This window comes from Klebsiella sp. KPN54798 (assembly GCF_021184225.1).
Taxonomy (GTDB): domain Bacteria; phylum Pseudomonadota; class Gammaproteobacteria; order Enterobacterales; family Enterobacteriaceae; genus Klebsiella; species Klebsiella pneumoniae.
In genome coordinates this window covers 3,419,633-3,476,919 of sequence record NZ_CP089234.1, presented here as the reverse complement: position 1 = coordinate 3,476,919, position 57,287 = coordinate 3,419,633, and the positions used below count along the sequence as shown (strand labels likewise).

Here is a 57,287-nt window from a genome sequence, read left to right as displayed (position 1 = left end):
CCTTTATCCGCAATATGGCGACGCGCATTGTCGACCTCGATCGTGGCAAGCTGGTGACCTATCCGGGAAATTACGATCAGTATCTCCTCGATAAAGAAGAAGCCCTGCGGGTCGAAGAACTGCAGAATGCAGAATTTGACCGCAAGCTGGCCCAGGAAGAGGTGTGGATCCGTCAGGGTATCAAAGCGCGCCGGACCCGTAACGAAGGCCGAGTCCGCGCGCTGAAGGCGATGCGCCGCGAGCGCGGTGAGCGTCGGGAAGTGATGGGCAGCGCGAAGATGCAGGTTGAGGAGGCTTCCCGTTCCGGCAAAATCGTCTTTGAGATGGAAAACGTCAACTATCAGGTTGACGGCAAAGTGCTGGTGAAGGATTTCTCCGCACAGATCCAGCGCGGCGACAAGATCGCCCTGATCGGCCCCAACGGCTGCGGGAAAACCACGTTGCTGAAGCTGATGCTCGGCCAGCTGCAGGCCGACAGCGGGCGGATCCATGTTGGCACCAAGCTGGAAGTCGCCTACTTCGACCAGCACCGCGCGGAGTTGGATCCGGATAAAACGGTGATGGACAACCTGGCGGAAGGCAAACAGGAGGTAATGGTTAACGGTAAGCCACGTCATGTGCTGGGTTATCTACAGGACTTCCTGTTCCATCCGAAACGAGCGATGACCCCGGTACGTGCGCTTTCCGGAGGGGAACGTAACCGCCTGCTGCTGGCCCGGCTGTTCCTGAAACCCAGCAATCTGCTGATCCTTGATGAACCGACTAACGACCTCGATGTTGAAACGCTGGAGCTGCTGGAAGAGCTGATCGATGGCTATCAGGGGACCGTGATGCTGGTGAGCCACGATCGTCAGTTTGTCGACAATACCGTGACCGAGTGCTGGATCTTCGAAGGCGGCGGTCGTATTGGCCAGTACGTCGGCGGCTATCACGACGCCCGCGGTCAGCAGGCCCAGTCTTTGGCGCAAAAGCAGACGGTCGTTAAAAAAACGACGGAAGTCGCTCAGCCAAAAGCAGAAACTGTCAAACGCGGCGGGAACAAACTAAGCTATAACCTGCAGCGCGAGCTGGAACAACTGCCGCAGAAGCTGGAGGCTCTCGAGGCCGAACTGCAGACGCTGCAGGATCAGGTTGCCGATCCCGATTTCTTCGGGCAACCGCACGATCGCACGCAGCAGGTGCTGGCGCAGCTGGCCGAAGCGGAGCAGGCGCTGGAAGCGGCCTTTGAACGCTGGGAATATCTCGAAGGATTAAAGAACGGCGCCTGAGCCGAGGAGTTGTCATGTGCGATCATCATCATGCTGCGCGACATATTCTATGTCCCCAATGTGATTTGCTGGTGGCTTTGCCGCAGCTTGAGCATCGCCAGAAAGCCGCCTGCCCGCGCTGCGGTACAACGTTAACCACCACGTGGGACGCGCCTCGCCAGCGTCCCACGGCGTATGCGCTGGTCGCGCTGTTTATGCTGCTGCTGGCCAACCTGTTCCCTTTTATCTATATGAAAGTGGGCGGCATCAGTAGCGAAATAGAGCTGCTGGAAATTCCCAACGTACTGTTTACCGAGGATTACGCCAGTCTCGGGACTTTCTTTTTACTCTTTGTTCAATTAGTGCCGGCGTTTTGCCTGGTCACCATTTTGCTGCTGGTTAATCGGGTCAGAATGCCTGCCGGCCTGAAGACGTTCCTTGCGCGAATTCTCTTTCAACTGAAAACCTGGGGCATGGCGGAGATCTTTCTTGCCGGCGTACTGGTGAGCTTCGTCAAGCTGATGGCCTACGGTGATATCGGCATCGGTCTGAGCTTTGTTCCCTGGTGTATGTTTTGCCTGCTGCAGTTACGTACTTTTCAGTGCGTCGACCGCCGCTGGCTATGGGATGATATTGCCCCCATGCCGGCCATTACCCAGCCGCTGAAGGTCGGGGTGACCGGTATCCGTCAGGGGCTGCGCTCCTGTGCCTGCTGTACGGCGGTGTTGCCGGTCGATCAGACCGTCTGCCCGCGTTGTAACAGTAAAGGAACGGCGCGGCGCAAAAATAGCCTGCAGTGGACGCTGGCGCTGCTGGTGACGTCATTTATCCTTTATCTCCCTGCCAACATTATGCCGATCATGATCACCGATCTGCTGGGCGATAAAATGCCATCGACCATTATGGCCGGGGTGATTTTACTGTGGAGCGAAGGTTCTTATCCGGTGGCGCTGGTGATCTTTATCGCCAGTATTATGGTGCCGACGCTGAAGATGATCGCTATCGCCTGGTTGTGCTGGAACGCCAACGGCAACGGCGCGCGAGATTCGGAGCGCATGCATCTGATCTATGAGGTGGTGGAATTTGTTGGCCGCTGGTCAATGATTGACGTTTTTGTCATCGCCGTGCTCTCTGCGCTGGTCCGCATGGGAGGGTTAATGAATATCTATCCAGCCATCGGCGCGGTCATGTTTGCGCTGGTGGTGGTGATGACCATGTTTTCAGCCATGACGTTTGATCCCCGTTTACTGTGGGATCGTGAGCCAGATTCAAGCCATGAGGAAATACAACAACATGGAAAATAAGAGCGGAGAAGCGAAAGTGCAGAAGGTGAAGAACTGGTCACCGGTGTGGATCTTCCCTATCGTCACTGCGCTGATCGGGGCATGGATCCTGTTTTATCATTACAGCCATCAGGGGCCTGAGGTCACGCTGATCACCACCAATGCGGAAGGGATTGAAGGGGGAAAAACCCGGATCAAGAGCCGCAGCGTAGACGTTGGGGTGGTGGAGAGCGCGACGCTGACCGACGATCTCACCCACGTGGAAATCAAAGCCCGCCTCAATTCCGGGATGCAGAAGCTGCTGCACAACGATTCCGTCTTCTGGGTGGTAAAACCGCAGGTTGGGCGCGAGGGGATCAGCGGTCTTGGGACATTGTTGTCCGGGGCCTATATTGAACTGCAGCCGGGAACGAAAGGTTCGGTGCCAGCGCAGTATCCGCTACTGGATTCTCCGCCGCTGGCCTCGCCGGATGCCAAGGGGATCCGTATTCTGCTGGAAAGCAGCAAGGCGGGCCAGCTGTCGCCGGGCGATCCGGTGTTGTTCCGCGGCTATCGCGTGGGGTCAGTGGAAACCAGCACCTTCGACACGCAGAAACGTCGTATAACTTACCAGCTGTTCATCAATGCGCCGAACGATCGCCTGGTGACCACCAACGTTCGTTTCTGGAAAGACAGCGGGATCGCTGTAGATTTGACCTCGGCGGGGATGCGCGTCGAGATGGGCTCGCTGTCGACGCTGTTTGGCGGCGGGGTGAGCTTCGATATTCCTGAAGGACTGGACCTCGGCGAGCCGGTGGCGAATAAAACGGAATACCATCTGTTTGACGATCAGAAGAGCATCCAGGATTCAGTCTTTACCGAGCATATCGATTACGTCATGTTCTTCAAAGACTCGGTTCGCGGCCTGCAGCCGGGCGCGCCGGTGGAGTTCCGCGGTATCCGTCTGGGCACCGTCGGCAAAGTGCCGTTCTTTATTCCGGGGCTGAAGCAGCGTTTGAACGATGACTATCGTATTCCAGTGGAAGTGCGGGTTGAACCGCAACGGCTGATTAATCAGCTTGGCGGCGATCCGAATATCCGCGCTCACATTGACGATCTGATCAACCGCGGACTGCGCGGCTCGCTGAAAACCGGTAACCTGGTGACCGGCGCGCTGTATATCGATCTCGACTTCTATCCGAAGGCGCCCCCGCGCGGGAAAATACAGGAGTTTAACGGCTATCCGATTATCCCGACCATCAGCGGTGGACTGGCACAGATCCAGCAGCGTCTGATGGATGCGCTGGATAAGATTAATAACCTGCCGATTAATCCGCTGCTGGAGCAGGCGACCAGTACCCTGGCGCAGAGCGAGAAGACGATGCAGCACGTGCAGACCACGCTGGATAATCTGAATAAGATCACCTCCAGCCAGTCAATGCAGCAGCTGCCCGCCGATATGCAGATGACGCTGCGTGAACTGAACCGTAGCATGCAGGGCTTCCAGCCGGGCTCTGCGGCCTACAATAAGATGGTGGCCGATATGCAGCGTCTGGATCAGGTGCTGCGTGAGCTGCAGCCGGTTCTGAAAACGCTAAATGATAAGAGCAATGCGCTGGTATTTGAGGCGAAGGATAAAAAAGATCCACAGCCGAAGGGAGCGAAATAATGAAAAAATGGTTACTGGCGGCAGCCGTATGCGTACTGACGGCGTGCAGTAGCGGCGGGGAAAGCAAGACATACTATCAGCTACCGGTTGTGCAGGGCGGCGCGCAGAGCGCCGCCAGTCAGGGGGCACGTCTGCTGTGGGTAGAGCAGGTCAGCATCCCGGATTATCTGGCGGGTAACGGGGTGGTCTATCAGACCACCGACGTGCAGTATGTGATCGCCAATAATAATCTGTGGGCCAGTCCGCTGGATCAGCAGCTGCGCACTACGCTGGTGGCAAATCTCAGCCAGCAGTTGCCCGGCTGGGTAGTGTCGTCCCAGCCGCTGGGGAGCGAGCAGGATACCCTCAACGTTGCGGTCAATGGCTTTCATGGTCGCTATGACGGGCGGGTTATCGTTAGCGGTGAGTGGCTGCTGAAGCATCAGGGACAGCTGATTAAGCGCCCGTTTAACATCGTCCTCAGGCAGGAACAGGATGGTTATGACGCGATGGTCAAGACCCTGGCGCAGGCGTGGAGCCAGGAGGCGGCTGCCATTGCCAGCGAGCTTAATCGTCTGCCATAAGTAAAATTCATCATAATGATCTGCCGCGCGGTTCACCTGGGCCGCGCGGCATTTTTTTTGCCAGGTCAGTTTGTTACCGGCGGCTGCGCCGAGCGAACAAAAAATGAACTCTTATATAGGTCACAAATATGACACTGGCGTGAATTTTGCGCATTGACGTTGCCTTCTTTTCGCGGTATTCGTAACCCGTGGCTGCACAATTTGCGACCACTGTTTTCTTTTCCACCAGATCAAAGAATGAGGGAAACGAGGCATGAAGAGACAAAAACGAGATCGCCTGGAACGGGCACACCAACGCGGATATCAGGCGGGTATCGCGGGAAGATCGAAAGAAATGTGTCCATACCAGAGCCTGAATCAACGCTCATGGTGGCTGGGAGGCTGGCGAGAAGCCATGGAGGACAGGGTACTAACGGCCTGACACTGTCTCTTTAAAAAAGAAGCCTCCGCATAGCGGGGGCTTCGCCTTTTAATCGCTACTGAATGTTATCAGAAAGCGGAAGTATCCTGGAACAGACCCACTTTCAGATCGTTCGCGGTGTAGATCAGACGATCGTCAACCAGCACTTCACCATCCGCAAGTCCCATAATCAGACGACGGTTAACAATGCGCTTGAAGTGGATGCGGTAGGTGACTTTTTTCGCGGTCGGCAGAACCTGACCGGTGAATTTCACTTCGCCAACGCCCAGCGCGCGGCCTTTGCCTTCGCCGCCCAGCCAGCCAAGATAGAACCCGACCAGCTGCCACATAGCATCCAGGCCCAGGCAGCCCGGCATCACCGGATCGCCGATAAAGTGGCAACCGAAGAACCACAGGTCAGGATTGATGTCGAGTTCTGCCTCAACATAACCTTTATCGTAGTTACCACCGGTTTCGGTCATTTTGATGACGCGGTCCATCATCAGCATGTTTGGTGCCGGTAACTGCGGGCCTTTCGCGCCGAACAGTTCACCACGACCAGAGGCAAGAAGATCTTCTTTTGTATAGGATTCGCGTTTATCTACCATGTTTTCAGTAAGCCTTATTTTAAGTTCGGGACGCAGGATAGCTAACACGTGTAAGCTGAACAAGTCCGATCAGTTAGAACTTGTCCCACCTAACCAGCGTAGCGGCCACGGAAAACGATGGCGAGTCTCTTGCTGGGTCGCCTGCGCTATCCGCTCCTGAATGGTTTGTCGCAGCGTCTGTCCTTCACCGTCCCACATCAGCTGGGTCAACATCGGCAGCGCTTCGGTAATATCGTCAATGGCCCAGATAGCAAACTGGTTGTCGGCAACGGCCTGACGTAGCTCGTGGCTCAGGCTGAGATGACGAACGTTGGCGGCAGGGATAATCACTCCCTGTTTGCCGGTTAAACCGCGCTGCTGACAGATAGTGAAGAAGCCTTCAATTTTCTCGTTCAGGCCGCCGACCGGCTGCACGCGACCAAACTGGTCGACGGAGCCGGTGATCGCGATGCTCTGATTTATCGGTACGTTGGCCAGGGCGCTGATTAAGGCGCAGAGTTCCGCCATGGAGGCGCTGTCGCCATCCACTTCACTGTAGGACTGCTCAAAGGTCAGCGAAGCACTGAAGGGAAGCTGCTGCTCCAGCTCCAGCTCGGACATCAGAAAAGCCTGCATGATCATCATGCCTTTCGCATGAATGTTACCGCCCAGCTCGGCTTTACGTTCGACGTCGATAAATTCGCCATCGCCAATGTGCACGACGCAGCTGATGCGTGAAGGTTCACCGAACGCGCGTGGATGACCGGGGAATTCGATCACCGACAGGGCGTTGATCTGCCCGACGCATTCGCCTTCGGTTTCAATCAGGATCTGTTCCTGCAGGATTTCATCCTGCATACGCTCCGCCAGGTAGCCTTCACGCCATACCCGGCGCGCCAGCATGGTCTGCATCGCTTCGCCGGTAATCTCCTCTCCTTCGCAGAAGGCGGCGGCCTCCCGCAGCTGGCGGGTTATCCATAGCGGACTGAGCGGCAGGGTCTCCTGATCGCCGGTATAGCGCGTTCCCTCATCGATCAGCAGAGGCCAGGCATCGGCTGCCGGGCCCGGCAGCGCCAGCTGCTGCGCATTCTGCCATACCCACTGGCACCAGGCCTTTAGCGTGTCGGCGTCAGCAAACTGCAGAGTGTCTTCATACTCGCTATAGATCGCCTGCGCAGCCAGCTCCGGCTCCATTTCCTGGAAATCGGCCAGCGATTCGCGTTCGCCCACCAGGATGATTTTCAGACTCAGCGGCATGGAGGGAATGCTGACCGGCAGCGGACGCGATTCATCCATAGAAAGCCAGTCAAAGCGCTGACGAGTCACCATATTTTTCAGACGCACCCACAGCAGCGGTTGCGCCAGCAGTGTACGTAGCGAAAGCACAAGCACGCCGCCGTTGGCCTGATGGACCAGCCCAGGCTGGAGGGTGATTGCACCGTTAAACTGGCGTACGCAGCCAAACAGCTGTTCCGCTTCTACCCAATCGGCCATCACGACCGGGGCAGTGCTGGCGAAATTATCCTCAGCGCCCTGCGCCGGTGCGAGCGTCACCTGAGCGTCGGTTACCTCATAGCGGACGCCGTAAAGCGGTGCGGCAGGCTCGTGCAGAGTCCGGGTTTCAGCCGCCAGCCATTGCAGATATTCCGGCTCTTCAGGGGCTTTCACCAGCATGAAGGAGGAGACTGCCGGCGTGTACAGCAGCTGCTCAAGCCCATAGAACAAACGCGGCTGCAGATCGCCCGAGAGGGAGGGGGCCGGATGGGAAAGTTCAGCTTGAGCAAACAGCGCCTGGTAAGCTTCCAGATCAGGCGCAAGGTCGGTTCGGGTCAGTTTCGTAATGGTCAAAGTCGCTGTTTTTTAGTTAGATGTAAAGCGCGCAATTATACCTGATGCCGCGACCGAGCACACGGAGGATTATGGTTACCCTGATGATTACCCGGTCGCAGACTTCACGAATAATGATTTATATTCAGCACATCAGAAAAAAACTGATATCCTGAAATGAGTTACACGGTCACATTGAGATCGCAATGAAATATCAACAACTGGAAAATCTTGAAAGCGGCTGGAAATGGAAATATCTGGTAAAGAAACACCGGGAAGGTGAGCTGATTACCCGCTACATTGAGGCCAGCGCTGCGCAAGCTGCGGTAGATGACTTGCTGACGCTCGAGAATGAACCTGTGCTGGTGCATGCCTGGATTGAGCAGCATATGAATCCGGCGCTGATGAACCGCATGAAGCAGACTATCCGAGCGCGACGGAAACGCCATTTTAACGCTGAGCATCAGCATACGCGTAAGAAGTCTATCGACCTTGAGTTTGTCGTTTGGCAGCGTCTTGCTGGCCTGGCGCAGCGGCGGGGCAAAACCTTGTCTGAAACCATCGTCCAGCTGATTGAAGATGCCGAGCACAAAGAGAAATATGCCAGCAAAATGTCGAGCCTGAAGCACGATCTGCAGGTACTGTTAGGGAAAGAATAGCCAGGTAAGAGCGTCGACCCGCCTGCCGGTGGTTGCCTTGGCCGGGGACTGCTTCACAGCTCTCAGCCGCTGAAGTGGGCGAGAGGGCATAAAAAAAACCCGCCGAAGCGGGTTTTTTTATCGGTTATAACTTAAGCCGCCGGCTGAGTTACAACTTCTTTGTAGCCTTTAACTTCGATCTCTACACGACGATCCGGAGCCAGGCAATCGATCAGGGCAGCGCGAGCTTTCACGTTGTCGCAGGTGTTGCCAGTAACCGGGTTGGATTCACCCATGCCGCGAGCGGAGATTTTGCCAGCCGGGATGCCTTTAGCAACCAGGTAGTCAACAACGGACTGAGCACGTTTCTCAGACAGCTGCTGGTTGTAAGCTTCGGAACCGATGCGGTCGGTGTAGCCCAGAACAACAGCGGAACCGTCTTTCGGATCCATGTTGCTCAGCTGAGTGTACAGCTGATCCAGAGCCTGCTGACCTTCCGGTTTCAGGGTAGCTTTGTTGAAGTTGAACAGAACGTCAGACTTCAGGGTGAAGTGCTTGGTAGCCACTTCCGGAGCCGGAGCCGGAGCCGGAGCAACAACCGGTGCAGCATCTTCCTGACCGAAGCGGTAGGAAACGCCCAGGCTCAGCATGCCGTTATCAGGACGGGTACCCACAGTGCCCGCGTCGCCGATGTTGTTAACCCACTGGTATTCCAGACGGGTAGCGATGTCACGAGTAACAGCCCACTCTACGCCGCCAGCAAATACTGGGGAAACGCCAGTGTCGTGTTCGCTACGGGAAACGCCGGTAGAAGCGTAGTTGCCTTTGGAGTCAGCGCGCCAAACCATGCCGCCCAGACGGGTGTAGATGTCCAGATCGTCAGTGATCGGGTAACCCAGTTTAGCGGTCAGCTGAACGCCCTGAGCTTTGAAAGCACCGTTGTCAACGCTGCCTTTATATGCCATACGGCCCAGCCAGTCATAACCCATTTCGAAACCGAGGTACGGGTTAACCTGGTAACCACCGAACGCACCAGCACCAAGCTGATCGTTACGGGTCGGACCGTTGTTGTTCTGGAAACCGTTACCGTAGAAACCGGTGTCGTGATACTGGGACCAACCCAGTTTACCACCTGCATACCAGGTGTTATCTTTCGGAGCGGCCTGCGCTACGGTAGCGAAGCCAGCCAGTGCCACTGCAATCGCGATAGCTGTCTTTTTCATTTTTTGCGCCTCATTATCATCCAAAATTCGCCATGAAGTTACAAAAGACCTCACGGTTAAATCCTTCACCGGGGGCGTGACTTGTTGTTAACTATGCTGATACATGCAGCGTAAGCCGATCACCCCTGGCGATGTAAAGTCTACAACTTAGTTCGAAACTTACAAGTGTGAACTCTGTCAGGCATATGAAAAAAAAGGGTTGTGTACACAATATTTAACAAATATGGTTGATTTTCGTACACGAAAAAAAGACAGAAATCCCCGTGTGGCAGGCATTCCGCGAAAAAGACCATAAAAAACGCTGTACCTTTCCCAGCGGTAAAAAAAATTCCAGGAATAATCCTAATTTCACTCAATGATACAAATTTGAGTGAATTTTTAGCCCGCTGAGTTGTCTGCCGAGCGTGCCCTGATTTCGCACCGGGCGCATGATGAATCCCATCGCGGACCCTACCTGGGCAGCGTTAACGAGACGTTCGTGTTCGTCAGCGGTTAACTCCTCCGCCAGCCAGCAGATAACCACACTATAATTACCCGTGCGCAGGGCACGGATCATTGAGTCTATGGTATGGCTGGGAGAGAGCTGGCTAATTTGCATGACCTTGGACAGCGGCAGACCGGCGGACTGAACCCATTCGCGGCTGAGCTTTTGTTGCGGCGTGAGCCACAGCTGCCAGCGCGACTGTTGACCCAGCTGCTGTAATAAAGGTAGCAGCAATAACTGCGTCATCATGGGTTGATCTTCACGATAGACAATTTCACTGATCAGCCCATTGGTGTTCTGTTCGCCAGAACGATGAGCGTAGTGGCCTGCCGGAGCAGAAGCCTGTGCTGAACGGTTTGCGTGAGCTGAAGTAAACATAGTCTATCCCGCCTTTAGTTACTGTATGCATATACAGTATCTTCACCAGGGGAAAAGATCAACCGCAATTTGCCATTTTGCTGCCGGGAATTTAATCGCTTCTCGTGGTTCCTTATCTGTCAAAAGAAGCCCCTGCATTATCCAATCCTTAACGCGCGCTAATGGTTTCATTTCTCCCTGTCGATTGCTGCAACGCTTGCGATTTTCTGAAAGCGTCTCGCAAAACCGCATTCTGGTGAAAAAGTCGGCGAAAATCATCTTGCTGCTGCCCGGGAAGTCCCTTATGTTTTCTCTTAGCGGATCCGTTAACAACTTAAGTTTAATTACATGATTAACAAAGGAATGATCATGAGAAAACTAGTTTGTCCGCGGCTCCCGCAATTTCAGGCCTGCGTCTCACCGCTGGGTCAACTGCATACTCGTCCGCTCTTTGGCGGCTACAGCCTGGCTATTGATGATACGGTATTTGCGATGGTGGCCGAGGGGAACATTTATCTGAAGGCCTGCGAGCAGAGCGCTGCTTATCGGGTGGAACATCGTAATCCTCTGTTAACGCTGCGCCGACACGGCCGCATAGTGCCGCTGAAGTATTATCAAATTGACGACACTTTATGGCGCGATGAGCAGCAGCTTTTTCGGCTATCGCTACTGTCGTGGCAGAGTGCGCAGCGCGAAAAGAACTGCCGACGGGCGTCGGGCCGCCTGAAGGATTTACCCAATATCAGCTTTCATATGGAATTGCAGCTGATTCACGCGGGCATACCGGACGTTAGGACGTTGCGGGAAGTTGGTGCGCAGGAGGCATGGCTGAGGCTACGCGTAAATAATGCTTCTTTATCGCTGAGCGTATTGCTGGCGCTGGAGGGGGCGATTGCCGGGGTACATGCCGCCGCGCTCCCGACGCCACGGCGTCAGGAGCTTCTCGAATGGGCGGCTACCCGGTAGCGGAAAAGCCTTGTTATTCGGTTTGGGCGTGGACCCGTTGCTGCAGGCGGCAGATTTCAGGCAGCAGCGCCAGCAGCAGGCCAATCTGCTGTAAGACCAAGGGTTCCTTACTGTCCGCGCGCGGTTCCAGATGATGGATCCGGCTTTGCAGGCTGTTCAAAGCCTGTTGCACCCGCTGTTCATCCGCGGGGGTATGGTGCAAGGCGTCATCCACATAACAGACTGCATCATCCAGCAGGGCGAGGATTTCCGGCGTGGACAGTTTTTCCCGATGCGCGCCAAGAGCGGAGATGTAGCTGGTGAACGTGTGGTTAAGGCATAGCAGACGAAAGGCGGTTTCTCGCTGGGTGGCATCCGCGCGTGGTTCAGTCGATAAGTTAGAGACGACGGAGGCCAGCTCAGCATCACGGTTGTAGGCGTCACGACGCGCGACACGGTAGGCCAGCCGGTTGTCGCGGCCCTGATGATACTGCTCCAGAATCGCGTCCAGATAGCGGCAGTTCGCGTTCATTGCCCGGTCCAGCACCCGCGGCAGGTTGCGGAATTTCCAGTCCGGCCAGATGAAGCTGACCGCTGCCCAGGCGATGGCGCAGCCGATCAGCGTATCAATGATACGCGGCAGCGCGACTTCAAAGCCCTCGCCAAGCAGGTTAAAGCACAGCAGCACCAGCAGCGTAATAAACATCGTGGCATGGGCGTACTGCACGTTACGGAAGGCAAAAAACAGCACGCCGGTCAGGACGATCAACAGCAGTTGCCCTTCAACAGAGGGAACCAGCAGCAGGACCGGCAGGCCGATCGCCACCCCAACCAGCGTGCCGATAATCCTTAGCGCCAGGCGATGGCGGGTGGCGTTATAGTTCGGCTGACAGACGAACAGGCTGGTTAGCAGGATCCAGTAGCCATGCTGGAGCCCGGTAAACTGAATAAAGGCATAGCCGGCGCAGAGCACCAACGACATACGTACTGCGTGGCGGAAAAGGGCCGACTCTGGCGACATATTGCGCTGCAGGCGCAGCCAGATATCGCTCAGACCGCCAAGTCTGTCGTCGGCCAGCAGCGTCTCGGTATTACTCCCGGCAGGCGCGGTGGTTTGCACCGATTCAATGGTGGCCAGCTGAGCATCGATAGCGCGCAGGTTATTCAGTAAATACCCGAGGGCGTTGAGCTGCTCGTCGGATGCGCCGCCGGCGCGCACGCGCTCAAGTGCCGCATCGAGATGCATGAACGCCCGTTCAAAATGGGCATCATGCTGATAGGGTTCGCGTAACAGAATCGCCCGCGACAGTTTCTGGCAGGCCTGCGCCTGCATCGAAAGCATTCGCTGGAAACGGAACATCACATCGCTATAGCGAAATTGATCGCGTAGGGTTTGATACTGAATATGCGATGAGCTGGCGCGTTCATGAATATCCTGGGCCACAAAGTAGTACTGCAGGGTGCGGCGGGTGCCGCGCTGGCCCCGATCGCCTCGCAGTCGGGTTAGCAGCGAGACCTTGGTTTGGTTAAGCGTAGCTACCAGCTGGCCATTAGCGAGCGCCAGATCGTACAGCGGCGCCTGGCTCTCATCCTCAAGGTCAGGATCAAACAGCCGGGATTTGAGCTCAAGATAGCGGGCCAGCTGCTCATAGCTACGCGCCAGGTTGTCCTGCAATGGACGAATCGGAAAGATCAGGTGCCCGGACAGCGTCAGCAGGTTGTACCACACTGCCCCCGCCAGCAGGAACAACGGCTGCAGATACCAATGATCGTACAGCGTGACGCCGAGCATGGTGTAGATGGCGATAAGCAGGGCGCCGAAGGCAATGGTCGCATAGCGCTGACCGAGGCCGCCAAGCAAAATAAAGCCGATGGTAGACACGGTTAAACCAAGGGCAAACAGCGGCGGCCACGGAAACAGCAGCTCCACGGAGGCGGAGGCGATAAAAAAGCAAACCAGAGTAATGGCAAGATTACGCAGACGGCCGGCCAGACGGTCGTCAAGGTCGGTCAGAGCCGCAGCCACGACGCCGAGGGTGAGGGGGATGGTCAGTTTGACTTCGCCGATCCACCAGGGAAACAGCGTTGTGCCGCAGAGCGCGATAAAAATTCGTACGTTATAAAGCCAGGCGCTGTTCCAGGTGTAGCGGCGTAGCAGGGGGCTAATCATGTCCGTGTTCCGTTCGGTTACTGAAAGCGACGACGCGCATTGGCTTCACGCGCAGCACGCGCGGTTTCCACAGAAACGACCCGGCGACCCACCGGCCAGAGGGCGATGACGGCGATTTTGAAATTCGCGATCCCCACCGGGATGCCTATGATAGTCAGGCACTGAGCTATACCGCTGAAAATGTGCATCAGGCAGAGCCACCAGCCGAAAAAAATGAACCACAGAATGTTCAGAACGGTACCGCCGGCGTTCAGTAGACCGTTTTTGCGCCCCGGCTCGAGCTCGTCAACATGAATCGCCTCGTTACCGTAGGGAAATAACGAAAGGCGAGTGATTTCCCAGCAGGAACGAGTCAGCGGCAGCGTGACGATCAGAATGATGCTGACCAGGGTGGCGAGTAGCCAGCCTAGAGTGGTGGCGAAACCGCCAAGGATAAAGTTCAAAATATTCAGAATGGTACGCATAAAGCCTCGGTTTTGCCCGGTGGATAATAAGACCTGATGATTGTAACGTTTTTTTGCGCTGGAGCACCTGGTCCGGGGCGGTTAAACTGAAAAACAATCCACCCTGATTGAAAATCGATATTATATGGAACTTAAAGCGACAACATTGGGCAAACGCATGGCTCAGCACCCTTATGATCGGGTGCAGCTACTGAACGCCGGGGTAAAAGTTTCCGGCGATCGTCATGAGTATCTTATACCTTTCAATCAGTTATTGTCAGTGCATTGTAAGCGCGGTCTGGTCTGGGGCGAACTGGAGTTTGTGCTACCGGACGGGAAAGTCGTGCGTTTGCACGGTACCGAGTGGAGCGAAACGCAGCGCTTTTATCATCATTTACATACGCTCTGGCAGCAGTGGAGCACGGAGATGAGCGATATCGCCGCCGGCGTGCTGAAGCAGCAGCTGGCGACGATCGAGCACACTCGCGCAGAAGGCAAGTGGCTAACCCGTCAGCAGGTGGCGGATGTTCAGGATAATATACGCCATGCGTTGACTGGTTTGCCGATGCCCACCAGTCGGCTTGATGCCTTTGATAACTGCCGGGAGCTGTGGCGGGAGTGTCAGCGCTGGTTAGGCGATATTGAAGCGACGCGTCTGGCCCATAACCAGGCCTTTACCGAGGCGATGCTGGAGCAATATCGCGAATTTTTTGATAGCGTTGAGTCGTCCCCGCTCAATGCGTCACAAGCGCGTGCGGTAGTGAACGGCGAGCGCTCCCTGCTGGTGCTGGCGGGAGCGGGCAGCGGTAAAACCTCGGTGCTGGTGGCGCGAGCGGGCTGGCTGCTGGCGCGGGGAGAAGCCGCGGCAGATCAAATTTTGCTGCTGGCATTCGGCCGCCAGGCGGCGCAGGAAATGGATGAGCGGATCCGCGAGCGTCTGGCATCAGATGATATTACCGCGCGTACTTTCCATTCGCTGGCGTTGCATATTATTCAGCAGGGCAGCAAAAAAGTGCCCACTATCAGTAAGCTGGAAAGCGATACTGCGGCCCGCCACGCATTGCTGCTGAAAAGCTGGCAAAAGCAGTGCCAGGAGAAAAAAGCGCAGGCGAAAGGTTGGCGCCTGTGGCTGGAAGAAGAGATGGGCTGGCAACTGCCGGAGGGGGACTTCTGGCAGGACAAAAAGGTGCAGCGGCGGATGGCCAGCCGGCTTGACCGCTGGGTGAGCCTGATGCGCATGCACGGCGGCTCCCAGGCGGAGATGATTGCCGGGGCGCCGGAAGCGGTACGCGACCTGTTCAGTAAACGGGTGAAGCTGATGTCGCCTCTGATGAAAGACTGGAAGGCGGCGCTCAAGGCCGAGAATGCGGTCGATTTTTCCGGCCTGATCCATCAGGCGGTCAATATTCTCGATAAAGGCCGCTTCGTCAGCCCTTGGAAACACATTCTGGTGGATGAATTTCAAGATATTTCGCCGCAGCGAGCCTCGCTGTTGGCCGCGTTACGCCGGCAGAATAGCCAAACCACGCTCTTTGCCGTCGGGGATGACTGGCAGGCGATCTATCGGTTCAGCGGGGCGCAGCTTTCTCTGACCACCGCATTCAACCACTACTTTGGCGAAGGGGATTGCTGTGCGCTGGATACCACCTATCGATTTAACGGGCGTATCGGCGAAATAGCCAATGGCTTTATCCAGCAAAATCCGCATCAGTTAAGCAAACCGCTGAACAGCCTTACGGCAGGTGATAAAAAGGCCGTCACGCTGTTAGCCGACGACAAGCTGGACGATCTTCTGGATAAGCTGAGCGGTTACGTTAAGCCCGAGCAGCGCATCCTGCTGCTTGCCCGTTATCACCATCTGAAGCCTGAGGCGCTCAACAAAGCGGCGACGCGCTGGCCGCACCTGCAGCTTGATTTTATGACGATTCATGCCAGCAAAGGTCAGCAGGCTGACTTTGTCATTGTGTTGGGACTACAGGATGGGGAGGATGCGTTTCCGGCCCCGGCGCGCGAGTCGATTATGGAGCAGGCGCTCCTGCCGCAGCCGGAAGATTTTCCGGATGCGGAGGAGCGTAGACTGTTGTACGTGGCGCTCACCCGCGCTCGTCACCGGGTATGGCTGTTATTTAACAAGGCGCAACCTTCGCCGTTTGTCGAGATCCTGCAGGCGCTGGATGTGCCCGTGGCCAGGAAGCCGTAATCGCGGCTCGATTATTTCAGGCGCTCGGCAAGATAGCGTGGATAATCCGGGATCAGAATATCGAGCGGTTGACCGAAGTGCGGCGACTGGATAATAAAGTCAGCGGTGGAGACGTTAGTGGCGACCGGAATATTCCAGACGGTGGCCAGGCGCAGCAACGCTTTGACATCCGGGTCGTGGGGAACGGCGTTCAGCGGATCCCAGAAGAAGATCAGCACGTCGATTTTGCCTTCTGAAATGAGGGCACCCACCTGCTGGTCGCCGCCCATCGGACCGCTCAGCATGGCATTAACCTCCAGGCCGGTAGCCCGGGAGACGAGATTACCGGTAGTGCCGGTAGCATACAAAATATGTTGCGCCAGCAGCGCCTGATGGCGAGCAACCCATTTCATCAGCATATCTTTGCAGTGATCGTGAGCCACCAGCGCGATATGTTTTTGCGCAGGCAGGGTACGTGTTGTCAGTTCCATATTTTCATTCCACATTTTGACCTGCAAACAGATTACTGAATGTGGCTGTCGCTGCAAGCATCGGGGATGAAAATTTTGCTGAATCTGTGGGTTAGGCTGGATGGCCCCCTGCTGCGGATTAGCATACACTTAGGTGAAATAGCAGGAGGAAACCATGAAAGAGAATGATATTGCTGGCATCCTGACCTCGACACGGACGATTGCGCTGGTCGGAGCCAGCGACAAGCCTGACCGTCCGAGCTACCGGGTCATGAAGTATCTGCTGGATCAGGGGTATCACGTTATCCCGGTTTCGCCGAAGGTGGCGGGCAAGACGCTGCTGGGACAACAGGGGTATGCGACGCTCGCCGACGTTCCGGAAAAGGTCGACATGGTTGATGTCTTCCGTAATTCAGAAGCGGCGTGGGGCGTAGCGCAGGAGGCGATAGCCATCGGCGCGAAAACGCTATGGCTGCAGCTGGGGGTGATCAATGAGCAGGCTGCGGTGCTGGCCAGGGAAGCCGGATTGAGCGTAGTGATGGATCGCTGCCCGGCCATTGAACTACCGCGACTAGGGTTGGCGAAATAAAATAAAACCCCGCGTTAGCGGGGTTTTATTTTAGTTGCGAAGGCGCGGAGCCTGCAGCTGCTGACGAATCGTTTTGGCCAGTTCGTCAAGGGACGGCTGTTCCGGGTGTTCGTCGCGGGTTTCGCTGCTCAGCTGCGCTTCTGCCAGATAGGTGTGAATCGGCTGGCCATCATCATCTTCCATCACCACATGGTACCAGGGCGCCGCGCGCAGTTCGTCATTGGCGGCAATTTCATCCTCTTCCGGCTCCGCGAGCGAATACTCGGGATCGACATCGACGATGACGCCCAGGTAGCCCAAGAGCGTATGGCGGACCTGTTGGCCGATACCGAATTTGCTGGCTATCATAGGCACCTCCTGGGAAACATGAATACTCCCTATATGAGGCTCATGTTTCGTTTTTCAAGTTACATGACGCGACAGGCAAACCCCTTCAGATACAGCCCTTCCGGGTAGGTTGCGATCACCGGGTGGTCGGCAGCCTGACGGAACTGTTCTATAAATTGTACATCACGCCCGGCATCAATTGCGGCATCGGCGATGATTTTCTGAAATAAATCGGTGGTCATCAGCCCGGAGCAGGAGAATGTCAGCAGCACGCCGCCGGGGTTCAGCAACTGGATCGCCAGCATATTGATATCTTTATAGCCGCGGCAGGCGCCCATCAGCTGGCTTTTATTTTCCACGAACTTCGGCGGATCCATCACGATCACGTCGAATTTCTCTCCCTGATCGCGGTATTTACGCAGCAGTTTGAACACGTCGTCGCGCACAAACTCCGCTTTGGACAGATCCAGTCCGTTGATCTCCACGTTCTGGCGGGCAACGTCGAGCGCCTCCTGCGAGGTATCCACGCTGGTGACCTGGCGGCAGCCGCCCATCAGCGCCGACACCGCAAAGCCGCCGGTGTAGGAGAAGCAGTTCAGCACCCGTTTATCCGCGACATAGCGGCGGGTGGCCAGGCGGCTGTCGCGCTGGTCGAGGTAGTAGCCGGTCTTGTGCCCGCCCTGGATATCGACTAACAGCTTCATGCCGTGCTCGGTGATCGGCAGCAGCGCCGGGGGCAGTTCGCCCACCACCGGCCCCTGGGCCAGCTCCAGTCCCTCTTTTTTACGCACGGCGACATCGCTGCGATCGTAAATGGCGCAGTCCGGGAACAGGTTCTGCAGGGCGCTGATGATGGCGGCGCGCTGGTATTCGGCGCCTGCGCTGAGCAGCTGCAGCACGAAAAAGTTGCCAAAGCGGTCGATAGTGACGCCCGGCAGGCCATCGGACTCGCCGGCGATCAGGCGGTAGCTGTCGAGGCCATCTCGCTCGGCCAGCCAGGCACGCCAGGTTTGCGCCTGCTGCAGACGGCGTTCAAAGAAGGCGCTATCGATGGCTTCATTGCGGTCGAAGGTCCACACGCGGGCGCGGATCTGCGACGACGGCGAGTAAGCGCCGCGGGCCAGCCATTTTCCCTGATGGTCAACGATATCGATGGTTTCACCGCTGCGGGCTTTACCTTCCATGCGGGCGACGCCGCCGGAGAATATCCACGGATGGCGACGCAGCAGGGATTTCTCGCGTCCTTTGGCTAACACTAAGCGGGGGAATAGGGAATCTGTCATGGGGCTACCTTTAAGCAACGGGAATGTCGGCACCGAAAAATGGCGCGTAGATTAGCACACCTGGCGCACGCAAGCATCTTTCGCCCGGCTGGCACAGGTGAGCGTTTCGGCACAAAATGCAGGCGCTTCGGCACATTCAGCTGGTGCGGACTCTCATACCCTGTTTTCTCACCCCAACGAGGAGCAGACGATGAAAACAGGTATCCGCATGGCTGTGGCGATGGTAGCGGCTGTGAGCAGCGGCGCGATGGCCGCGCCGTTTAGCGTAAGCAGCAATGATATGCGTGACGGGCAGCCGCTGGCCCAGCAGCACTGGTTTGCCGGTTTCGGCTGTACCGGAGGCAATGTCTCTCCGCAGCTGGGATGGAAAAACGCCCCGGCGGGTACGCGCAGCTTCGCGGTCACCGTCCGGGATCCCGATGCGCCTACCGGCAGCGGCTGGTGGCACTGGACGGTGGTCAATATCGCCAGCAGCGTCTTTTCGCTGCCCGCTGGCGCGGGAGATAAAAACAGCGCTACACTGCCGGGCGGAGCGATCCAGGGCCGCAACGATTTTGGCTATGCCGGCTTCGGCGGCGCCTGTCCGCCGGCGGGAGATAAACCGCACCGCTATCGCTTTACGGTATGGGCGCTGGATGTCCCCACGCTGCCGGTGGATGCCGGGGCCAGCGGGGCGCTGGTCGGCTATCTGTTACATAGCCATGCTCTCGCCAGCGCACAGTTGACGGCGATGGCCGGGCGTTAAAATAAAAGGTCGGTCTGATGGAGAGTATCCACTTTCAGCATAGCGCCTTAACCGCGGCGGAGATCACCACCCGACGGCTATGCAGACTGCATCGCGTGCGGCTGTTCTCCCCGGCGCTCTGTCGGGTAAAACGCGGCAGTAAAGTGATTGTGCAAGGGGAGAGCCGGGTGCTGGCGACTCCGCAACAGCTGATTGTTTTGCCAGCTGACGTGGAACTGGAGGTGATTAACCAGCCGGAGAATGGCCTCTTTTGCTCCGATCTGCTATCGCTGACGCCCGAGCTGCTGACGAGGTTTAAGACTCGTTATCTCAGCGAACCACCGCCAGGGCGCCTGACCTCGCTCTGCGCACCGGTGACGACAGAGCTGGCGTTTATGTGGCAAAGCGTTCTGCAGGCGGTGCGGGAGGGATTGTCCGTCGCGCTGCAGCAGCACCAGACCATGGGGCTGCTGCTGGCCCTGTATGAGGCTGGCTATGCGGGCCCGCTGCTCGTCGAGCGGCAGCAGGATCTGTCGGCGCAGGTGCGGCAACTGATTATGCTGTCGCCGGCGCAGGCATGGAGCGTGTCGCGGGTGGCGAAAATGCTCTTTCTCGGCGAGTCCACGCTGCGCCGTCGGCTGCAGCAGGAATCGCAGAGTTTTCGCCAGATCGTCGAGGAGGTGCGGATGGCCCACGCCCTGGGGCAGCTGCAGACGACCTCGCGGCCAATAGGCGAAATTGCGCAGAACAGCGGATATCAGTCGGGATCGCGCTTTACCGCGCGCTTCCGTCAGCATTATGGTTTACTGCCGAAGCATGTACGCTGAGCGAATTTGCTATCCTCAGCGTATAGCGTGAGCGAAAAGGAGATGATTATGGCCAGTATCTGCACAATGGCATGGGTTTACGGTTCGGTTCAGGGCGTGGGATTTCGCTATTCCACGCAGCGGGAAGCGCTGCAGCTGGGGGTGACCGGTTATGCCCGTAATCTGGATGACGGCGGGGTGGAAGTGCTTGCCTGCGGCGAGGCGGAGCAGGTGGAAAAACTCATCGCCTGGCTTAAAGCCGGGGGGCCGCGCAGCGCGCGGGTTGACCGAGTGTTAACCGAGCCCCATCAACCCACCCGCAGCTGGGACAAATTCGCGATCCTCTATTAGATGCACTTCACCGGCTTCGGCAAGCCGGCGATTTTAGTCGCCTGTTTGGCGGGTCCTTTCGGGAACAGGCGATAGAGATAGCGGCTGTTGCCTTTCTCTTCGCCAAACTTGTTGGCCATCGCCTTGACCAGCATACGGATCGCCGGAGAGGTGTTAAATTCAAGGTAAAACTCGCGCACAAAGCGCACTACTTCCCAGTGTTCAACGGCGAGCGTTATCCCTTCCTGCGCGGCAATGACTTCCGCCATCGCCTCGCTCCACTGGGTGGTATCTTTCAGATAGCCTTCGCTATCCGTTTCAATTTCGTTGCCTTCAAAAATAAACATGATTTTTCACATACCGCCTGAAACTGGCCGCAGTGTAGCAAAAAAAAAGGCCCCGCATAAGCGAGGCCTCTGTTAAGCAGGGGAGCGGTTAGTCCCGGCTGGCGAAGCCCAGGATGCTCAGCAGGCTGACAAAGATGTTGTACAGCGAGACATACAGACTGACCGTCGCACGGATATAGTTGGTTTCACCGCCGCGGATAATGTTGCTGGTCTCGAACAGGATGGCACCCGAAGAGATCAGGATGAACACCGCGCTAATCGCCAGGTGCAGCGCCGGCAGCTGCAGGAACAGGTTAGCGACCATACCAATCAGGACGACCACCACGCCGGCCATCAGCATCCCGCCAAGGAATGACATGTCTTTACGCGTCGTCAGCACATAGGCCGAGCAGCAGAAGAAGACCAGCGCCGTGCCGCCCAGCGCCAGGCCGATTAAATCGCCCATGCCGGCAGAAAGATACGCGTTCAGCATCGGCCCAAGGATATAGCCGAGGAACCCGGTGAAGGCGAAGGCGGAAATAATCCCGGTGGGTTTATTCGCCGTTTTGTAGGTCAGGAACATCAGACCGTACATCCCCACGAGGGTCAAAATGAGACCCGGCGAAGGGAGCATCAGCACTGTGCTGGCGGTGGCGGTGATAGCGGAAAACGCCAGCGTCAGGCTGAGCAGGAAGTAGGTGTTACGCAGAACCTTGTGCGTGCTGAGCAGCGAGGAACGGTCACGCGATGATGTAATTATGCGATCCATGAGTCACTCTCTTATGACAGATGTAATTAGGGATAAAGAATAAGAAAAACAAGCGTGAAGCCCTAATGCTTTTACCCATCTTTACTTAGTTTTTACCGCTTTTGCCTGGCATAAAATTCTATATAGATAGGGAAAAGCGATATATTTTCGCTTTTCGCGTCGCTGAGCCGATCGAAATCTTATAGGTCACTGAAAAATATTGCCTTATGGCAGTTCTGCGACTAAGTGTGGAAGAGGGGGATTACCCCGTACGTCAAAGGCAAAGGGAAATGACATTACACAAAAAAAATCACATCACCCGAACACTCCTGGCTGTCAGTATGCTGGCTATGAGCGGCGGGGCGCTGGCGGCGCAGGTGCCGCCGGGCACCCAGCTGGCGGAAAAGCAGGAGCTGGTCAGAAATAACGGCAGTGAACCGGCGTCACTCGATCCGCATAAAGTCGAGAGCGATGTTGAATTCAATATCATTAGCGATCTCTTTGAAGGGCTGGTTAACGTGTCGCCAGCGGGAGCGATCCAGCCGCGACTGGCGGAACGCTGGGAAAACAAAGACAACCTGTTATGGACCTTTCATTTACGCCCCGGTCTGACCTGGTCCGACGGCACGGCCATTACAGCGCAGGATATCGTCTGGAGCTGGCAACGGCTGGTCTCGCCGGCAACAGCCTCCCCCTACGCGAGCTACCCTGGCAATATGCATATCGCCAACGCCCGCGAGATTGCCCTCGGGCAAAAGGGACCCGAGACGTTGGGGGTGAAAGCGCTGAACGACACCACGCTGCAGGTCACTCTGACCCAGCCGAATGCCGCCTTCCTGGCGATGCTGGCGCACCCTTCGCTGGTACCGATCGACAAAGTGCTGGTGGAGCGGTATGCCGATAAATGGACCCGACCAGAGCATATCGTCACCAGCGGCCCGTATAAGCTGTCCCAATGGGTGGTGAATGAGCGGCTGGTGGCTGAACGTAATGCAAAGTACTGGGATAATGCGCATACCGTTATTAATAAAGTGACTTACCTGCCAATCTCTTCGGAGGCCGCCGATGTCAACCGCTACAAAGCAGGGGAGATTGATATTGTCTATACGGTGCCGATCAATCAGTTTGCGCAGTTGCAGAAAGCCATGGGCGACCAGCTGGACGTTTCGCCGCAGCTGGCGACCTATTACTACGAATTCAATACTACCCGGCCGCCGTTTAACGACGCCCGTGTGCGTCGCGCGCTGAATATGGCGCTTGATAAAGATATCATTGCCGGAAAAGTGCTTGGCCAGGGCCAGCGCCCGGCCTGGCTGATCGGTCAGCCGGATATCGGCGGCGTGACGCTGCATAACCCGGACTACGCCAGCTGGCCGCGTGAGAAACGGATTGCCGAGGCGAAAAAACTGCTGGCGCAGGCGGGGTATGATGAAAGCCATCCGCTGGTCTTTACCCTGCTCTATAACACCTCTGAGTCGCACCAGCGTATCGCCATTGCCGCCAGCTCTATGTGGAAGAAAAACCTCGGCGTCGAGGCGAAGCTACAGAACCAGGAGTGGAAGACGATGCTGGATACCATGCATACGCATAACTTCGACGCCGTCCGCTACGCGTGGATTGCCGACTACGACGATGCCGCCACCTTCCTCAATACTTTCCGTACCGGGGATAGCGAGAACACCAGTCAGTACAGCAACCCGGCTTACGACGCGGCGCTGCGCAACGCGGCGCAAGCCTCCGACGTGGCGACCCGGGGCAAATACTATCAGCAGGCGGAAGATCTGCTGGCGCAGGATGTTCCCGCCATTCCGGTCTATCACTATGTACGTACCCATCTGGTGAAACCTTGGGTAGGGGGCTTCACGCCGGATAAGCTGGGGTATTACTACACCAAAGACATGTACATTAAAAAACACCCATCCGCCAGCGGCGATGGGCGTTGATTTTCTGTGCAAACTGCCTGAAATTCAGACGAATAACACAGAATTGTTTGTTTTTAAGGCAGTTGATCAAAATGATGCTTTACAGCATCCGCCGAGGTGTTTATAGTGCGCCTCACACCGGAAGTGTGGCCGAGCGGTTGAAGGCACCGGTCTTGAAAACCGGCGACCCGAAAGGGTTCCAGAGTTCGAATCTCTGCGCTTCCGCCATATAAAAGAAGGGGTTACCGAAAGGTAACCCCTTTTTGCTTTTACCTGTAGCCGTCCTGACTGCACTTCACCTTCACCTCCCGACTCCGCAAACCCGCCATGTCTGTAGTGTTATCGCTGGCGAAAAGGTGACGATCAATCCATTGCAAATGGTTGTTATTTTAATTATTCAGCCTCATGTTATAAACGGCAATGGTGCTGAGGAATAAAAGCCATGCGGTAAAATATCTTCGTCTATACTTGGAAAAATGATGATTTACCTGCCATGGTTTTTACGCAGATACAGAGACCAGAGAGGTCAGCATGCCTGACATTAACCCGCAAAATATCAAAGAATTACGGGCGTTGGTTGAACAGCAATTACAGTACACATTGTGTGTTAGCTTAAATAAAGCTACGCATGGCGATATTTTTAACGCGGTGGCGCTGGCCATTCGTCATTTTCAACAGGACCATTTTTTGTTGAGCCAGAAGCGGCAACGTGAAGAACGTAAAAAGCGCGTTTACTATCTGTCGATGGAGTTTTTACTGGGACAGTCGCTGCGTAATAACCTTTTGAATATGAATTTACTGGCGGAGATGCACCAGGTGGTGAATGACCTGGGGTTTGATCTTGACCACCTTCTTGACGAAGAGCCCGACGCCGCGCTGGGTAACGGAGGGTTAGGGCGCTTAGCCGCCTGTTTTATCGATTCGATGGCCACCCTTGATATTGCCGCATCCGGGCATGGCATCAAATACGAATATGGTCTTTTTCGCCAATCCTTTCAAAATGACCAGCAGATCGAGCATCCGGATGACTGGCATTCCATGCACTCCCCGTGGCTGGTCGAACATCACGCTCAGCAAATCCTGATCCCGCTGGGAGGCTATATTGAACACAGCGAAGATGTTGATGGCAATTACAATCCAATGTGGCTGGGCTGGAAAACGATTATCGGTATACCCCATGACTATTTCGTTTCCGGTTACCGGGATACGACGACCAACAAGCTGCGGCTTTATAGCGCGGTGGCCTCTGACTCCTTTAATATCCATATTTTCAATCGCGGTGATTATATCAAGGCGGTGAGTGATAAAATCGCGTCGGAGAATATTTCAAAAATACTCTATCCATCCGATGAGGTGCTGACCGGAAAAGAGCTGCGGCTGACGCAAGAGTATTTTCTGGTGGCCTGTACGCTGCGGGATATATTTCGCGACTATGCCGAGGTTAATGACGATATTACTTTCCTGCCGCAGCATGTGGCGATTCAGCTGAATGACACCCATCCGGCATTAGCGGTGGTGGAGCTGATGCGTATCCTCGTCGATGAATACCGGCTGCCCTGGGAGCAGGCGTGGGAGATAACGCAAAACACCTGTGCCTACACGAATCATACGTTGATGCCGGAAGCGCTGGAGACCTGGCCGGTGACGCTGTTTGAAAAACTGCTGCCGCGTCATTTGCAAATTATATTTGAGATCAACCATCGTTTCCTTGAAGAGGTGGCCCGGCGCTGGCCGGATAAAAATCATCTGTTATCTTCGCTGTCTTTAATCGACGAACATCGCGATAAGCAAATCCGTATGGCCAATCTGGCGATTGTCGGTAGCCATCGCGTGAACGGGGTAGCATGGCTGCATTCGGAACTGGTCAAGAAACAACTGGTGCCCGACTTCTATTTTATGACCCCGGAGAAATTCATTAATCAGACCAACGGCGTCACGCCGCGACGCTGGGTGCAGCAGGCTAACCCCGGCCTGGCCGCTTTTTTGCACCAACAGCTGGGGGAAGGGTGGCCAACCGATTTACCCTTGCTGTCCAGTCTGGAAAGCCTGGCCGATGATACTGCTGTTATTGATAATATCCGGGCCATTAAATTTGCCAACAAAACCGCGCTCAGCCAGCTGGTCGCTCAACGCTATGGCATCGCCCTCGATCCGCTGGCGATGTTTGATTGTCAGGTCAAACGTATTCATGAATATAAGCGTCAGTTGCTCAATATTCTTCATGTGATCGCGCTTTATCTGGATATCAAAGAGACAGGGAAAACTATCGCGCCTAAGGTGCATTTGTTTGCGGGTAAAGCGGCGCCGGGCTATCGGATGGCGAAGCTGATTATTCAGTTGATTAATACCGTCGCCCGGAAAATTAACCGCGACCCGCAGGTTGCCGGGCAGCTTAAAGTGGTTTTCCTCGAAGATTATAAAGTCTCGCTGGCGGAAAAAATCATTCCGGCCACAGACCTCTCCGAGCAAATTTCCACCGCCGGGACCGAGGCGTCCGGCACCAGCAATATGAAGTTTGCCATGAACGGCGCGTTAACCATCGGCACCTATGATGGGGCGAATATCGAAATTCGCGAGGCCGTGGGGATCGATAATTTTTATCTGTTTGGCGCCGTGGCGGAAGAGATTGAAGAGAGCCGGCGCCTTGGGCATCACCATAATTTCTATCATCAGAACCCGGCTATGGCGCGTGTTGTCGATACCCTCGTGTCTGGGTTGTTCACCAGCGATCGTGAGCTGTTTGCACCCCTTCACCACATGTTGACTGAGGGCGATCATTACTGTCATTTACTGGATTTCGACAGTTATTGTCAGGCCCAGCGGCAGGCGATGGCCGATTTTGAACTGCCGGAACAATGGCACCGTCGGGCCTTACTCAATATTTGCCGGATGGGCGAATTTTCCAGCGACAGAACCATACGTGGCTACGCCCGGGATATTTGGGGTATCACCAGCTAAAGAGCGAACACGCCGGGCTAAAAAGGGACTCGTCGACGGATATCAGTCACTATTGAGGATGAGCATGAACGTTGAATTACATACCGAGCAGGGCGTAAAAATTATTGTACCTCTTGTGCGCCGACTGGATGCTTCCGTCGTGCAGGCGTTTAAGCAGCAGGTTCTGGAGGCTATCGACCCGGATACCAAAAACGTGCTGCTGGATCTGAACCACGTCGATTTCATCGACAGTAGCTGCCTTGGCGCGCTGGTTTCCATTCTGAAAAGCGTCAACGGTCAGGGCGAGCTGGCGCTGTGTTCACTCAATGACACGATTAAAAATCTGTTTAAGCTCACCCGCATGGATCGCATCTTTGCCATTAAGGAGACCCGACAGGATGCGTTAAACGCGTTCACCTCGTTATAACGTTTATGCGGTCAGGGTTGCCAGCGGGTTAGGGAGCGCCCGCTTATTGTTCGATAATCCGCGCCTTCGGTTTGCTCAGCAGGAGCATCACCAGCGCGACGTAGGGCATCGGCTTCCAGAAATAGTAGTCCTGCAGCAGATGAATATTCTGGCGATTAAGATATTCCAGTTGGGCCTGGGTTTCGACGCCCTCGGCAATAATGCGCAGTGACAACGTCCGGGCCATCTCTATCACGCAGTCCAGCAGTTTGCTTGACGGCGCCTCCCCGGTCACGCGGGCGACAAAGCTCTGATCGATTTTGATATAGTCGAAAACCAGCTCGTGGAGATAGGAAAGCCCGGAATAGCCGGTGCCAAAGTCGTCCAGGGCGATGGAAAAACCGCGATTGTGCAATGTATTGAGTTTGTCGACAACCACCCCGTTGAGCAACAGCGGTTCCTGTTCAGTGATCTCCAGCATCAGCTTCACCGCTTTACCCTCAAAACCGTGCTGAAAGTGCAGGCAATCATCGATAAACGTTGGGGCGTTAATGTGTGACGCGCTGATATTGAGGCCAATATGAAACCCATCCGGTAGTTTACTAAAGAGTGGTCTCATCTGCGCGTTGACCTGCGCCATCAGGCTGCGGGTTAGGGGAATAATTAAGCCGGTACGTTCGGCCAGCGGAATAAATTCCGCTGGCGAGCGCGATGGCGTCGTGCTGTTTTGCCAGCGGGCGAGAATTTCCACGCCGTATATCTCTCCGGTTTTCCCATTCACCAGCGGCTGATAGTAGGGAACGATATAGCCCTGATTGATGGCGTAGCGCAGTCTTTCCTCTTCAGAGGTATAAACATTGAGATATTTACGCATCAGGAAATAAAACAGCAGCGAAACTGAGAAAATAAAGATCAACAGACCGGAGCCATTATGGACTAAGCGGCCGGGGCTAAAGAAAAGTGAATCAGGGTAGGTAATGCGAAATGGATAGGCAGGTGAGGTAAAGACGCCCTGGTGTGGGTCAGCAGCCAGCGGCTTAACATCGCCATATCTGGCAATCATTTGGTTCTGCACCCAGAGTGCCAGCCCGTTGTTATCGGTATCGCTATATAGTGCATCACGCAGATGGATGTCGCTGATAGTGACAATCACCCGGATCGCCGCTACGCGCGCCTGATAGATCAGTACCGGCCGTTTATTGACCATCATTCTGGCCGGGAGCAGCAGCAGAGGTTCGTCAGGCAAAGACTCAGGGCTGAGCGTCAGGACCCGATTGCCGGGCAGGGACGAGCACCACACCTGGCCATCTTTTATCAGCAGAATGGTACGCAGGTGCGGCTGCAGGGCGGCTTCCGTTCCGAGCTGAAATTGACCCTGGCCGGAGCAACCACTGCGGCTAACGTTCAGCGCCGTGGCCGTCGCTTCACGAGCCTCATCCAGAATGGCTGCGATCTTTTTCGCCGCCTGACGGGCGGCGGCGACATGGGTGGCCTGGTCTGAATGCCACAATTGCCAGTTAATGACAAACACGCCAGCAAGAAATACCACCAGTGCCAGAGAAAAGGCAATCCATGCATTTCGCCGCTTTATCTCTTTCATTTATTTAGCGTGCTAAGGTAATTAGGCATAAAGGGAACCGTCCATCTGGCGTTAAAGGCTTTTCAATGATCGTAGAAGGGGGAAATCTTTCGCGATGATTGAGCATATTAAAAATATGATCCATATCACAATACCCACTGGCAAGGCCGCTTACCGCATGTAACAACGGCAGATTTTTCCACCGACAATAAAAAATCGAAATTTAATGTTTTCTTAATATAAATTCCGGTGCGGTATGTTTTTAAGCATTTTCCCATCCAGAGTGGTGCGCCGACGTTATTTTTTGCTTTTTTAAGTTTATGATAATTGTTTTCATTATCATTCTTTTTTTGCTGTGATTTAATCCTCTCCGCTCAGGCTATTTACCGTTTATTGCCCTATTTCATTAAGGATGCGTTCATGAAATTTAGCTTATCGCCCCTCCGTACGGCAGCGCTGGTTGCCGCTTCTCTGTTTCTGGCGCCGCAGGGGATGGCGGCTGACGCTCAGAACGGGATTGTGGTTTACAACGCCCTGCACGAAAATCTGGTGAAGTCGTGGGTGGATGGATTCACCAAAGAGACCGGTATTAAGGTCACGCTGCGCAATGGCGATGACAGTGAACTGGGTAATCAGCTGGTTCAGGAAGGCTCCGCGTCGCCGGCCGATGTGTTTCTGACCGAGAACTCGCCGTCGATGGTGCTGGTCGATAATGCCAAACTTTTCGCCCCGCTGGATGCCGCCACCCTGCAGCAGGTTCCGGCGCAGTACCGTCCGCAGCATGGGCGCTGGATCGGCATTGCCGCGCGCAGCACCGTTTTTGTCTACAACCCGGCGAAAATCAGCGAGGCGCAGCTGCCGCATTCCCTGATGGATCTGGCAAAACCGGAGTGGAAAGGGCGCTGGGCGGCTTCGCCATCGGGGGCTGATTTCCAGGCTATCGTCAGCGCGATGCTGGCGCTGAAGGGTGAGCAGGCGACTCTCGACTGGCTGAAGGCGATGAAAACCAACTTTGTCGCTTACAAAGGCAATAGCACGGTGATGAAAGCGGTCAACGCCGGGCAGATCGACGGCGGGGTGATCTACCACTATTACCGCTTCGTCGATCAGTCAAAAACCGGCGAAAACAGCAAAAACACCCAACTGTATTACTTCAAACACCAGGATCCGGGCGCCTTCGTCAGCATTTCCGGTGGCGGTGTGCTGGCTTCCAGCAAACATAAAGCGCAGGCGCAGGCCTTTATTAAATGGATCACCGGCAAGCAGGGGCAGGATGCACTGCGCACCAATAACGCCTTCGAATATGCCGTGGGGGTAGATGCGGCCTCTAACCCGAAACTGACCCCGCTGAAAGATCTGGATGCACCGAAGGTAGAACCTTCCTCGCTGAACAGTAAAAAGGTCATTGAGCTGATGACGCAGGCTGGCCTGCTCTGATCCTGAGGAAGTGATGTTGCTATGTCTGTTCTGAGTTTGTCGCTCGGAAAGAAAACAGGACGCCTGCCCGAGCGCAGGCGTCCTGCATTTCCGATGGTGGCGTTAGCGCTGCTGTTTTCATTGCTGGCGCTGTTGCCGTTAGGGTTTGTGGTGGCGGTTGGGTTCGACACCGGCTGGCCGACCATTAAAGCGCTGGTCTTTCGTCCGCGGGTAGGGGAGCTGCTCAGCAATACCCTGTGGCTGACGGTGCTGGCGGTCCCCATCAGTATTGTGCTCGGCGTGACGCTGGCCTGGCTGACGGAACGTACTGCCCTTGCCGGTCGGCAGCTGTGGTCGGCGCTGGCGGTAGCCCCGCTGGCGATCCCGGCCTTTGTCCAGAGCTACGCCTGGGTCAGTGCCGTGCCTTCGCTGCATGGCCTCTCCGCCGGGGTGTTTCTCTCGGTGCTCGCCTACTATCCGTTTATTTATATGCCGGTGGTGGCCGTGCTGCGCCGCCTCGATCCCACCCTTGAAGATGTCGCCGCGTCGCTGGGCACGCCGGCGTGGAAAGTGTTCTTCCGGGTGGTGCTCCCGCAGCTGCGTCTGGCAATCTGCGGCGGTGCGCTGCTGGTGGCCCTGCATCTGCTGGCGGAATATGGCCTGTATGTGATGATCCGCTTCGATACCTTCACGACCGCTATTTACGATCAGTTCCAGTCGACCTTCAGCGGTCCGGCCGCCAATATGCTGGCAGGCGTGCTGGCCTTGTGCTGCCTGGCGATCCTGCTGCTGGAGAGCGCCTCACGCGGTAAAGCGCGTTACGCGCGTATCGGCGCCGGGGCGGCCCGCGAGCAGAAGCGGCTTGTGCTGGGTAAAGGGGCCGCTTTTGGCGCGCAGCTACTGCTTCTGCTGCTGGTGATGCTGGCGATGGGGGTTCCCTTACTGGTCCTGTGCCGCTGGCTATGGCTGGGCGGCATCGACAACTGGCTGCATGCCGATCTCTGGCATACTCTGCGCCAGACCCTGCTCCTGGGGGCGGGCGGGGCGCTGCTGACAACGGTTTGCGCGATCCCCATTGCGTGGCTCGGCGTGCGCTATCCGCGCCCGCTGTTCCGCCTGCTGGAGGGGTGTAATTACATCACCAGCTCGCTGCCCGGTATTGTCACCGCGCTGGCGCTGGTGACGGTCACCATCCACTACGCCCGTCCGGTGTACCAGACCGAAGTGACGCTGTTTCTGGCCTATCTGTTGATGTTTATGCCGCGTGCGCTGATTAACCTGCGCGCCGGTATCGCGCAGGCGCCGGTGGAGCTGGAAAACGTTGCCCGTAGTCTTGGACGCAGTCCGGCCCGCGCCCTGTGGAGTATCACTATGCGGCTTGCCGCGCCGGGCGCGGCCGCAGGTGCCGCGCTGGTGTTCCTTGGCGTCAGCAATGAGCTCACCGCCACACTACTGCTTTCGCCGTTAGGCACCCGCACCTTGTCGACCGGTTTCTGGGCGTTAACCAGTGAGATCGACTACGTAGCGGCGGCACCGTACGCGCTATTGATGATCGTCATTTCGCTGCCGCTGACCGCGGTTCTTTATATGCAGTCGAAAAAAATGGCAGGGTTGTAACATGCTGGAATTGTCTTCTATTTCGAAATCCTTCGCTGATGCGCTGGTCCTCGATAATCTCAATCTGACCGTAGCGCCGGGGAGCCGGACGGCCATTGTTGGTCCGTCCGGCTCGGGGAAAACCACGTTGCTGCGCATTCTCGCCGGTTTTGAAACGCCCGATCGCGGGCGGATCGTCATGCACGGTAAGTCTCTGTTTGCCGACGGTGTGTTTGTCCCCGCCCACCAGCGAAGGATCGGCTATGTTCCGCAGGAAGGGGCGCTGTTTCCTCATCTTAATGTTGCGGACAATATCGCCTGGGGGCTCGACGCCAGCCGTGAGGAGAAGCGTCGCCGCGTGGGGGCGCTAATGGAGATGGTCGCCCTCGACGCTGGTCTGGCGAGTCACTGGCCACACGAAATTTCCGGTGGCCAGCAGCAGCGTGTTGCCCTGGCCCGCGCGCTGGCTCAGCAGCCGGCGCTGATGCTGCTGGATGAGCCGTTTTCTGCACTGGATACCGGGCTGCGCGCCAGCACACGCAAAGCGACGGCGGACCTGCTGGCCGAGACGGGGATCGCCTCGATTCTGGTGACTCATGACCAGAACGAGGCGCTGTCGTTCGCTACGCAGGTGGCGGTAATGCGTCAGGGGCGCTTCGCCCAGGTTGGAACCCCGCTGACGGTTTACTCGCAGCCGGTGGATGAAGAGACGGCGTTATTTCTTGGCGATGCCCTGATCCTCCCCGCACGCCTTAGCCCCGGCCGGGCAAGCTGCGCGCTGGGGGACCTGGCGACGGACGCACTGCATCCTGCTGGCGAAGGTAGGGTGATGCTGCGTCCGGAACAGCTGAGCGTCAGTGTGAGCGGGCCGCAGGAAAGTACCGCCATTATCCGCGATGTCGATTTCTCAGGCCAGCTTTCCACGTTGACGCTGTCGATGGCTGGGCACGAGCGGCCGATTGTCCTGCGAACCGTGAGCCAGCCGGCGTGGCAGCCCGGCGCGATGGTGAGACTGACGGTCAGCGGCAAGGCGCGAGTGTTTAGCGGCTAAACCCTGAGCAGGCGGCGCCGGCTATCGCCGGTGCCGCACAGAAAGCTAATCAGGCGGAGGATGAAGCCGATAGTATCCGCGCCACTGACCTCGTCGCCATGGAGTGGTAGTACGTTGGAACAATTCCGCGGGGTCAGTCCAGTTCCCGCCATTTTACCGAACCGTCGCTTTTTCATTCGTCCCTCTACGCTTAACTGTTATCCTGTCTCGCGATCGGCCCTGTTGTTACCATGAGTCACCGCTATGCCTGAACTCCATACTCCTGCGAATCGCCCCGGCCCGGCCGCTGTGGCCCGGGTGACGCTCCTGCCTGCGCTGCTGATTATCATTGCTGTTGCTGCCGGCTGCGCCCTGGTGTCGCCTCCGGTCGGTACACGACACGAGATCCTGAATAACCCCGGCCTCTATATCGATCTGCTGGCGTTGTTGTTTCTGGTGTTTATGCTGTGGAGCTCGGCGAAGGTGCGGATGAGCCACATTGCCGTCAACTGCGTACGCTATGGGCTGCTGTTGTGGATTGCCGGCGGCACCTTTGACGTGATGGATGAGATCGTGGTTCAGCCGCGCTGGATGGGCTACTACTGCGAAGATCTGCTGCGCCTCTCCGGGATGCTGCTTACCGTGGTGGGGGTCTACAAAATTATTGAGCGAATCAATTTGCTTTACGTCGATGCGCGCTCGCAATCCCTGAAGGATGAACTGACCCAGTTACCCAACCGGCGTTTTTTCATTGATACCATTCGCGAGAAGTCCGGGCATGCGCTGGGACTCATGATTCTGGATATCGATTTTTTCAAGAAAATCAACGATAGCTGGGGCCACCTGGTGGGGGATGAAGTGTTATTTTCTCTGGGGAAACAGCTGGCGAAACTAACCAGCGAGCAGGTCCAGCCGGCGCGAATCGGTGGGGAAGAGTTCGCCATTATCGTCGATGGCCTGTCGGAGCCCGAGCTGCACGCTCTGGCGCAGTCGATCCTTGCTAACGCCCGCACCATCCTGATCAATCATCAGACGCCGCTGTCGATCAGCATTGGCGTCGGAACCTGGCGGCCAGGCGAAGCGCAGGAGACGTTTATCCGTAAAGTCGACGAGGCGCTGTACAAGGCCAAGCACAACGGCCGCGGCCGTGTGGAGTGGGCGCCATCTACCGGTGCGGCAGGTTAGGCCTGCTGCGCGCTACGGCAGTGTCGCCGATACTCCGATGGCGAGCGTTCTGTGTAGCGTTTAAAAACCCGGCAAAAATAGTTGCTGTCGACAAAGCCGCAATTGTGCGCAATCTCTTTCACCTTCAGGTCATAGCCGCGCAGTAGCTGCTTCGCCTTTTCCAGACGGACACGGGTCAGATATTCATTAAATCCCACCGAGCCTGATTTCTGAAAAATATGCGAAAGATAGTTGGGCGTGATGTGAAAACGTTTGGCTACCGATTCCCGCGTCAGCGGTAGACTGAGATTTTCCTCAAGGTAGTCCTGGACGGCGAGAAACAGATCCCGGCTGCGGCTGACGCGCATCTCCAGCCCGACCAGCTGTTCACGACAATGACTCAGCAGCGCGGCAACCACCAGTCGCGCGGTCAGCGGATCGGGCTGCAGGCTGACTTCATTCAGGCTCAGCAACAGGTAGGAACCCACGCGCGGCCCAAGCCGGGAAACGCTCTGTTTTTCCGTGTGCAGGCTTTTTCCGTCCCAGCGCTGAATACTGAATCCCAGTTTCTGCCGACCAAACAGAATGCTCAGGGTAGTGGCCGGGCCGGTCCACTGCGGCAGCGTCCACTTCCCCGCCTGCACGTACAGTACCTGCAGCGTGGTTAACGTCGAGGCGGCCAGCGGCAGTCCCTGTTCATTCAGTTGGCCCTCCAGCACAATTTCCAGACGCGGAAACGGCACGTTGAAGGCGAGGGCAGGCACGGAGATATCCGGCTCAGGAAATCTCACCTGTAGGTGATCTTTTTGACCGATTAACCGATGCAGTATATCCGGCAGATCTTCAATCATTCTTTGCCCTCAGCATGCGCATTATCCTGTTGATGGTAATCTATTTTTTCCTTCCCGGCAGCGTTAGTTTAGCCATTTTGCGCAGCGGATTGCCGGCCAGCTGCAGCGCATGCATCGCCGGAAAAGAGATTGTTGATGTCCATCACACTTTGTGGGCTCGCGTACGTATGTCCAGTTTTTTGTAGCGCTCGCCTCGTGTCATGCCGCGGAGGGACCAGTAGAGTTTGTTTGTGTTATCGGAACGTTAAAAAGGAACGTAAAATGAACTCATCATCGGCTAACTTTCTCGATGCGTTAGGCGCCAGCCAGACGCTCAGCGCGCAAATGAAACACGAGCTCGACACCCTCGGCTACACCGTCGTGCATAACGTCGTTGACGCCCAGTGGCTGAGCGAAATGCGCCTGCTTATTGACACCCTGGTTGAACGCGAAGGCGATAATCTGGCGATGGAGCACCATCAGGAGGCGACGGCGACGCGGATCGCTAACCTGATTAATAAGGGGGTTATCTGGGAGAAAGTCTGGTCACACCCGCTGATCCTCTCCGCTTGTCGCTATATCTTCAACGGGGATTTTAAAGTCTCCAGCCTGAACGCCCGCGAGGCGCTGTATAACGGCGGCCACCAGCCGCTGCACGCCGACTGGAAAAAGCCGCGCCCGGATTTTCCCAAAGTCCACCTGGTGAATACCATCTGGGCGATAGACGATTTGAGCGCCGCCAACGGCGCGCCGCGGATCATTCCTGGTACCCACCTCCGCCCCGAGTTACCAGAGGAGGTGCTGGCCGACCCGGAACAGGCCCATCCCGATGAGATTGTGTTTGCCGCGCCGGCTGGCAGCGTGATGATCTACAACGCCCACGCCTGGCACGGCGGCACCCGTAATCGTGAAGGCAGCAGACGACGCGTACTGCATGGGTTATATATCGATCGTGCGGATACGCCGCAGCAGGACCAGCGGCGCTGGCTCACGCCGGAGACGGCAAGCCGCCTGACGCCGGCGCAAAAGTGGCTGCTGGATGTAGAATAAGGTCTGTCGCCGGTCAGGGAAGTTCTACATAGACGACCGGCTTTTTCATGATGCTTTTCACGGCCTCGACGATCTGCTGCGGCTGCAGCAGGAAGCTCTTGATGCTGGTTTTAATCGTCCGCAGGCCGCGAAAGCGATGAGGGTCGTCGATTTCGATATCCGTCACCAGCAGCACCACTTCGGCGCGGGCGATATCTTCCGCGGTGATCCGATTTTCTACGCCGAGCGCCCCCTGGGTTTCCACCTTCAGGTGCCATTTTTCATGATGACCGACCTTTTCCAGTCGTTCGGCGGCCATGTAGGTATGTGCCACGCCGCTGACGCAGGCGGTGACGGCGACAATATTGAAGTCCATAACATCCTCCTGGCGTTAACCGCCGATAGTGACGTGGAAACCGGCCGCTTCGGCCATCACCCGATATGGTTGAATTTCCGCTTCGTCAGGCGCTTTCACGCTGGCCAGCGTCCAGGGTTTGCCCAGCAGACGGTATTTGGGCTCGCCATATTGATGAAACGGCAACAGGTGCATTTCTTTTAGCGCGAAAGGGGCGAGGAACGCCAGAATCTGGCGAAAATTATCGGTATTCAGGGTGTAGCCGGGGATCAGCGGCACCCGCGGGATCAGGTTGATTTTTCTCGCCGCCAGCTGGCGAAAATTGTCCAGCACCCGTGGCTGATTCATTCGCAGCAGCGACCGCGCCCGCTCAGGTTCCATGATTTTAAAATCAAACAGCACTTCATTACAGGCTTCGGCCACCGGCAGAAAGCGGTCAAAAGCGCTGTCGCCCGCGGTTTCGATGGCGGTGCGGATCCCCCACTGGCGCAGGCGCTGGAGAAAGCGGGCGGCAAACCCGGCCTGCATGAGCACTTCGCCCCCGGAGAGGGTGACTCCGCCGCCGGAGGCGCGAAAGAAGACCTCATCCTTCAGCACCTCCTGCAACAGGTTATCCAGCGTCACATCGCGGCCAATCTGTTCCCACGCTCCGGATGGACATTCGGCAACGTCCTGCTGGCAACGGGTGCAGCGCAGGCATTTGCTCTCCCGGCGCAGGGTCTGAATCCTGGGTGAAATTGATTCGGGATTGGCGCACCACGGACAGGTATGAGGGCAGCCTTTAAAAAAGACCACCGTGCGGATCCCTTGTCCGTCATTGAGCGAGTAGCGCTGGAGGTTAAAAATACGCGCCCGGTCGGCGCGCGTGTCGATGACCTCACAGCTGATGCGCGGTGCGGCGGATAATGTCATCCTGAATCTCCTTCGACAGCTCAACAAAGAAGGCGCTGTAGCCCGCGACCCGTACCACCAGACCGGCAAAGTCCTGCGGCCGCTGCTGCGCTTCACGCAGGGTGTCGGCATTGACCACGTTGAACTGAATATGCTGCAGCTTGAGCTTGCAGAAGGCCTGTAAAAAATCGGCCAGTTTGTTCAGGCCGCCGTCGCCGGCCAGCGTTGCCGGAGTGAATTTGACGTTCAGCAGCGTACCGTTCGACAGCAGATAGTTATCCAGCTTGCTGACCGATTTCAGCACTGCCGTCGGCCCCTGGGAATCCTGACCAACCATCGGCGACAGGCCGCCGTCCGCCAGCTGTTCTCCGGCCAGCCGCCCGTCCGGGGTGGCGCCCACCACCGAACCCAGCGGCACGTGCGCGGAGACGGTGTAGGAGCCGGGGGTAAAATGACCGCCGCGCGGGTTCAGATACTGCTCGACTTCTTTGCAGTAAAAACGCAGCAGATCGGCGCTAATATTGTCGACATCGTCGATATCGTTGCCGTACTTGTCAAAACGGTTAATCAGCCGGGCGCGGATCTTTTTCCCTTCCGGCGTCTGGAAATTGGCTTTCAGCACGGCCATCAGTTGGTCAAAGCTGAGACGCTGCTGGTCGAAGACCATACCCTTCAGGGCGTACAGCGAATCGCTCAGGTTAGCGATTCCGATACCCTGAACGCCGGAGAAGTTATAGCGCGCGCCGCCGGCGGTGATATCTTTGCCGTGCTGCACGCAATCTTCAATGAACGAGGAGAGCAGCGGGACCGGCGCCCAGTCGCGGTGGCCGATATCGCAAATGTTGCTGCCCTCGACCATCAGCTTGATGTAATGGCGGATTTTGTCGCGGATCTGGCAGATAAGGCCGTCCCAGCTGACGTCAGGCTGATGTTCATTTTCCTGAAGCACAATTTCCATCACCTTCAGCAGATTAAACATGGCGATATCATGCAGGCCGTAGGTGCGCCCTGGAATAGAGAGCTCCACGCAGCCGACCACCGCGTAATCTCTGGCATCTTCCAGCGACACGCCGCGGTTAAGGAAGGCCGGCACGACCACCTCATCGTTGAAAATCTGCGGGATGCCGGTGCCCAGGCGGATGGTTTCGGCAGTTTTGCGCAGGAACGGGCGATCAATCAGCTCGTTGACCCGCACGCCCAGATTCGGCTGCGGCAGCTGAACGTTTTGATAGGCGTCGAGGCACAAAAATGACAGCACGTTGACCGCGCTGCGCCCGGTGTCCGTCAGCCCGCCGAGCAGGGCGGTATAGCCGGTGGGAAAACCCGCGAAATAGCGCGCGCTGCTGGAGGAGCGTAGCAGGACGATATCGTTGCATTTCACCCAGAGCGACTCCAGCAACTCCTTGAGATATGCGGGATCCTGACCCTGATTCAGCGATGCCTGATAAAACGGCAGCATGTACTGGTCAAAGCGTCCGAGTGAAATCGAGCTGGCGTTGGATTCGTATTGCAGAATGATATTCATATACCAGAACAGCTGGCAGGCCTGGGGGAAGTCCGTTGGCTGATGCTGCGCGTTGTGGCGCGAAATAGCGGCGATGGTTAACAGCTCCTGCTGACGCTGCGGGTCCTGACAGTGCCCTGCCATCTCCTCGGCCAGCGCGGCGTAGCGCAGAATATGGCGCTGGGAAGCTTCCAGCAGGATCAGTACCGCCTGATAAAAGGGGTTCTCCGGTTGCCGGGCGCAGTGCGTTTTGAGCTCGGAGACCAGGGCGCCAAGGCCATGATTCAGCAGCCGTGGATAGTCGATGATGATATGGCCCTGGCCTTTATCGGTCTGGTTCACGCTAAATATCTGGGTGTTGACGGCGGCCTTGACCTCTTCGGTCATCTGGCCGTTGATGAAATCTTTCATTGAACGCTTTTCCCAGTAGGGGTACAGCGTTTCGCGGTAGATTTGCTTATCTTCTTCGCTTATCGCGAAGCGGTCCTGTGGGCGGGTCGGGAAGGCGTCGAGCTCGTTGAGCAGCCAGTAGGGGTCCATCTCGGGCGACATAATCCCTGCCCGCGGTTTGACGGTGCGGTTGCCGGCGATCAGTTCATCCTCACGAATCGAAATCATCACCTTATCGAGGATCCACGCGGTGGCTTTCGCCCGGCGGATAATCACCGGCTCGCCCTCCGTCTGCCGATGGCTGGCAGTGTAGAGTAATGCACGCTCAAGGGAGATTTCGCGCGGCTGGGCGAACAGGCTGGCTTTCAGGCGTTGGGTACGATTCGTCATGATAAACTCCATGTTGTGGCGAAGGGCGCGAAGGCGCCCTTTTAAGGCTTCAGGCGCTCTGGGAAAGGTGGCTGTCTATCTTGTTCATGATGGCGTCGGCGCGCTTGACCGCATCGCTGATATTGACGCGCACGATAGTTTTCCCGGCAAAACGCTCTTCGAATTTGATGCCGATATCTTTGGTCAGAATGACCATATCGGCGGCGGCAATCTCCTCCGCCGTCAGTTCGTTTTCAATGCCGATAGAACCCTGCGTTTCAACCTTGACCTGCCAGCCTTTGGCTTTGGCGGCGCTTTCCAGTGATTCAGCGGCCATGTAGGTGTGAGCCACCCCCGACGGGCAGGCGGTGACAGCGATAATGTGGGTCATAATCTGTTCCTTCCAGTCTGTTAGTTAATTTCGAAATCAAGGTCCAGTTCATCGTCAGCGGCGACGTCAGTGGGTTTCTTTTTGGCGAAGGCTTTCAGCAGGATGACGCAGGCAGCGCTGACGCAGGCGCCGACCAGCAGTGCGGCAACAAACCCGAGCTTGCCCTGGACCACCGGCAGCACGATAAGCCCGCCCCAGCCGGCGTAACACTGGGCGCCCATCAGCGCGGCGGTGACGCAGCCGCTGGCGGCGCCAATCATATTGGCCGGAATGACGCGCAGCGGATCCGCGGCGGCAAAGGGAATCGCCCCTTCGGTCACGCCGACACAGCCCATCACCAGCGCGGCTTTGCCGGTTTCCCGCTCTTCGGCGGTGAAATATTTGCGGCCAATCAGCGTCGCCAGCCCCATGCCCAGCGGCGGTACGGCGATACCGACGGCGGCGATAGCCACCACGCTGTAGACGCCCTGCGAAACGCAAATCAGCATGAAGGCGTAGGCAACTTTGTTCACCGGGCCGCCCATATCAAAGGCCAGCATCAGACCCATAATGATGGCCAGCACCACGATGCTGCCCTCGCGCATCCCCTGCAGCCAGCCGGTCAGGTTAGCGGTCAGCGCGCCAACCGGCTCGCCAAGCCCCCACATCATGATCCCGGCGGTGATAAAGGTGCCGACGATGGGAATGATGAAAATTGGCATCACCGAGCGCAGAACTTTATGTACGGGGATTTTTTTCAGGTAATAGACCACCAGGCCGCCAATCATGCCGGCGATCAGCGCGCCGAAGAAACCGGCGCCAAAACTGTTGCCCACCCAGGCGCCGATGGCGCAGGGGGCCAGCGCGGCGCGGTCAGAAATGGAGTAGCCGATGTAGGCGGCGAGAAAGGGCACCATCAACGTCAGCCCGGCGACGCCGATATCAAAGAGTTTCTTCAGGTTGGGGTCGGAGGCAGCATCGGGTACCGCGCCTTTGCCATACAACATGACGGACACCGCCAGCAGGATCCCGCCGGAGACCACGAAGGGGATCATATGTGACACGCCGGTCATCAGATGCTGGCGGGTATTTTTTAGTATTTGCACCAGTTCGTTCATTGCTTGCTCCTGAGCGCTGTAGGGCCCGTGACAGTATGGATGGCTCAACATTAGAAAAAGGGCGTCGCATAAAACAGTAGAGAAAAAGTGCATTTACTGGATATTTGTAAGATGAGAAAAGAATTGCGATCCACCTCAAATCTTAGTGATGACAGGAGATATGAGCGCTAACAGGGTGGAATTGTGATGGCGGGCATAAAAAAATATTGTGTGTACAATAGTCCAGTAATTGCCAGTTTTATCACCTAGTGCCCGGGGCTGTCTTTTATTACTTTTTGAGGAAATAATGGATTGCTCTGGAGGAAGGCGATGGCTCTGGTCATTGAATTTACATGTGATTTGCCCAACGGCGTGCATGCGCGTCCGGCCAGTCTGGTCGAAACGCTGTGTAATCGTTTTTCATCAGCGATTGAGTGGCGGAACTTGCGCCGCGGGACCGGCGGAAATGCCAAAAGCGCGCTGGCGATTATCGGCAGCAATACCCTGAAGGGCGACGCCTGCCAGCTGCTTATCAGCGGCGAAGATGAAGCTGAGGCATTCGCCGCGATAACGGCCTTTATGCGCGATGAGTTTCCTCACTGTGACGCGCCGCTGCCCGCTGCGCCAACGCTGGATGTCCAGCCGGTGCCAGAGTCGCTTTCGCGGCTGAACCCGACGCTGTTTCATGCCCACCCGGTGTGCGCCGGCAGCGCGGGAGGGACGCTGGTTCATCTCAAATCACGCGATCTGCACGAGCTGGGCGAACTGCCCGTCGCCGTCAGTCCCGAACAGGAGCAGGCGGCGCTGGATAATGGCCTGCGCCTGCTGGTGAAAGATATCGAGCTGCGGCTGCTGGACAATGACGGCACCGCCAGCGCGATCCTGGAAGCTCACCGTTCGCTGGCGACGGATGCCTCGCTGCGCCAGCACCTGCTTGGTGGCATCCTCACCGGCCTCAGTTGCGCCCAGGCGATTGTCGCCACCGGCGACCACTTCTGCGCCCAGTTCCGCGACTCCGGCAACAGCTATCTGCAGGAGCGGGTACTGGATGTACGCGACGTTTGCTTCCAGCTGTTACAGCATATCTACGGCGAAGCTCGTTTCCCGGCGCCGGGCCAGCTGCGGGAAGCGGCCATTTGCCTTGCCGACGAGCTGACCCCCAGCCAGTTTCTGGAACTGGATAAAACGCATCTCAAAGGACTGCTGCTGCGCAGCGGCGGCACCACCTCGCATACCGTGATTCTGGCACGCTCATTCAATATCCCTACTCTGGTGGGCGTGGATTTAGCCGCGCTGCTGCCGTGGGTAGATACGCAGGTGCAGATTGACGGCAACGCCGGGCTGTTGGTGGTGGATCCGAGTCCGGCGGTAGCGCGCTACTATCAGCAGGAGGCCTGGCTACAGGCGCAAATCCGGCAACAGCAGCAGGTATGGCTGGATAAAGCCGGGCAGACGCAAGACGGTATCCGCGTGGAAATCGCCGCCAATATCGCCCATTCGGTGGAAGCGGTGGCGGCATTCAACCAGGGCGCGCAGTCGGTAGGGTTGTTCCGCACTGAAATGCTGTATATGGATCGCCCGAGCGCGCCGTCGGAAGATGAGCTGTACAACATCTTCTGCCAGGCGCTGGAACCCGCTGCCGGGCGCAGCATTATCGTGCGGACTATGGATATCGGCGGCGATAAGCCGGTGGCCTATCTCAACATCCCTGCGGAAAACAATCCGTTCCTCGGCTACCGCGCGGTGCGCATTTATGAAGAGTATCAGGCGCTGTTTCACACTCAGCTACGGGCGATTTTACGCGCCTCGGCACACGGCTCGCTGAAGATTATGATCCCCATGATTTCATCAATGGAAGAGATCCTGTGGGTGAAAGAGCGACTGGCGGAGGCCAAACAGTCGCTGCGCGTCGAGCAGATCCCGTTTGATGAAAAGATCCCGCTCGGCATCATGCTGGAAGTGCCGTCGGTGATGTTTATCATCGATCAGTGCTGTGAAGAGGTGGATTTCTTTAGCATCGGCAGCAACGACTTAACGCAGTATCTGCTGGCGGTGGATCGCGATAACGCGAAAGTGACGCGCCACTACAACAGCCTGAATCCGGCCTTCCTGCGCGCGCTGGACTATGCCGTGCAGGCGGTGCATCGGCAGGGGAAATGGATTGGTCTGTGCGGCGAACTGGGGGCCAAAGGATCGGTGCTACCGCTGCTGGTAGGCCTCGGTTTAGATGAATTGAGCATGAGCGCACCGGCGATCCCGGCAACCAAATCGCGCCTGGCCCAGCTGGACAGCCGCGCCTGCCGCCAACTGCTGAATCAGGCCATGCAGTGCCGTACCTCACTGGAAGTGGAGCATCTGCTGGCCCAGTTCCGCATGCGTCAGCAGGATGTCCCGCTGGTGAGCGCCGAGTGCATTACGCTGAATAGCGACTGGCGCAGTAAGGAGGAGGTGCTGAAAGGGATGACGGATAATCTGCTATTGGCCGGCCGCTGTCGCTATCCGCGTAAGCTGGAGGCCGACCTGTGGGCTCGCGAGGCGGTGTTCTCCACTGGTCTGGGCTTTAGCTTCGCCATTCCGCACAGTAAATCCGAGCATATTGAGCAGTCGACTATCAGCGTCGCGCGGCTGGCGCAGCCGGTGATATGGGGCGATGAAGAGGCGCAGTTTGTGATTATGCTGACGCTGAATAAGCACTCGGCGGGCGATCAGCATATGCGTATCTTCTCGCGGCTGGCGCGGCGCATTATGCACGCGGAGTTCCGTCAATCTCTGGTATCCGCGGAGAGCAGCGAGGATATTGCCGACCTGCTGCGCCGCGAGCTGGAACTGTAATTGTCTCTCCGGCCAGCGCCGCTGGCCGGAGAGCGAGCTATAAATCCAGCACTAACCGGCCGCCTTTAGCGCGTGAGCAGCAGATCAGCATACTCTGCTGGCTGGCTTTCTCTTCCTCGCTGTAATACTGATCGCGGTGGTCGGCTTCCCCCTCCAGAATCATCGTTTCGCAGGTGCCGCACACCCCTTCTCGGCACAGGCATTCGACCTTCGCCGCTTTGTTATTCTCGATCACCTGCAAAATGGTCATATCCTGCGGCACGGTAAATTCGCGTCCGGAACGCGCCAGCACCAGAGTAAATGCCTCTCCGCTTTTATCCTCAAGGATAAACTGCTCAAAGTGCAGCTGGCTGGCGGGCACCTGATGGCGTTCGGCGGCGGCTTTCACCGCCTCGTTAAGCGCCGCTGGGCCGCAGGTATACACGTGGGTTCCTGGCTCGAGGTCGGCGAACAGGCGCGGTAGGTCGAGACGGCTGCCGAGAGCTGATACATGAACATTGACCCGATCGCGCCATGGCGCAGCGCGAAGCGTATCGACGAAAGCATTACTGTCGGCGTCGTGAAAACAGTAATGCAGCTGCCAGTCGGCCTGCCGCTGTTCCAGTTCCGGAATATGCGATAAGAATGGCGTAATGCCGATGCCGCCGGCGATCAGCAGATGTTTTCGCGCCTGTGGTTCGATGGCGAACAGATTGTTGGGCGTGGACACCGTCAGGGTATCGCCCGGGCGCACCCGCTGGTGCATAAAACGCGAGCCGCCTTTGGAAGGCGACTCAAGACGCACCGCAATCTGCCAGCTGGTGGTATCCAGCGGCGAGCTCATTAGCGAATAGGCGTTACTGTAGCGCTGCTCGCCATCCTGCATCTGGACGATAATATGGCTGCCGCCGCTGAATGCCGGCAGCGGGGCGCCGGTCGGCGACACCAGCGTAAAACGCTTCACAAGAGGGGTGATCTGTTCAACATCGCGAACGACCGCCTCAAACATTTGATAATCAGACATCGCTGAACTCCATCAAAAAATCCCGGCGTGGCTAGCGCCATCGCCGGGAGAGCACATTTACAACCCCTGGCAGAGATACTTCATCTCCAGGTAATCTTCGATTCCGTGTTCCGACCCTTCGCGGCCAAGACCGGACTGCTTTACCCCGCCAAACGGTGCGACTTCGTTGGAAATTAGCCCGGTATTGATACCGACCATGCCGTATTCCAGCTGCTCGGAGACGCGCCAGATACGGGCGGCATCGTTGCTGTAAAAATAGGAGGCGAGACCGTAGATGGTGTTATTCGCCTGCTCGATGACCTGCTGCTCATCGTCAAATTTCACCAGCGCGGCCACCGGGCCGAAAATCTCTTCCTGCAGCAACAGTGACCCCGGCTGTACGTCGCCGATCACCGTAGGGGTGAAGAAATTACCGCCCAGCGGATGCGCTTTACCGCCGGTTAACAGCGTGGCGCCGCGGCTCATGGCGTCGTCGAGCAGGGACTGCACTTTGCGCCCGGCGTCGGCGTTGATCAGCGGGCCAATCTGTACATCGGACTCGCTGCCATCGCCCACTTTCAGGGCGGCGACGCGAGCGACGAATTTATCGCAGAATTGGTCGTAGATGGCGCGATGAATATAGAAGCGGTTGACGCAGACGCAGGTTTGCCCGGCGTTGCGGAACTTGGCGATCAGCGCGCCCTCGACCGCTTTATCGATATCGGCGTCGTCAAAGACGATAAACGGCGCGTTACCGCCGAGCTCTAAAGAGAGCTTTTTGATGGATTCCGCGCACTGGCGCATCAGCACGCGGCCAACTTCGGTCGAACCGGTAAAGGAGAGCTTACGCACCCGCTCATCGCCGGTGAACACCGCGCCAATCTCTCGCGACTGGCCGGTAACGACGTTAATGACGCCCTGCGGGATCCCGGCCTGATTCGCCAGCTCCGCCATCGCCAGCGCGGTAAACGGCGTTTCGTTAGCCGGCTTAATCACCATCGTACAACCCGCGGCCAGCGCCGGGCCGGCCTTCCGGGTGATCATCGCCGCCGGGAAGTTCCACGGGGTGATCGCCGCGCAGACGCCTACCCCCTGGCGGATCACCATCAGGCGTTTATCGGCGCCGGGGGAGGGGATTATCTCGCCGTTGGCGCGTTTCCCTTGTTCGGCAAACCACTCGATAAACGAGGCGGCATAGGCGATTTCGCCTTCCGCTTCCGCCAGCGGCTTGCCCTGCTCGGCGGTCATGATCTGCGCCAGCGCGGTTTTGTTTTCGAGGATCAGGCGGTGCCAGTTTTTCAATAGCGCGGCGCGCTGAGCGGCGGTTAATGCGCGCCAGTCCGGCAGCGCGGCCGCGGCGGCATCCACTGCCTGTTGCGCTTCCGCACGCCCCATATTGGGGATCTGGCCGAGCGTCGCGCCGGTGGAAGGATTGCTGACGGCAAGCGTCGTGCCGTCGGCGGCGTCGCGCCAGCTTCCGGCAATCAGCGCCTGCTGGCGAAACAGATCTGAGTGAAACACAGACATAGCAAGCTCCTTCAACGATTACGGCTGGAACACCTGGGCGACCAGATTGTGGAAATGCGCGATCCCGTGCTCGGAGATACCGCTGCCGCTGTTATCCGCCATAATGCGCCCCTGGCCGCGATAGCCGCGGGACTTCAACCCCTTCTGCACGCTTTCCACCAGGCGTAAATCTTCCGGGCGGAACACGTCGCGATACCACTCAATCAGCGCTTTCTGATCGTCAGTCAGCTCTTCGTTGGTGAAATAGATGTCGTAATTCTGCAGAGTGGTCTCTTCATCCACCGGGAATTCATAGATAACGGTCATCATGCCCTTGATCGGCGTGACGTTGAACATGGTGCACGGCCACAGCCAGAAACCGTGAAACGCGGCGTCGGTACCCTCTTCGAATTTAAACGACTGCTCGGACGGTTTGGCGAAGCCATACTGCAGCGTCCATTTGCCGTGCATGGTGTGCCAGTAGCGGTCAACCTGGACGGAATCCGAGAAGCCCGGGTGCGCCGGACCGCAGTGGTAACATTCCAGATAGTTATCGACGATATTTTTCCAGTTCGCCGGGGTGAGGGTGGTAAAGCGCGCCGCCAGTTTCAGATCATGCACGTCCGGACAGGCTTCCAGCACTTTGTCCTGCAGCCCCGGTAGCTGCGTTTCCACACTCTCCGCTTCCGGATTCATATTGATAAACACAAAGCCGGCATACTCTTCCAGGCGAACCGGCACCAGCGTTGCCTTTTCGCTATCGAAATTCGCCACGTTTTCGCAGTTGCGGGCGTGGGCGAGATTGCCGTCCAGCTTGAAGGCCCAGGCGTGATAGGGGCAGGTAATCACGTTTTTGGCTTTGCCTTCGCCGCTCAGTAGCTGGTGGCCGCGGTGTGGGCAGACGTTATAGAAGGCGCGCAGAATGTTGTCGCGGCCGCGGACGATAACGATATTTTCGCCGATGATCTCCCGGGTAATGTAATCGTTCGGCCGGGCGACCTCGCTGCCGTGGGCGACGCAAATCCAGCTATTGGCGAAGATGCGCTCTTTCTCGTGCTCAAACGCCTGGCTGTCGGTATAAAAACGGGCCGGAATGGTCCAGGCATCCTGCGGATTAGCGCAAAAGTTAATCGGCAGGGTGAAGTCAGGGCTCAAATTGCTCATGTAGGGTCTCCTTGTGATTATTGTCAGTAAGAGGTTTTACAGCGACTGGCCGTCGCCTTTGAGTACCGCGCCAACCGGCAGCGTCTCGGCTTTAATAATGGGCTCGGGGGTATGGGTTTCTATCTGATGGACCGGAACGTGGGCGTAGTCCTGTTTTAACCAGCGCACGAAGCCGCCGGTTTTAATCAGTAAAATGGCCAGGAACGGTAGGGCGGTCAGCACCACGGTGGTTTTCATGGTCTCAAGCGAAGCGCCGGTAAACAGAATCGACAGCGGGATGAGGGTGATCACCACGCACCAGAACAGGCGCATGCCGCGATCCGGATCCTCGCCTTCGCGCAGGTTGCGGGTACTGGTCGCCGCCATGGTGTAGGCCACCGCATCCATGTGCGAGGCGAGGAATACAATCATCACGAACAGATAGGCGGCGAGGAACAGCTTACCTGCCGGCAGCGACATCAGGACCTGCTGGACGGCGGTTTCGCCGCCGAGAGTCTGCATCACCTGTGGTACGTTAATCACGCCGTTAACGAACTGGTGCATGGCGTAGCTTTCCATCACCCCGAAGAAAAACCAGCAGCCGGCGGTGCTACCGAGGAGCAGTCCCCAGATCACCTCTTTGATTTTGCGCCCGCGGGAGACGCGGGTGACGAACATCGCCACGCCTGGGGTGTAGGAGATCCACCACAGCCAGTAGAAGACGGTCCAGTTGCGGGTAAAGGCGCCGTCGCCGAGCGGGTCGGTAAACAGGCTCATCTGCAGGAAGTTTTGGGTCGTCAGGCCGACGGCGTTAATGACGTTATTGGTGATGAATTCGGTCGGGCCAACCAGTAATACCACCAACGGCAGCAGAAACGCCCCCCAGCCGACCATTTTGCTCAGGCGCTGCAGGCCGTTGTTGATGCCAATCCACGAACTCATGCAGAAAATACCGCCGGAGAGCAGGATCACAAATGCCTGCACGGTGAAGTTATCCGGCAGTCCGGTCAGCGCTGACAGGCCGCGGGTGAAGGTGGCGGCGGTGACTACCAGCGAAATGGTTAACGCGCCGACGGTAGCGATCAGGAACATCAGATCGACCAGACGGCCCCAGAAACCCTGCGGATTAACGCCGGTGATCGCTGAAACGATCCCGGAGAGGCTGAGGCCTTTATTTTTCCGCACGTGGAAGTGATAGGCCATGATCAGCGAGGCGAGGGTATAGGTTGCCCAAGCGCTTACGCCCCAGTGGAAGAAAGAGTAAGGGATGCTGTATTCCAGCGCTTTCGGCGATTGCGGGGCAATGTTAAGGCCCGGGGTCTGGTAGTAATAAGCCCATTCGGCAACGCCCCAGTACAGCGTGGAGGAGCCGAGACCGGCGCAGATAAACATAAACAGCCATGAGAGGGTACTGTATTCGACTTTACCTTCGCCGAGACGGATATTGCCGTATTTGCTGGTGGCCAGATACAACACCAGTCCCAGCGCCAGCAGCACCAGTACCTGTACCGTGGAACCCAGCAGGCGGGTCACGCCGTTAAAAATCGAATCAGCTGCCTGCGCGGTTTGCTGGGGGAAGAGACTTAATGTAGCGGCGATGAAAACAATGGCCGCCAGGCTGATGGCAATCAGCGGCACATCTTTTTTCTTTACGTTGCTCAACATGAGTGATCTCCTGGGCATGATTGCCCGTCGGTGGCTTTAGCCTGTCGTTGTTATCACGCTGTAGGGTCAGGGTTCGTAGCAAGATGCTATTAACAATTGGATTATTTCTTCGTTACATGAATTAAACAATTGGCCGTTTCGTGAAGCAATAAAACACGAAACGGAAATAATAAAAGGTGAATTGGCGCAGGTTCTGTCCTTTCAGGAATTAATAAAGTTCACCGCTGTGATGCGGTTCACTTGTCAATCGTGGGGGATTCTGCATAGCGAAAAGAGAGGGGAGTTGGCGGACCAGGCGCGCGGGTTTTCCCGGGTAGCGGCTGCGCCTTACCCGGGCTACTTGCTGTGCCGTTTTTTTTGCCGGGTGGCGGCTGTGCCTTACCCGGCCTACACACTACATTATCGTGCGATTGTAGCCCCGGTAAGCGCAGCGCCACCGGGGAGCGGCGGGGTAATTACGCCAAAATGGCCTTGCAGATAGCCTCGCTAACCTGCTGCGTTGAGGCACTGCCTTTCATGTCCGGAGTTTTCGGTCCGCAGGCGATCGTCTGCTCAATCGCCGCCAGAATGCCATCGTGAGCGGCGTGGTAGCGCTCATCGCCGTTGCCGAGGAAATCGAGCATCATCGCCCCGGCCCAAACGGTGGCGATCGGGTTGGCGATATTTTTACCGTAAATATCCGGCGCCGACCCGTGAACCGGTTCGAACAGCGACGGGAAATTGCGCTCCGGATTGAGATTGGCCGATGGCGCAATACCGATAGTGCCGGTACAGGCCGGGCCGAGATCGGAGAGAATATCGCCGAACAGGTTAGAACCCACTACCACGTCGAAACGCTCCGGCTGCAGCACGAAACGGGCACACAGGATATCGATATGCTGCTTGTCCCAGCGAATTTCGGGATAGTTTTTGGCCATCTCTTCCACCCGCTCATCCCAATAGGGCATGCTGATGGCCAGGCCATTGGATTTGGTTGCGGAGGTCAGCGTTTTGCGTGGGCGGCTTTGCGCCAGCTCAAAGGCGTAGCGCAGGATCCGGTTAACGCCGCGGCGGGTGAAGACCGACTCCTGAATCACCAATTCATGCTCGGTGCCTTCATTGGCGCGGCCGCCAAGGGCGGAATATTCGCCTTCGGTATTTTCGCGCACCACGTAAAAATCAATATCGCCGGCCTTTTTACCCGCCAGCGGGCAGGGGACGCCGGGGAACAGGCGCACCGGGCGCAGGTTGACGTATTGATCGAACTCGCGGCGGAACTTCAGCAGCGACCCCCACAGCGAAATGTGGTCGGGAACGGTATCCGGCCAGCCGACGGCGCCGAAGTAGATAGCATCGAAGCCCTGCAGCTGCTCGCGCCAGTCGTCCGGCATCATCTTGCCATGATGGGCGTAATATTCGCAGCTTGCCCACTCCATCTGCTCGAAGCTCAGCGACAGATCCCAACGCTGTTCGGCGGCTTGCAGCACGCGAATCCCTTCAGGCAGCACTTCTTTGCCAATTCCGTCACCCGGGATGGCGGCAATACGACAGGTTTTTTTCATTCCGGTTCTCACTTTTTAACGATGATGTTTGACCACCTGCCTATCCTATAATTGACTGGTTCATAATTAATCACGCTAACTGGTGAAACATAAAACACAGATCATGAATAATCTGCCGCTGCTAAATGATTTACGCGTCTTTATGCTGGTCGCTCGCCGGGCCGGGTTCGCCGCCGCCGCCGAGGAGCTTGGCGTATCGCCGGCGTTCGTCAGCAAGCGGGTTTCGCTGCTGGAGCAAACCCTGAATGTGATGTTGCTGCACCGGACCACCCGTCGGGTCACCATTACCGAAGAGGGGGAGCGGATCTATGAATGGGCGCAGCGCATTTTGCAGGATGTCGATGAGATGATGGATGAGCTTTCCGACGTGCGCCAGGTGCCGCAGGGAACGCTGCGTATTATCAGTAGCTTCGGCTTTGGCCGTCGGGTTGTCGCCCCGGCGCTGTCGGCGCTGGCTCTCCAGTACCCGCAGCTGGAGCTGCGTTTCGATGTCCAGGACCGGCTGGTGGATTTAGTCAATGAAGGGGTGGATCTCGATATTCGCGTCGGCGACGATATCGCACCGAATCTGATTGCCCGCCAGCTGGCGGCCAATCACCGCGTACTCTGCGCCTCGCCGCAGTTCCTTGCCCGCCATGCGCCGCCGAAACAGCTGAGCGATCTGGCCGCGTTACCCTGCCTGGTGATTAAAGAGCGCGATCACCCGTTCGGCGTCTGGCAATTGCATAGCAAAGAGGGCCAGCACGCCATCAAGGTAACCGGGCCGCTCTCCTCCAACCATGGTGAAATTGTGCATCAGTGGTGTCTGGACGGGCAGGGGATTGCGCTCCGTTCGTGGTGGGACGTCCGGGAGAATATCGCCAGCGGACATCTGGTGCAGGTGCTGCCGGACTACTGGCAGCCGGCCAACGTCTGGGCGGTTTACGTCTCCCGGCTGGCGACGTCGGCTAAAATCCGCACCACCGTGGAGTTTCTGCGCCACTACTTTCAGCAGCACTATCCGCAGCATGAGCCGACGGCCAGCGCCGTCGGCAGAGGCGATTAAACCCCAAGGCGGTCGCGCAGGCTGTAGTAGGCGGCGCCCATGGCGGTAAAAGGAATGCGCAGGCTGCGGCCGCCCGGGAACGGGTAGTGCGGCAGTTTGGCGAAGGCGTCGAAACGCTCGGCGTCGCCGCGCAGCAGCTCTGAAATCAAGCGTCCGGCAAGGTGGGTACAGGTCACGCCGTGGCCGCTGTAGCCCTGCATGTAGTAAATATTGTTATCGAGACGCCCGAACTGCGGCATCCGCGACAGGGTTAGCAGGAAGTTGCCCGTCCAGCGGTAGTCAATCTTCACCCCCTGCAGCTGCGGGAAGGTTTTCAGCAGTTTCGGCATAATCAGCCGCTCCACGTCGTCCGGATCGCGCGCGCCGTAGACTACACCGCCGCCGTACAGCAGACGGTTGTCGCCGGTCAGACGGTAGTAGTCCAGCAGGTAGTTACAGTCTTCCACACAGTAGTTTTTCGGGATCAGCGAGCGGGCGACCTCTTCCGACAGCGGAGCGGTAGTGACCACCTGGGTGCCGCACGGCATGCTGCGTTTCGCCAGCTCCGGCTCCAGTTTATCGCCGAGATAGGCGTTGCCGGCGACGATCACGTAGCGCGCGGTGACCTGGCCGCGCGCGGTGCTGACCACCGCCGGGCTGGTGTGCTGGATGCGGGTGACCGGCGACTGCTCATACACCCGGCCGCCGTTCAGGCGAATGGCATCCGCTTCGCCGATGGCAAGGTTCAGCGGGTGAATATGGCCGCCGCTGTGGTCGAGCAGGGCGCCGACGTAGCGGTCGCTGTCCACTTCGCGACGAATGGCCTCTCTGTCCAGCAGCTCCAGCTGGGTGTTGCCGTAGCGCTCCCAGTTGGCTTTCTGCTCTTCCAGGGTTTCCAGCTGTTTATGGTTCATCGCCACGAACAGGCCGCCCGGGCGGTAATCGCACTGGATCTGATACCGCTGGATGCGTTCGCGGATGATATCGCCGCCTTCGAACATCATGCTGCCGAGCATTTTTGCCGCATCCGGGCCGTAGTTCTTTTCAATGACGTCGATATCGCGGCTATAGGAGTTGACCAGCTGACCGCCGTTGCGGCCGCTGGCGCCGAAGCCGATGCGCGCCCCTTCCAGCACCACCACGTCGTAGCCCATTTCGGCCAGATGCAGGGCAGACGAGAGGCCGGTGTAGCCGCCGCCGACGACGCAGACGTCACAGTTGATGGATCCCTCCAGCGTCGGGAACGGTTCATACTTGTTGGCGCTGGCGGCATAGTAGCTAGTGGTATGTTCAGTCATGATCAAGACTCCAGGGCAATCCAGATGGTTTTCAGTTCGGTGAATTTTTCCAGTGCGTGCAGCGATTTATCGCGCCCGTTGCCGCTCTGCTTGTAGCCGCCGAACGGAACGGTCATATCACCATCGTTATAGTTGTTGACGAAGACCGAGCCGGCCTTCAGGCGGCGGCTCATGCGGTGGGCGCGGGAGAGATCGCGGGTCCACACCGCGGCGCCCAAGCCGTAGTCGCTGTCATTGGCGAGCTTTAGCGCCTCTTCTTCGCTTTTGAAGCGGGTCACCACCAGCACCGGGCCGAAGATCTCTTCCCGGCTGAGGGTTGATGCCGGGTCGACGTCAACGAAAATGGTCGGGCCAACGGCGGCAGGCCACGGGTTTTTCCGTCCGTCGAGGAACAGGGTGCTTTGGCTTTCGCCGCCGCGAATAAAGCTATGCACGTTGTCGGCATGGGTATTGTCAATCAGCATGCCCATGGTGGTGTCCGGATCGAGCGGGTTGCCCGGCTGCCAGTGTTGCGCCTCAGCTTTCAGCCGCGCCAGGAACTCGTCAGCGATGCTCTCCTCGAGCAGCAGACGGGTCCCGGCGATGCACACCTGTCCCTGGTTGTAGAAGATGCCGCCGGCGGTGGCGCGAACCGCTTGTTGCAGATCCGGGCAGTCGGCGAAGACAATGTTGGCGCTCTTGCCGCCCGCTTCCAGCCACACGCGCTTCATATTGCTGTCGCCGGCGTCTTTCAGCAGCTGCTTGCCGGTGCGGGTGGAGCCGGTGAAGGTGATGACTTCAACATCAGGATGCAGGGCCAGCGCCTGCCCGGCCTCGTGGCCAAAGCCGCTGACCACGTTCAACACGCCGTCCGGCAGGCCGGCCTCTTTCGCCAGCCCGGCCAGACGCAGGGCGGTGAGCGGCGATTTTTCCGAGGGTTTGAGGATTACGCTATTGCCCGCCGCCAGCGCCGGGCCGAGTTTCCAGCAGGCCAGCAGCAGCGGGAAGTTCCACGGCACCACCGCGGCGATCACGCCAATTGGTTCGCGAACGATCATCGCCAGCTCGTTGCTGCCGGTGGGGGCCACTTCGCCATAGACTTTATCCAGCGCTTCGGCATACCAGCGAATGGCGCGGGCGGCGCCGGGAATATCGTCGCGCAGGCTGTGGCGAATCGGTTTGCCGGTATCCAGCGTTTCCAGCAGCGCCAGCTCTTCACGATGGGCCTCCATCAGATCAGCAAAGCGAGTGAGGATCGCTTTACGCTGTGCGGGGGAGGCCTGCGACCAGTCGCCGTTATCAAAAGCCTGGCGCGCGGCTTTCACCGCCCGTTCGACGTCGGCTTTTTTACCGCGGGCGACCTGGGCTAATGTCTGCTGCGCGGCGGGGTCGATAGTCTCAAAGGTGGTATTATCGGCCGCGGCGCAATATTCGCCGTTAATAAATAAGCGCGTTTCAATGGCCAGGTTTTTCGCTTTTTCCTGCCAGTAAGCCAGGTGCTGAAAATTCATCATGACTCCTTAAAAACATTATCGGCAAATTAATCAGTGCGGCGTTTTCAGGCTGCACGGGGCACTGCGCCGGGCGCAGGGCATAGCGTACCCCGGAGTTGAATACCGTTTTATTCTCCTGATTTTTGACGGGTTGTTTGCAACCCGAATTATTCAGGAGCGAGTCGCCATTCACTGGCGTTAATTATTTCAGGGCCAACAGGAAATAATATTCCGTACGGCGCAGACGTTATTACTACGAGTTCTTCGCCGCGACGAAAATAGATTTTCCGTCGCGACAGGCCTGAAGTAAGCCTGAACTTCGTTCAGGCGAAATAATCAGAATGTGGTGGGGGTGTGGGCACTGATGATGCGGCAGATGCCTGCCGAGGTGTTGCTGAAGCTGTGCGGAATGCCGGTATTAATGGCATAGCTCTGTCCAGCCACCAGGTGGTACGACTGACCGTTAATGGTCAGCACGATCTCACCTTCCAGTATGGTGCCTATCTCCTCACCCTGATGCTTAATCCTCTCCCCGGTCGTGGTTCCAGGCTGGTAAGTTTCAAAAATCATCGCCAGCGTACGGTTCGGATTTCCGTTATGAACCAGCTTCATGGAAACGCCCTGACTTCCCATCTCAATCAGGTCATCCTGATTAATGACCACCTGGGGTTCGTCCGGCTTTTCGGGTTCAGAAAAGAATTCCGAGAGCGACAGCCCATAGACTTTCAGCAGCTTTTGCAGCGTACTGATGGCAGGACTGACTTTATCCTGCTCTATGGTGCTGATGGCACTATGTGTTAACCCAGACAGTTCGGCGGCACGACGCTGTGAGAGACCCAGCTGTTGGCGGATCTCTGACAGACGTTTCCCTGGCGCCAGTCCGTCATCGCTCATATTTGCATTTCCTTAACGGTAGTGGTCAGCGCCGCCGCTTTTCAGCATGATGGCCCTGACAGGCGGTGATAAAACCATCAAACAACATACGCGACAGGGCGTATTCGCTACTGTTCCATTCTGGATGCCACTGTACGCCCAGCGCGAAAGGATGATCGTTCACGCTGACCGCTTCCACCAGTCCATCCGGCGCTCGCGCCTCCACGCGCAGCTGCGGACTGAGGGTTTTTGCCCCTTGCCCATGTAGCGAGTTTACCCAAAACGTGTTGCAGCCCGGTATCAATTGCGACAGCAATCCTCCTTCCTGAACCTCAACCTGATGGGACGGCGCATACTGCTGCTCGACGGGCAGTTCAGGATCTTCGCGATGTTCAAGGAGCTCAGGCTGCTCGAACAGACGACGATACAGAGTCCCGCCGGTGGCGACAACCAGTTCCTGCAGTCCACGACAGATGGCGAAAATGGGGATGCGCCTTTCGAGCGCGGCGTTAATCAGCGCCATGCTCAGAAGATCACGCCCGGGGTCGGCGTCAGGCTCATCGCCGTTTTCACCATAAAGGTGCGGCTGCACATTGCTGGGGCTGCCTGGCAGGTAGATCCCGTCCAGTTTATCAACGACCGCGTTCAGTAGCTCCGGCTCCGCCAGCGCATGCGGCAGGGCAATCGGCAGTCCGCCGGCGTTCACAATTGCATTCAGGTACTTTTCTTGCAAGGTCTGGGTCTGGTGACCCTTAAGCCTGTTTCTACACATCACGACGCCAATAACTGGCTTGTACATTATATTTTCCATGATCGCCCTCACAAAGTGGACTAAATTATGACCGCTATAGCGGGTTTAACGGCCATATCGTTCAATATTTTCTCAATCTAGCAGTGGAAATAGCCCTTTGCAAACTTAATTTAACATTTGACAAACAATTTATTTGCATACACAGTCGATGGGGTGGACATTATATTTAACGGTCTGAGTGCAGGACCGAAACCCAACCAACGGCGGTGAATCATGGAAACCAATATCGTAGAAGTTGAGAATTTTGTTCAGCAAACGGAAGAGAGACGGGTTAGCGCGTTCGCGAAAGAAGTGAAGCGCTACCTCGAAACCTACCCTGATACCCAGTATGTCGATGTCCTCCTCACTGACCTGAACGGCTGCTTCCGCGGCAAGCGCATCCCGGTTGCCGGCCTGAGCAAACTGGAGAAAGGCTGTTATTTCCCGGCCTCGGTGTTTGCGATGGATATTCTCGGCAATGTGGTGGAAGAGGCCGGTCTGGGCCAGGAGATGGGCGAGCCGGATCGCAGCTGCATCCCGGTACCCGGCACCTTAACCCCTTCGGCGGCTGACCCACAATCGATAGCCCAGGTACAGCTAACCATGGTTGATGAAGATGGCGCTCCCTTTGACGTTGAGCCGCGGAACGTACTCAACCGCCTCTGGCAGCAGTTGCGCCAGCGCGGGCTGTTCCCCGTGGTAGCGGTAGAGCTGGAGTTCTATTTACTGGACCGCAAACGCGATGCCGAAGGCTACCTGCAGCCGCCGTGTGCGCCGGGCACCGACGATCGCAACACCCAAAGCCAGGTCTACTCGGTCGATAACCTTAACCACTTCGCCGACGTGCTCAACGACATCGACGAGCTGGCCAAACTGCAGCTGATCCCCGCCGATGGCGCGGTGGCGGAAGCCTCGCCGGGCCAGTTTGAAATCAACCTTCACCATACCGATAACGTGCTGGACGCCTGCGATGATGCGCTGGCGTTAAAACGTCTCGTGCGTTTGATGGCGGAGAAGCATAAGATGCACGCCACTTTTATGGCGAAGCCTTATGAAGAGCATGCCGGCAGTGGGATGCATATCCACATCAGCATGCTGAACAATAAAGGGGAAAACGTGCTGGTGGACGGCGATGGGGAAGACTCTGCGCTGCTCAAACGCGCGCTGGCCGGGATGATCGATCTGATGCCGGCCTCGATGGCGCTGCTGGCGCCGAACGTGAACTCGTATCGCCGCTTCCAGCCGGGGATGTACGTCCCGACGCAGGCTTCGTGGGGGCATAACAACCGCACCGTCGCGCTGCGTATTCCGTGCGGCGAGCGGCAGAACCACCGCGTGGAGTATCGCGTCGCGGGGCGGACGCCAACCCGTATCTGGTGATGGCGGCGATTTTCGCCGGCATTCTGCACGGGCTGGATAACCCCAGCTGCCTTTACAGGAAGAGGTGGAAGGTAACGGTCTGGAACAAGAGGGCCTGCCGTTCCCGATCCGCCAGAGCGATGCGCTGTGGGAGTTTATGCAGAACGATCACTTGCGTGAGCGCCTCGGCGAGCGTTTCTGCCATGTTTTCCATGCCTGTAAGCATGATGAATTACTGCAGTTTGAGCGTCTTATCACAGAAACCGAAATTGAGTGGATGTTGAAAAACGCCTGATGGTCGCCCCGCGAGGGGCCCATAA

Annotated in this window: 49 protein-coding genes, 1 tRNA gene and 3 pseudogenes (1 of these 53 cut by a window edge); 24 read left to right on the top strand and 29 right to left on the bottom strand. The window is 57.1% G+C overall.

Features of this window, described 5'->3' with window-relative positions; all coding sequences use genetic code 11:
- The 5 genes from LPQ25_RS16885 to rmf form a co-directional block, all read left to right on the top strand.
- On the top strand, window positions 1–1,268 hold the 3' portion of the coding sequence (locus LPQ25_RS16885) for an ABC transporter ATP-binding protein (RefSeq protein ID WP_004147848.1). 640 nt of this gene lie to the left of the window's left edge; only the last 1,268 of its 1,908 coding nucleotides appear in the window; the start codon falls outside the window, past its left edge; its stop codon occupies window positions 1,266–1,268.
- 14 nt (window positions 1,269–1,282) lie between these two features.
- Window positions 1,283–2,551 (top strand): membrane integrity-associated transporter subunit PqiA, encoded by a 1,269-nt coding sequence (gene pqiA / locus LPQ25_RS16880; RefSeq protein ID WP_004147849.1) that lies wholly within the window; start codon window positions 1,283–1,285, stop codon window positions 2,549–2,551.
- Complete coding sequence (gene pqiB / locus LPQ25_RS16875; RefSeq protein WP_014907887.1) at window positions 2,541–4,178, top strand: intermembrane transport protein PqiB; 1,638 nt, start codon at window positions 2,541–2,543, stop codon at window positions 4,176–4,178. Before pqiA ends, pqiB begins: the two co-directional genes overlap by 11 nt.
- Window positions 4,178–4,741 carry a membrane integrity-associated transporter subunit PqiC gene (gene pqiC, locus LPQ25_RS16870; protein ID WP_002898392.1) on the top strand — a complete coding sequence of 188 codons (564 nt, stop codon included), beginning with the start codon at window positions 4,178–4,180 and terminating at the stop codon, window positions 4,739–4,741. The genes pqiB and pqiC overlap by 1 nt, the downstream gene beginning before the upstream one ends.
- A 253-nt stretch (window positions 4,742–4,994) precedes the next feature.
- Window positions 4,995–5,162: a ribosome modulation factor gene (gene rmf / locus LPQ25_RS16865; RefSeq protein ID WP_002898396.1), complete on the top strand. Its 168-nt coding sequence runs from the start codon at window positions 4,995–4,997 to the stop codon at window positions 5,160–5,162.
- Between the two features lie 68 nt (window positions 5,163–5,230).
- On the opposite strand, the gene fabA is transcribed toward rmf, so the two are convergent.
- Together fabA and LPQ25_RS16855 are read right to left on the bottom strand one after the other, a co-directional pair.
- Window positions 5,231–5,749, bottom strand: coding sequence for a bifunctional 3-hydroxydecanoyl-ACP dehydratase/trans-2-decenoyl-ACP isomerase (gene fabA, locus LPQ25_RS16860; protein WP_002898398.1), 519 nt, complete (start codon window positions 5,747–5,749; stop codon window positions 5,231–5,233).
- A 69-nt stretch (window positions 5,750–5,818) separates the two neighbouring features.
- Window positions 5,819–7,576: an AAA family ATPase gene (locus LPQ25_RS16855; protein WP_014907886.1), complete on the bottom strand. Its 1,758-nt coding sequence runs from the start codon at window positions 7,574–7,576 to the stop codon at window positions 5,819–5,821.
- A 185-nt stretch (window positions 7,577–7,761) separates the two neighbouring features.
- Here LPQ25_RS16855 and matP point away from each other — a divergent pair, with 185 nt between their 5' ends.
- A complete protein-coding gene (gene matP / locus LPQ25_RS16850) occupies window positions 7,762–8,214 on the top strand; it encodes a macrodomain Ter protein MatP (protein WP_002898404.1) in 453 nt (150 codons plus the stop codon).
- A gap of 131 nt (window positions 8,215–8,345) precedes the next feature.
- Here matP and ompA read toward each other — a convergent pair whose 3' ends face one another.
- From ompA to LPQ25_RS16835, 3 genes are all read right to left on the bottom strand, one after another.
- Entirely contained in the window at window positions 8,346–9,416 is a 1,071-nt protein-coding gene (gene ompA / locus LPQ25_RS16845) for a porin OmpA (RefSeq protein WP_002898408.1), read from the bottom strand.
- A 352-nt stretch (window positions 9,417–9,768) separates the two neighbouring features.
- Complete coding sequence (gene sulA / locus LPQ25_RS16840) at window positions 9,769–10,278, bottom strand: SOS-induced cell division inhibitor SulA (protein ID WP_002898418.1); 510 nt, start codon at window positions 10,276–10,278, stop codon at window positions 9,769–9,771.
- 42 nt (window positions 10,279–10,320) lie between these two features.
- On the bottom strand, window positions 10,321–10,536 hold the full coding sequence (locus LPQ25_RS16835) for a hypothetical protein (protein WP_009485781.1): 216 nt from the start codon (window positions 10,534–10,536) through the stop codon (window positions 10,321–10,323).
- Window positions 10,537–10,626: 90 nt separating this feature from the next.
- On the opposite strand from LPQ25_RS16835, the gene LPQ25_RS16830 reads away from it, so the two are divergent.
- Window positions 10,627–11,223, top strand: a complete 597-nt coding sequence (locus tag LPQ25_RS16830) for a TfoX/Sxy family DNA transformation protein (protein WP_004179217.1) — start codon at window positions 10,627–10,629, stop codon at window positions 11,221–11,223.
- A gap of 13 nt (window positions 11,224–11,236) precedes the next feature.
- Here the strand turns inward: LPQ25_RS16830 and yccS are convergent, their stop codons facing one another.
- Together yccS and LPQ25_RS16820 are read right to left on the bottom strand one after the other, a co-directional pair.
- Window positions 11,237–13,372 (bottom strand): YccS family putative transporter, encoded by a 2,136-nt coding sequence (gene yccS, locus LPQ25_RS16825; protein ID WP_002898422.1) that lies wholly within the window; start codon window positions 13,370–13,372, stop codon window positions 11,237–11,239.
- Between the two features lie 17 nt (window positions 13,373–13,389).
- The gene (locus LPQ25_RS16820) at window positions 13,390–13,836 is read right to left on the bottom strand and encodes a YccF domain-containing protein (RefSeq protein WP_014907884.1); all 447 of its coding nucleotides are present in this window, start codon (window positions 13,834–13,836) and stop codon (window positions 13,390–13,392) included.
- 124 nt (window positions 13,837–13,960) lie between these two features.
- Here LPQ25_RS16820 and helD point away from each other — a divergent pair, with 124 nt between their 5' ends.
- Window positions 13,961–16,015, top strand: a complete 2,055-nt coding sequence (helD, locus tag LPQ25_RS16815) for a DNA helicase IV (protein ID WP_014907883.1) — start codon at window positions 13,961–13,963, stop codon at window positions 16,013–16,015.
- An 11-nt stretch (window positions 16,016–16,026) separates the two neighbouring features.
- On the opposite strand, the gene mgsA is transcribed toward helD, so the two are convergent.
- Complete coding sequence (gene mgsA, locus LPQ25_RS16810; protein ID WP_002898432.1) at window positions 16,027–16,485, bottom strand: methylglyoxal synthase; 459 nt, start codon at window positions 16,483–16,485, stop codon at window positions 16,027–16,029.
- Between the two features lie 154 nt (window positions 16,486–16,639).
- On the opposite strand from mgsA, the gene LPQ25_RS16805 reads away from it, so the two are divergent.
- On the top strand, window positions 16,640–17,053 hold the full coding sequence (locus LPQ25_RS16805; RefSeq protein ID WP_004144085.1) for a CoA-binding protein: 414 nt from the start codon (window positions 16,640–16,642) through the stop codon (window positions 17,051–17,053).
- 30 nt (window positions 17,054–17,083) lie between these two features.
- Here LPQ25_RS16805 and hspQ read toward each other — a convergent pair whose 3' ends face one another.
- Complete coding sequence (gene hspQ, locus LPQ25_RS16800) at window positions 17,084–17,401, bottom strand: heat shock protein HspQ (protein WP_002898441.1); 318 nt, start codon at window positions 17,399–17,401, stop codon at window positions 17,084–17,086.
- Between the two features lie 59 nt (window positions 17,402–17,460).
- Entirely contained in the window at window positions 17,461–18,663 is a 1,203-nt protein-coding gene (gene rlmI / locus LPQ25_RS16795; RefSeq protein WP_004141630.1) for a 23S rRNA (cytosine(1962)-C(5))-methyltransferase RlmI, read from the bottom strand.
- A gap of 190 nt (window positions 18,664–18,853) precedes the next feature.
- Between rlmI and LPQ25_RS16790 the strand changes: the two genes are divergently transcribed.
- The 3 genes from LPQ25_RS16790 to yccX are packed head-to-tail and all read left to right on the top strand — an operon-like array spanning window position 18,854 to window position 20,544.
- Window positions 18,854–19,408 carry a YbhB/YbcL family Raf kinase inhibitor-like protein gene (locus tag LPQ25_RS16790; RefSeq protein ID WP_014907882.1) on the top strand — a complete coding sequence of 185 codons (555 nt, stop codon included), beginning with the start codon at window positions 18,854–18,856 and terminating at the stop codon, window positions 19,406–19,408.
- Window positions 19,409–19,425: 17 nt separating this feature from the next.
- Window positions 19,426–20,214, top strand: coding sequence for an AraC family transcriptional regulator (locus LPQ25_RS16785; protein WP_004141625.1), 789 nt, complete (start codon window positions 19,426–19,428; stop codon window positions 20,212–20,214).
- Between the two features lie 48 nt (window positions 20,215–20,262).
- Entirely contained in the window at window positions 20,263–20,544 is a 282-nt protein-coding gene (gene yccX, locus LPQ25_RS16780) for an acylphosphatase (RefSeq protein ID WP_004150835.1), read from the top strand.
- Here yccX and tusE read toward each other — a convergent pair.
- Both tusE and yccA read right to left on the bottom strand, forming a co-directional pair.
- Window positions 20,541–20,870 (bottom strand): sulfurtransferase TusE, encoded by a 330-nt coding sequence (tusE, locus tag LPQ25_RS16775; protein ID WP_002898457.1) that lies wholly within the window; start codon window positions 20,868–20,870, stop codon window positions 20,541–20,543. The two genes, yccX and tusE, sit on opposite strands and share 4 nt — an antisense overlap.
- Window positions 20,871–20,958: 88 nt before the next feature.
- Window positions 20,959–21,618 (bottom strand): FtsH protease modulator YccA, encoded by a 660-nt coding sequence (yccA, locus tag LPQ25_RS16770; RefSeq protein ID WP_002898458.1) that lies wholly within the window; start codon window positions 21,616–21,618, stop codon window positions 20,959–20,961.
- 269 nt (window positions 21,619–21,887) lie between these two features.
- On the opposite strand from yccA, the gene LPQ25_RS16765 reads away from it, so the two are divergent.
- From LPQ25_RS16765 to LPQ25_RS16750, 4 genes are all read left to right on the top strand, one after another.
- On the top strand, window positions 21,888–23,540 hold the full coding sequence (locus LPQ25_RS16765) for an ABC transporter substrate-binding protein (RefSeq protein ID WP_041937769.1): 1,653 nt from the start codon (window positions 21,888–21,890) through the stop codon (window positions 23,538–23,540).
- Between the two features lie 119 nt (window positions 23,541–23,659).
- Window positions 23,660–23,747, top strand: a tRNA-Ser gene (locus LPQ25_RS16760).
- Window positions 23,748–24,050: 303 nt separating this feature from the next.
- On the top strand, window positions 24,051–26,477 hold the full coding sequence (locus LPQ25_RS16755) for a glycogen/starch/alpha-glucan phosphorylase (protein WP_014907880.1): 2,427 nt from the start codon (window positions 24,051–24,053) through the stop codon (window positions 26,475–26,477).
- Window positions 26,478–26,541: 64 nt separating this feature from the next.
- Complete coding sequence (locus LPQ25_RS16750; RefSeq protein ID WP_004183593.1) at window positions 26,542–26,883, top strand: STAS domain-containing protein; 342 nt, start codon at window positions 26,542–26,544, stop codon at window positions 26,881–26,883.
- Between the two features lie 43 nt (window positions 26,884–26,926).
- On the opposite strand, the pseudogene LPQ25_RS16745 reads toward LPQ25_RS16750, so the two are convergent.
- Both LPQ25_RS16745 and LPQ25_RS16740 read right to left on the bottom strand, forming a co-directional pair.
- Window positions 26,927–27,640, bottom strand: a pseudogene (locus tag LPQ25_RS16745) (EAL domain-containing protein); the annotation flags it as partial.
- A gap of 213 nt (window positions 27,641–27,853) precedes the next feature.
- A pseudogene (locus LPQ25_RS16740) lies at window positions 27,854–28,462 on the bottom strand (CSS-motif domain-containing protein); the annotation flags it as partial.
- Window positions 28,463–28,861: 399 nt separating this feature from the next.
- Between LPQ25_RS16740 and LPQ25_RS16735 the strand changes: the two are divergent.
- The 4 genes from LPQ25_RS16735 to LPQ25_RS16720 all read left to right on the top strand — a co-directional run bounded on the left by LPQ25_RS16735 (window position 28,862) and on the right by LPQ25_RS16720 (window position 33,668).
- Complete coding sequence (locus LPQ25_RS16735; RefSeq protein WP_234599478.1) at window positions 28,862–29,878, top strand: iron ABC transporter substrate-binding protein; 1,017 nt, start codon at window positions 28,862–28,864, stop codon at window positions 29,876–29,878.
- Window positions 29,879–29,899: 21 nt separating this feature from the next.
- Window positions 29,900–31,474 (top strand): ABC transporter permease, encoded by a 1,575-nt coding sequence (locus tag LPQ25_RS16730; RefSeq protein WP_015874615.1) that lies wholly within the window; start codon window positions 29,900–29,902, stop codon window positions 31,472–31,474.
- Window position 31,475: 1 nt separating this feature from the next.
- Window positions 31,476–32,504, top strand: a complete 1,029-nt coding sequence (locus LPQ25_RS16725; RefSeq protein WP_004179253.1) for an ABC transporter ATP-binding protein — start codon at window positions 31,476–31,478, stop codon at window positions 32,502–32,504.
- A 243-nt stretch (window positions 32,505–32,747) separates the two neighbouring features.
- Entirely contained in the window at window positions 32,748–33,668 is a 921-nt protein-coding gene (locus LPQ25_RS16720; protein WP_004893095.1) for a GGDEF domain-containing protein, read from the top strand.
- Here LPQ25_RS16720 and LPQ25_RS16715 read toward each other — a convergent pair.
- Complete coding sequence (locus tag LPQ25_RS16715; RefSeq protein ID WP_004183598.1) at window positions 33,665–34,498, bottom strand: helix-turn-helix transcriptional regulator; 834 nt, start codon at window positions 34,496–34,498, stop codon at window positions 33,665–33,667. The genes LPQ25_RS16720 and LPQ25_RS16715 overlap by 4 nt on opposite strands.
- 261 nt (window positions 34,499–34,759) lie before the next feature.
- Here LPQ25_RS16715 and LPQ25_RS16710 point away from each other — a divergent pair, with 261 nt between their 5' ends.
- The gene (locus LPQ25_RS16710) at window positions 34,760–35,527 is read left to right on the top strand and encodes a phytanoyl-CoA dioxygenase family protein (RefSeq protein ID WP_004183607.1); all 768 of its coding nucleotides are present in this window, start codon (window positions 34,760–34,762) and stop codon (window positions 35,525–35,527) included.
- A 13-nt stretch (window positions 35,528–35,540) separates the two neighbouring features.
- Here LPQ25_RS16710 and LPQ25_RS16705 read toward each other — a convergent pair whose 3' ends face one another.
- From LPQ25_RS16705 to LPQ25_RS16685, 5 genes are read right to left on the bottom strand one after another with little or no spacing between them, the layout of a single operon-like run.
- Window positions 35,541–35,882 (bottom strand): PTS fructose-like transporter subunit IIB, encoded by a 342-nt coding sequence (locus LPQ25_RS16705; RefSeq protein ID WP_004179260.1) that lies wholly within the window; start codon window positions 35,880–35,882, stop codon window positions 35,541–35,543.
- A gap of 15 nt (window positions 35,883–35,897) precedes the next feature.
- Complete coding sequence (locus LPQ25_RS16700) at window positions 35,898–36,773, bottom strand: [formate-C-acetyltransferase]-activating enzyme (protein WP_004179261.1); 876 nt, start codon at window positions 36,771–36,773, stop codon at window positions 35,898–35,900.
- A complete protein-coding gene (locus LPQ25_RS16695; RefSeq protein WP_004183609.1) occupies window positions 36,739–39,036 on the bottom strand; it encodes a formate C-acetyltransferase in 2,298 nt (765 codons plus the stop codon). Before LPQ25_RS16695 ends, LPQ25_RS16700 begins: the two co-directional genes overlap by 35 nt.
- Before the next feature lie 49 nt (window positions 39,037–39,085).
- Entirely contained in the window at window positions 39,086–39,406 is a 321-nt protein-coding gene (locus LPQ25_RS16690) for a PTS fructose-like transporter subunit IIB (RefSeq protein ID WP_004179264.1), read from the bottom strand.
- 20 nt (window positions 39,407–39,426) lie between these two features.
- Window positions 39,427–40,503, bottom strand: a complete 1,077-nt coding sequence (locus LPQ25_RS16685; RefSeq protein ID WP_023341267.1) for a PTS fructose transporter subunit EIIC — start codon at window positions 40,501–40,503, stop codon at window positions 39,427–39,429.
- A 309-nt stretch (window positions 40,504–40,812) separates the two neighbouring features.
- Here LPQ25_RS16685 and ptsP point away from each other — a divergent pair, with 309 nt between their 5' ends.
- Window positions 40,813–43,314: a phosphoenolpyruvate--protein phosphotransferase gene (gene ptsP, locus LPQ25_RS16680; protein WP_004179266.1), complete on the top strand. Its 2,502-nt coding sequence runs from the start codon at window positions 40,813–40,815 to the stop codon at window positions 43,312–43,314.
- Between the two features lie 37 nt (window positions 43,315–43,351).
- Here the strand turns inward: ptsP and LPQ25_RS16675 are convergent, their stop codons facing one another.
- The 5 genes from LPQ25_RS16675 to LPQ25_RS16655 form a co-directional block, all read right to left on the bottom strand.
- The gene (locus LPQ25_RS16675; protein ID WP_004224047.1) at window positions 43,352–44,317 is read right to left on the bottom strand and encodes a PDR/VanB family oxidoreductase; all 966 of its coding nucleotides are present in this window, start codon (window positions 44,315–44,317) and stop codon (window positions 43,352–43,354) included.
- Between the two features lie 57 nt (window positions 44,318–44,374).
- A complete protein-coding gene (locus tag LPQ25_RS16670) occupies window positions 44,375–45,823 on the bottom strand; it encodes an NAD-dependent succinate-semialdehyde dehydrogenase (RefSeq protein WP_014907874.1) in 1,449 nt (482 codons plus the stop codon).
- Between the two features lie 18 nt (window positions 45,824–45,841).
- The gene (yeaW, locus tag LPQ25_RS16665) at window positions 45,842–46,966 is read right to left on the bottom strand and encodes a carnitine monooxygenase, oxygenase subunit YeaW (protein ID WP_002898571.1); all 1,125 of its coding nucleotides are present in this window, start codon (window positions 46,964–46,966) and stop codon (window positions 45,842–45,844) included.
- 36 nt (window positions 46,967–47,002) lie between these two features.
- Window positions 47,003–48,610, bottom strand: coding sequence for a BCCT family transporter (locus tag LPQ25_RS16660; RefSeq protein ID WP_004183615.1), 1,608 nt, complete (start codon window positions 48,608–48,610; stop codon window positions 47,003–47,005).
- 455 nt (window positions 48,611–49,065) lie between these two features.
- A complete protein-coding gene (locus LPQ25_RS16655) occupies window positions 49,066–50,151 on the bottom strand; it encodes a tartrate dehydrogenase (protein WP_014907872.1) in 1,086 nt (361 codons plus the stop codon).
- An 82-nt stretch (window positions 50,152–50,233) separates the two neighbouring features.
- Between LPQ25_RS16655 and LPQ25_RS16650 the strand changes: the two genes are divergently transcribed.
- Complete coding sequence (locus LPQ25_RS16650; RefSeq protein ID WP_014907871.1) at window positions 50,234–51,196, top strand: LysR substrate-binding domain-containing protein; 963 nt, start codon at window positions 50,234–50,236, stop codon at window positions 51,194–51,196.
- Here the strand turns inward: LPQ25_RS16650 and LPQ25_RS16645 are convergent.
- From LPQ25_RS16645 to puuD, 4 genes are all read right to left on the bottom strand, one after another.
- A complete protein-coding gene (locus tag LPQ25_RS16645) occupies window positions 51,193–52,473 on the bottom strand; it encodes an NAD(P)/FAD-dependent oxidoreductase (RefSeq protein WP_002898585.1) in 1,281 nt (426 codons plus the stop codon). The two genes, LPQ25_RS16650 and LPQ25_RS16645, sit on opposite strands and share 4 nt — an antisense overlap.
- Window positions 52,474–52,475: 2 nt before the next feature.
- Complete coding sequence (gene puuC, locus LPQ25_RS16640) at window positions 52,476–53,963, bottom strand: aldehyde dehydrogenase PuuC (protein ID WP_004214498.1); 1,488 nt, start codon at window positions 53,961–53,963, stop codon at window positions 52,476–52,478.
- Window positions 53,964–54,281: 318 nt separating this feature from the next.
- Window positions 54,282–54,839: an HTH-type transcriptional regulator PuuR gene (gene puuR / locus LPQ25_RS16635; RefSeq protein ID WP_002898590.1), complete on the bottom strand. Its 558-nt coding sequence runs from the start codon at window positions 54,837–54,839 to the stop codon at window positions 54,282–54,284.
- Window positions 54,840–54,864: 25 nt separating this feature from the next.
- The gene (gene puuD, locus LPQ25_RS16630) at window positions 54,865–55,617 is read right to left on the bottom strand and encodes a gamma-glutamyl-gamma-aminobutyrate hydrolase (protein WP_020802183.1); all 753 of its coding nucleotides are present in this window, start codon (window positions 55,615–55,617) and stop codon (window positions 54,865–54,867) included.
- Between the two features lie 225 nt (window positions 55,618–55,842).
- On the opposite strand from puuD, the pseudogene LPQ25_RS16625 reads away from it, so the two are divergent.
- Window positions 55,843–57,262 (top strand): annotated as a pseudogene (locus LPQ25_RS16625) (glutamine synthetase family protein).
- Window positions 57,263–57,287 lie beyond the last annotated feature (25 nt).

Bases quoted from the DNA above. Each gene is read 5' to 3' on its own strand.
- LPQ25_RS16670 (WP_014907874.1), bottom strand. From the start codon at position 45,823: ATGTCTGTGTTTCACTCAGATCTGTTTCGCCAGCAGGCGCTGATTGCC.
- ptsP (WP_004179266.1), top strand. From the start codon at position 40,813: ATGGCTCTGGTCATTGAATTTACATGTGATTTGCCCAACGGCGTGCAT.
- LPQ25_RS16835 (WP_009485781.1), bottom strand. From the start codon at position 10,536: ATGATTTTCGCCGACTTTTTCACCAGAATGCGGTTTTGCGAGACGCTT.
- LPQ25_RS16700 (WP_004179261.1), bottom strand. From the start codon at position 36,773: ATGACATTATCCGCCGCACCGCGCATCAGCTGTGAGGTCATCGACACG.
- hspQ (WP_002898441.1), bottom strand. From the start codon at position 17,401: ATGATAGCCAGCAAATTCGGTATCGGCCAACAGGTCCGCCATACGCTC.
- LPQ25_RS16695 (WP_004183609.1), bottom strand. From the start codon at position 39,036: ATGACGAATCGTACCCAACGCCTGAAAGCCAGCCTGTTCGCCCAGCCG.
- rmf (WP_002898396.1), top strand. From the start codon at position 4,995: ATGAAGAGACAAAAACGAGATCGCCTGGAACGGGCACACCAACGCGGA.
- LPQ25_RS16785 (WP_004141625.1), top strand. From the start codon at position 19,426: ATGGAGAGTATCCACTTTCAGCATAGCGCCTTAACCGCGGCGGAGATC.
- helD (WP_014907883.1), top strand. From the start codon at position 13,961: ATGGAACTTAAAGCGACAACATTGGGCAAACGCATGGCTCAGCACCCT.
- LPQ25_RS16685 (WP_023341267.1), bottom strand. From the start codon at position 40,503: ATGAACGAACTGGTGCAAATACTAAAAAATACCCGCCAGCATCTGATG.
- matP (WP_002898404.1), top strand. From the start codon at position 7,762: ATGAAATATCAACAACTGGAAAATCTTGAAAGCGGCTGGAAATGGAAA.
- puuD (WP_020802183.1), bottom strand. From the start codon at position 55,617: ATGTACAAGCCAGTTATTGGCGTCGTGATGTGTAGAAACAGGCTTAAG.
- tusE (WP_002898457.1), bottom strand. From the start codon at position 20,870: ATGTTTATTTTTGAAGGCAACGAAATTGAAACGGATAGCGAAGGCTAT.
- pqiA (WP_004147849.1), top strand. From the start codon at position 1,283: ATGTGCGATCATCATCATGCTGCGCGACATATTCTATGTCCCCAATGT.
- pqiC (WP_002898392.1), top strand. From the start codon at position 4,178: ATGAAAAAATGGTTACTGGCGGCAGCCGTATGCGTACTGACGGCGTGC.
- LPQ25_RS16655 (WP_014907872.1), bottom strand. From the start codon at position 50,151: ATGAAAAAAACCTGTCGTATTGCCGCCATCCCGGGTGACGGAATTGGC.
- LPQ25_RS16750 (WP_004183593.1), top strand. From the start codon at position 26,542: ATGAACGTTGAATTACATACCGAGCAGGGCGTAAAAATTATTGTACCT.
- yccA (WP_002898458.1), bottom strand. From the start codon at position 21,618: ATGGATCGCATAATTACATCATCGCGTGACCGTTCCTCGCTGCTCAGC.
- LPQ25_RS16710 (WP_004183607.1), top strand. From the start codon at position 34,760: ATGAACTCATCATCGGCTAACTTTCTCGATGCGTTAGGCGCCAGCCAG.
- LPQ25_RS16765 (WP_041937769.1), top strand. From the start codon at position 21,888: ATGACATTACACAAAAAAAATCACATCACCCGAACACTCCTGGCTGTC.
- fabA (WP_002898398.1), bottom strand. From the start codon at position 5,749: ATGGTAGATAAACGCGAATCCTATACAAAAGAAGATCTTCTTGCCTCT.
- LPQ25_RS16730 (WP_015874615.1), top strand. From the start codon at position 29,900: ATGTCTGTTCTGAGTTTGTCGCTCGGAAAGAAAACAGGACGCCTGCCC.
- LPQ25_RS16705 (WP_004179260.1), bottom strand. From the start codon at position 35,882: ATGGACTTCAATATTGTCGCCGTCACCGCCTGCGTCAGCGGCGTGGCA.
- puuC (WP_004214498.1), bottom strand. From the start codon at position 53,963: ATGAATTTTCAGCACCTGGCTTACTGGCAGGAAAAAGCGAAAAACCTG.
- ompA (WP_002898408.1), bottom strand. From the start codon at position 9,416: ATGAAAAAGACAGCTATCGCGATTGCAGTGGCACTGGCTGGCTTCGCT.
- puuR (WP_002898590.1), bottom strand. From the start codon at position 54,839: ATGAGCGATGACGGACTGGCGCCAGGGAAACGTCTGTCAGAGATCCGC.
- yeaW (WP_002898571.1), bottom strand. From the start codon at position 46,966: ATGAGCAATTTGAGCCCTGACTTCACCCTGCCGATTAACTTTTGCGCT.
- LPQ25_RS16645 (WP_002898585.1), bottom strand. From the start codon at position 52,473: ATGACTGAACATACCACTAGCTACTATGCCGCCAGCGCCAACAAGTAT.
- LPQ25_RS16755 (WP_014907880.1), top strand. From the start codon at position 24,051: ATGCCTGACATTAACCCGCAAAATATCAAAGAATTACGGGCGTTGGTT.
- sulA (WP_002898418.1), bottom strand. From the start codon at position 10,278: ATGTTTACTTCAGCTCACGCAAACCGTTCAGCACAGGCTTCTGCTCCG.
- LPQ25_RS16790 (WP_014907882.1), top strand. From the start codon at position 18,854: ATGAAAACAGGTATCCGCATGGCTGTGGCGATGGTAGCGGCTGTGAGC.
- LPQ25_RS16735 (WP_234599478.1), top strand. From the start codon at position 28,862: ATGAAATTTAGCTTATCGCCCCTCCGTACGGCAGCGCTGGTTGCCGCT.
- LPQ25_RS16660 (WP_004183615.1), bottom strand. From the start codon at position 48,610: ATGTTGAGCAACGTAAAGAAAAAAGATGTGCCGCTGATTGCCATCAGC.
- LPQ25_RS16830 (WP_004179217.1), top strand. From the start codon at position 10,627: ATGAGAAAACTAGTTTGTCCGCGGCTCCCGCAATTTCAGGCCTGCGTC.
- LPQ25_RS16690 (WP_004179264.1), bottom strand. From the start codon at position 39,406: ATGACCCACATTATCGCTGTCACCGCCTGCCCGTCGGGGGTGGCTCAC.
- mgsA (WP_002898432.1), bottom strand. From the start codon at position 16,485: ATGGAACTGACAACACGTACCCTGCCTGCGCAAAAACATATCGCGCTG.
- LPQ25_RS16675 (WP_004224047.1), bottom strand. From the start codon at position 44,317: ATGTCTGATTATCAAATGTTTGAGGCGGTCGTTCGCGATGTTGAACAG.
- LPQ25_RS16720 (WP_004893095.1), top strand. From the start codon at position 32,748: ATGCCTGAACTCCATACTCCTGCGAATCGCCCCGGCCCGGCCGCTGTG.
- yccS (WP_002898422.1), bottom strand. From the start codon at position 13,372: ATGATTAGCCCCCTGCTACGCCGCTACACCTGGAACAGCGCCTGGCTT.
- LPQ25_RS16820 (WP_014907884.1), bottom strand. From the start codon at position 13,836: ATGCGTACCATTCTGAATATTTTGAACTTTATCCTTGGCGGTTTCGCC.
- LPQ25_RS16725 (WP_004179253.1), top strand. From the start codon at position 31,476: ATGCTGGAATTGTCTTCTATTTCGAAATCCTTCGCTGATGCGCTGGTC.
- pqiB (WP_014907887.1), top strand. From the start codon at position 2,541: ATGGAAAATAAGAGCGGAGAAGCGAAAGTGCAGAAGGTGAAGAACTGG.
- LPQ25_RS16805 (WP_004144085.1), top strand. From the start codon at position 16,640: ATGAAAGAGAATGATATTGCTGGCATCCTGACCTCGACACGGACGATT.
- rlmI (WP_004141630.1), bottom strand. From the start codon at position 18,663: ATGACAGATTCCCTATTCCCCCGCTTAGTGTTAGCCAAAGGACGCGAG.
- LPQ25_RS16715 (WP_004183598.1), bottom strand. From the start codon at position 34,498: ATGATTGAAGATCTGCCGGATATACTGCATCGGTTAATCGGTCAAAAA.
- yccX (WP_004150835.1), top strand. From the start codon at position 20,263: ATGGCCAGTATCTGCACAATGGCATGGGTTTACGGTTCGGTTCAGGGC.